At 67.8% G+C, this 57,278-nt stretch carries 47 protein-coding genes (1 of these 47 running past the window's edge); 21 read left to right on the top strand and 26 right to left on the bottom strand.

The window, feature by feature from the left end; genetic code table 11:
* The 3 genes from BCL79_RS11865 to BCL79_RS11855 all read right to left on the bottom strand — a co-directional run.
* Positions 1–1,634: the 5' portion of a sensor domain-containing diguanylate cyclase gene (locus BCL79_RS11865; protein ID WP_121041425.1), read on the bottom strand. 1 nt of this gene lie to the left of the window's left edge; 1,634 of the gene's 1,635 nt are visible here — the first part of the coding sequence; its start codon is at positions 1,632–1,634; the stop codon is cut by the window's left edge — 2 of its three bases fall inside, at positions 1–2.
* Positions 1,635–1,736: 102 nt separating this feature from the next.
* Positions 1,737–4,166 carry a putative bifunctional diguanylate cyclase/phosphodiesterase gene (locus BCL79_RS11860; RefSeq protein ID WP_121041423.1) on the bottom strand — a complete coding sequence of 810 codons (2,430 nt, stop codon included), beginning with the start codon at positions 4,164–4,166 and terminating at the stop codon, positions 1,737–1,739.
* A 174-nt stretch (positions 4,167–4,340) separates the two neighbouring features.
* Positions 4,341–6,293 carry a DEAD/DEAH box helicase gene (locus BCL79_RS11855; RefSeq protein ID WP_121041421.1) on the bottom strand — a complete coding sequence of 651 codons (1,953 nt, stop codon included), beginning with the start codon at positions 6,291–6,293 and terminating at the stop codon, positions 4,341–4,343.
* A 267-nt stretch (positions 6,294–6,560) separates the two neighbouring features.
* Between BCL79_RS11855 and BCL79_RS11850 the strand changes: the two genes are divergently transcribed.
* Positions 6,561–6,791: an RNA-binding S4 domain-containing protein gene (locus BCL79_RS11850; RefSeq protein ID WP_019184435.1), complete on the top strand. Its 231-nt coding sequence runs from the start codon at positions 6,561–6,563 to the stop codon at positions 6,789–6,791.
* A gap of 15 nt (positions 6,792–6,806) precedes the next feature.
* Here BCL79_RS11850 and ubiM read toward each other — a convergent pair whose 3' ends face one another.
* From ubiM to BCL79_RS11830, 4 genes are all read right to left on the bottom strand, one after another.
* Positions 6,807–7,991, bottom strand: a complete 1,185-nt coding sequence (gene ubiM / locus BCL79_RS11845; protein WP_121041419.1) for a 5-demethoxyubiquinol-8 5-hydroxylase UbiM — start codon at positions 7,989–7,991, stop codon at positions 6,807–6,809.
* Positions 7,992–8,080: 89 nt separating this feature from the next.
* Positions 8,081–8,470, bottom strand: coding sequence for an MAPEG family protein (locus BCL79_RS11840; protein ID WP_121041417.1), 390 nt, complete (start codon positions 8,468–8,470; stop codon positions 8,081–8,083).
* 18 nt (positions 8,471–8,488) lie between these two features.
* The gene (locus BCL79_RS11835; RefSeq protein WP_121041415.1) at positions 8,489–9,022 is read right to left on the bottom strand and encodes a DUF4019 domain-containing protein; all 534 of its coding nucleotides are present in this window, start codon (positions 9,020–9,022) and stop codon (positions 8,489–8,491) included.
* A 61-nt stretch (positions 9,023–9,083) separates the two neighbouring features.
* Positions 9,084–10,226, bottom strand: coding sequence for a hypothetical protein (locus BCL79_RS11830; RefSeq protein ID WP_193222759.1), 1,143 nt, complete (start codon positions 10,224–10,226; stop codon positions 9,084–9,086).
* A 176-nt stretch (positions 10,227–10,402) separates the two neighbouring features.
* Between BCL79_RS11830 and BCL79_RS11825 the strand changes: the two genes are divergently transcribed.
* From BCL79_RS11825 to BCL79_RS11815, 3 genes are all read left to right on the top strand, one after another.
* Positions 10,403–11,869, top strand: a complete 1,467-nt coding sequence (locus BCL79_RS11825; RefSeq protein ID WP_121041411.1) for a DNA-3-methyladenine glycosylase 2 — start codon at positions 10,403–10,405, stop codon at positions 11,867–11,869.
* On the top strand, positions 11,866–12,357 hold the full coding sequence (locus tag BCL79_RS11820) for a methylated-DNA--[protein]-cysteine S-methyltransferase (protein WP_121041409.1): 492 nt from the start codon (positions 11,866–11,868) through the stop codon (positions 12,355–12,357). Before BCL79_RS11825 ends, BCL79_RS11820 begins: the two co-directional genes overlap by 4 nt.
* Positions 12,358–12,432: 75 nt before the next feature.
* Positions 12,433–13,695, top strand: coding sequence for an ectonucleotide pyrophosphatase/phosphodiesterase (locus tag BCL79_RS11815; protein ID WP_121041407.1), 1,263 nt, complete (start codon positions 12,433–12,435; stop codon positions 13,693–13,695).
* A gap of 70 nt (positions 13,696–13,765) precedes the next feature.
* On the opposite strand, the gene BCL79_RS11810 is transcribed toward BCL79_RS11815, so the two are convergent.
* Positions 13,766–13,948 carry a 30S ribosomal protein THX gene (locus tag BCL79_RS11810; RefSeq protein ID WP_019184443.1) on the bottom strand — a complete coding sequence of 61 codons (183 nt, stop codon included), beginning with the start codon at positions 13,946–13,948 and terminating at the stop codon, positions 13,766–13,768.
* 118 nt (positions 13,949–14,066) lie between these two features.
* Positions 14,067–14,480 carry a MerC domain-containing protein gene (locus tag BCL79_RS11805; protein WP_121041406.1) on the bottom strand — a complete coding sequence of 138 codons (414 nt, stop codon included), beginning with the start codon at positions 14,478–14,480 and terminating at the stop codon, positions 14,067–14,069.
* A 159-nt stretch (positions 14,481–14,639) separates the two neighbouring features.
* Between BCL79_RS11805 and BCL79_RS11800 the strand changes: the two genes are divergently transcribed.
* The 6 genes from BCL79_RS11800 to BCL79_RS11775 all read left to right on the top strand — a co-directional run bounded on the left by BCL79_RS11800 (position 14,640) and on the right by BCL79_RS11775 (position 22,165).
* Positions 14,640–16,835: a TonB-dependent receptor gene (locus BCL79_RS11800; RefSeq protein WP_121041405.1), complete on the top strand. Its 2,196-nt coding sequence runs from the start codon at positions 14,640–14,642 to the stop codon at positions 16,833–16,835.
* 115 nt (positions 16,836–16,950) lie between these two features.
* The gene (locus tag BCL79_RS11795; protein ID WP_121041403.1) at positions 16,951–17,385 is read left to right on the top strand and encodes a MarR family winged helix-turn-helix transcriptional regulator; all 435 of its coding nucleotides are present in this window, start codon (positions 16,951–16,953) and stop codon (positions 17,383–17,385) included.
* On the top strand, positions 17,382–18,623 hold the full coding sequence (locus BCL79_RS11790) for an MFS transporter (RefSeq protein ID WP_259462164.1): 1,242 nt from the start codon (positions 17,382–17,384) through the stop codon (positions 18,621–18,623). Before BCL79_RS11795 ends, BCL79_RS11790 begins: the two co-directional genes overlap by 4 nt.
* A 100-nt stretch (positions 18,624–18,723) precedes the next feature.
* On the top strand, positions 18,724–19,290 hold the full coding sequence (locus BCL79_RS11785) for a TetR/AcrR family transcriptional regulator (RefSeq protein WP_121041399.1): 567 nt from the start codon (positions 18,724–18,726) through the stop codon (positions 19,288–19,290).
* The gene (locus BCL79_RS11780) at positions 19,287–20,972 is read left to right on the top strand and encodes an MFS transporter (protein ID WP_121041397.1); all 1,686 of its coding nucleotides are present in this window, start codon (positions 19,287–19,289) and stop codon (positions 20,970–20,972) included. The genes BCL79_RS11785 and BCL79_RS11780 overlap by 4 nt, the downstream gene beginning before the upstream one ends.
* Positions 20,973–20,980: 8 nt before the next feature.
* Positions 20,981–22,165, top strand: a complete 1,185-nt coding sequence (locus BCL79_RS11775) for an HlyD family secretion protein (RefSeq protein WP_121041395.1) — start codon at positions 20,981–20,983, stop codon at positions 22,163–22,165.
* A gap of 268 nt (positions 22,166–22,433) precedes the next feature.
* On the opposite strand, the gene BCL79_RS11770 is transcribed toward BCL79_RS11775, so the two are convergent.
* The 7 genes from BCL79_RS11770 to creB all read right to left on the bottom strand — a co-directional run bounded on the left by BCL79_RS11770 (position 22,434) and on the right by creB (position 30,148).
* Complete coding sequence (locus BCL79_RS11770; protein ID WP_019184450.1) at positions 22,434–22,919, bottom strand: Fur family transcriptional regulator; 486 nt, start codon at positions 22,917–22,919, stop codon at positions 22,434–22,436.
* Between the two features lie 16 nt (positions 22,920–22,935).
* Positions 22,936–24,339, bottom strand: a complete 1,404-nt coding sequence (gltX, locus tag BCL79_RS11765; RefSeq protein WP_121041393.1) for a glutamate--tRNA ligase — start codon at positions 24,337–24,339, stop codon at positions 22,936–22,938.
* Positions 24,340–24,458: 119 nt separating this feature from the next.
* On the bottom strand, positions 24,459–26,045 hold the full coding sequence (locus BCL79_RS11760; RefSeq protein WP_121042183.1) for a M28 family metallopeptidase: 1,587 nt from the start codon (positions 26,043–26,045) through the stop codon (positions 24,459–24,461).
* Between the two features lie 100 nt (positions 26,046–26,145).
* On the bottom strand, positions 26,146–26,577 hold the full coding sequence (locus BCL79_RS11755; protein WP_121041391.1) for a hypothetical protein: 432 nt from the start codon (positions 26,575–26,577) through the stop codon (positions 26,146–26,148).
* A gap of 9 nt (positions 26,578–26,586) precedes the next feature.
* Complete coding sequence (gene creD / locus BCL79_RS11750) at positions 26,587–27,906, bottom strand: cell envelope integrity protein CreD (RefSeq protein WP_121041389.1); 1,320 nt, start codon at positions 27,904–27,906, stop codon at positions 26,587–26,589.
* 92 nt (positions 27,907–27,998) lie between these two features.
* Positions 27,999–29,456 (bottom strand): two-component system sensor histidine kinase CreC, encoded by a 1,458-nt coding sequence (gene creC / locus BCL79_RS11745; protein ID WP_121041387.1) that lies wholly within the window; start codon positions 29,454–29,456, stop codon positions 27,999–28,001.
* Positions 29,457–29,458: 2 nt separating this feature from the next.
* Positions 29,459–30,148, bottom strand: coding sequence for a two-component system response regulator CreB (creB, locus tag BCL79_RS11740; RefSeq protein ID WP_121041385.1), 690 nt, complete (start codon positions 30,146–30,148; stop codon positions 29,459–29,461).
* Between the two features lie 45 nt (positions 30,149–30,193).
* Between creB and BCL79_RS11735 the strand changes: the two genes are divergently transcribed.
* The 4 genes from BCL79_RS11735 (at position 30,194) to BCL79_RS11720 (ending at position 35,965) form a co-directional block, all read left to right on the top strand.
* Positions 30,194–31,051, top strand: a complete 858-nt coding sequence (locus BCL79_RS11735) for a 23S rRNA (adenine(2030)-N(6))-methyltransferase RlmJ (protein WP_121041383.1) — start codon at positions 30,194–30,196, stop codon at positions 31,049–31,051.
* Positions 31,052–31,177: 126 nt separating this feature from the next.
* Entirely contained in the window at positions 31,178–31,723 is a 546-nt protein-coding gene (locus BCL79_RS11730) for a GNAT family N-acetyltransferase (protein WP_019184458.1), read from the top strand.
* A 78-nt stretch (positions 31,724–31,801) separates the two neighbouring features.
* Entirely contained in the window at positions 31,802–35,269 is a 3,468-nt protein-coding gene (mfd, locus tag BCL79_RS11725; protein WP_121041381.1) for a transcription-repair coupling factor, read from the top strand.
* Between the two features lie 114 nt (positions 35,270–35,383).
* Positions 35,384–35,965: an HD-GYP domain-containing protein gene (locus BCL79_RS11720; RefSeq protein ID WP_121041379.1), complete on the top strand. Its 582-nt coding sequence runs from the start codon at positions 35,384–35,386 to the stop codon at positions 35,963–35,965.
* 84 nt (positions 35,966–36,049) lie between these two features.
* Here the strand turns inward: BCL79_RS11720 and BCL79_RS11715 are convergent, their stop codons facing one another.
* Complete coding sequence (locus tag BCL79_RS11715; RefSeq protein ID WP_121041377.1) at positions 36,050–38,143, bottom strand: M13 family metallopeptidase; 2,094 nt, start codon at positions 38,141–38,143, stop codon at positions 36,050–36,052.
* A 174-nt stretch (positions 38,144–38,317) separates the two neighbouring features.
* Between BCL79_RS11715 and BCL79_RS20095 the strand changes: the two genes are divergently transcribed.
* Positions 38,318–38,740 (top strand): hypothetical protein, encoded by a 423-nt coding sequence (locus BCL79_RS20095; protein WP_147433893.1) that lies wholly within the window; start codon positions 38,318–38,320, stop codon positions 38,738–38,740.
* Between the two features lie 95 nt (positions 38,741–38,835).
* Here the strand turns inward: BCL79_RS20095 and gpmA are convergent, their stop codons facing one another.
* Both gpmA and BCL79_RS11705 read right to left on the bottom strand, forming a co-directional pair.
* A complete protein-coding gene (gpmA, locus tag BCL79_RS11710; RefSeq protein WP_038689579.1) occupies positions 38,836–39,585 on the bottom strand; it encodes a 2,3-diphosphoglycerate-dependent phosphoglycerate mutase in 750 nt (249 codons plus the stop codon).
* A gap of 87 nt (positions 39,586–39,672) precedes the next feature.
* Positions 39,673–40,689, bottom strand: coding sequence for a cation diffusion facilitator family transporter (locus BCL79_RS11705; protein ID WP_121041375.1), 1,017 nt, complete (start codon positions 40,687–40,689; stop codon positions 39,673–39,675).
* Positions 40,690–40,832: 143 nt separating this feature from the next.
* Here BCL79_RS11705 and BCL79_RS11700 point away from each other — a divergent pair, with 143 nt between their 5' ends.
* Positions 40,833–42,257: a diguanylate cyclase gene (locus BCL79_RS11700; protein ID WP_121041373.1), complete on the top strand. Its 1,425-nt coding sequence runs from the start codon at positions 40,833–40,835 to the stop codon at positions 42,255–42,257.
* Between the two features lie 131 nt (positions 42,258–42,388).
* Positions 42,389–43,522 carry a metallophosphoesterase gene (locus tag BCL79_RS11695; RefSeq protein WP_121041371.1) on the top strand — a complete coding sequence of 378 codons (1,134 nt, stop codon included), beginning with the start codon at positions 42,389–42,391 and terminating at the stop codon, positions 43,520–43,522.
* 33 nt (positions 43,523–43,555) lie between these two features.
* On the opposite strand, the gene BCL79_RS11690 is transcribed toward BCL79_RS11695, so the two are convergent.
* The 4 genes from BCL79_RS11690 to BCL79_RS11675 form a co-directional block, all read right to left on the bottom strand.
* Positions 43,556–43,831: a hypothetical protein gene (locus BCL79_RS11690; protein ID WP_121041369.1), complete on the bottom strand. Its 276-nt coding sequence runs from the start codon at positions 43,829–43,831 to the stop codon at positions 43,556–43,558.
* A 69-nt stretch (positions 43,832–43,900) separates the two neighbouring features.
* Entirely contained in the window at positions 43,901–46,594 is a 2,694-nt protein-coding gene (locus BCL79_RS11685; RefSeq protein ID WP_183073769.1) for a protein kinase domain-containing protein, read from the bottom strand.
* Positions 46,591–47,193: an ECF-type sigma factor gene (locus tag BCL79_RS11680; protein ID WP_121041365.1), complete on the bottom strand. Its 603-nt coding sequence runs from the start codon at positions 47,191–47,193 to the stop codon at positions 46,591–46,593. The genes BCL79_RS11685 and BCL79_RS11680 overlap by 4 nt, the downstream gene beginning before the upstream one ends.
* A gap of 81 nt (positions 47,194–47,274) precedes the next feature.
* The gene (locus tag BCL79_RS11675) at positions 47,275–49,248 is read right to left on the bottom strand and encodes an oleate hydratase (RefSeq protein ID WP_121041363.1); all 1,974 of its coding nucleotides are present in this window, start codon (positions 49,246–49,248) and stop codon (positions 47,275–47,277) included.
* Positions 49,249–49,467: 219 nt separating this feature from the next.
* Here BCL79_RS11675 and BCL79_RS11670 point away from each other — a divergent pair, with 219 nt between their 5' ends.
* The 3 genes from BCL79_RS11670 (at position 49,468) to BCL79_RS11660 (ending at position 53,639) form a co-directional block, all read left to right on the top strand.
* Positions 49,468–49,854 carry a BlaI/MecI/CopY family transcriptional regulator gene (locus tag BCL79_RS11670; protein ID WP_121041361.1) on the top strand — a complete coding sequence of 129 codons (387 nt, stop codon included), beginning with the start codon at positions 49,468–49,470 and terminating at the stop codon, positions 49,852–49,854.
* Positions 49,851–51,350, top strand: a complete 1,500-nt coding sequence (locus BCL79_RS11665) for a M23/M56 family metallopeptidase (RefSeq protein ID WP_121041359.1) — start codon at positions 49,851–49,853, stop codon at positions 51,348–51,350. Before BCL79_RS11670 ends, BCL79_RS11665 begins: the two co-directional genes overlap by 4 nt.
* A gap of 114 nt (positions 51,351–51,464) precedes the next feature.
* Complete coding sequence (locus tag BCL79_RS11660; protein ID WP_121041357.1) at positions 51,465–53,639, top strand: TonB-dependent receptor plug domain-containing protein; 2,175 nt, start codon at positions 51,465–51,467, stop codon at positions 53,637–53,639.
* On the opposite strand, the gene BCL79_RS11655 is transcribed toward BCL79_RS11660, so the two are convergent.
* Entirely contained in the window at positions 53,640–54,773 is a 1,134-nt protein-coding gene (locus BCL79_RS11655; RefSeq protein ID WP_121041355.1) for a fatty acid desaturase family protein, read from the bottom strand. It abuts the gene before it with no gap.
* A 2-nt stretch (positions 54,774–54,775) separates the two neighbouring features.
* Positions 54,776–55,849, bottom strand: a complete 1,074-nt coding sequence (locus BCL79_RS11650; protein WP_121041353.1) for a ferredoxin reductase — start codon at positions 55,847–55,849, stop codon at positions 54,776–54,778.
* 93 nt (positions 55,850–55,942) lie between these two features.
* Here BCL79_RS11650 and fabR point away from each other — a divergent pair, with 93 nt between their 5' ends.
* A complete protein-coding gene (fabR, locus tag BCL79_RS11645; RefSeq protein WP_026069985.1) occupies positions 55,943–56,605 on the top strand; it encodes an HTH-type transcriptional repressor FabR in 663 nt (220 codons plus the stop codon).
* Between the two features lie 100 nt (positions 56,606–56,705).
* Here fabR and BCL79_RS11640 read toward each other — a convergent pair whose 3' ends face one another.
* Entirely contained in the window at positions 56,706–57,068 is a 363-nt protein-coding gene (locus BCL79_RS11640; protein WP_102789149.1) for a glycine zipper 2TM domain-containing protein, read from the bottom strand.
* Between the last annotated feature and the right edge of the window lie 210 nt (positions 57,069–57,278).

Here is a 57,278-nt window from a genome sequence, read left to right as displayed (position 1 = left end):
CAGGCCGGCAGCGGATCGCCGGCGGTCGTGGTGCGCTCGCCGTCATGGATCTGGTTGCGACCGTTGCGCTTGGCGCAATACATGGCGTGGTCGGCCCGGCGCAGCAGCCCGGCCAGGTCGTCGCTGCCCGGCTTGAGCACGGCCAGGCCGATGCTGGCCGAGACCGTCAGGCCGGCAATGCCAAGTGCCTGGGTGACGGCCGCCACCTGCTGGCGCACCGTCTCCAGCCGCGCCACCGCGGCGGCATGGCCGGCGCCGGGCAGCAGCACCAGGAATTCTTCACCGCCCATCCGGATCACATCGTCGTGATTGCGCACCGAACCGCGCAGCGCGCGCGCCACCGCGACCAGCACCTGATCGCCGACGTCGTGGCCGAACTGATCGTTGATGTCCTTGAACAGATCGATATCCAGGAAGCCGATCGCCAGTGCGTGCGGTTCCTGGCGCGCCCGTTCCAGGTATTCGGCGAGCAGGCGCAGGCCGGCGCGGCGATTGGGCAGGCCGGTCAGCATGTCGGTATCGGCGAGCTGGCGCATTTCATCGCGCTGGCGGCGCAGCCGGCCCAGCCGCAGGTTCAGGGCATAGGCGGCCATCATCAGGAACCAGGTCGCCGACAGCTGCAACGCTTCGATCCGATAGGCCACCAGCCACTGCGCATCCAGCGCATCGGCCCCGATCATGATCCACCAGGGGGCCAGCGCGGCCAGCCCCGGCAGTGCATGCGCATCGCGCTGCCACAGCCCCCACAGGCCTGCGCCGAGGCACAGCGTGCAGGCCCCCAGGAAACTCCACTCCAGTACGAGCGCCACGATGCCCAGCCCGGTCAGCCCCCACAGCGGCACACTCAGGCCGAGCGCGATCAGCCCCCAGAGCACGAGGTGCTGCGCCGGGCGCGAGCGTGGCCACCGCCGGTCGCCGCCATTGAGCCGCCACAGGATCGGCAGCAGCAGCGCCTGGCTGAACGCAGTGAGTGCGATCAGCCACCAGGAGGCACGGTCCTGCACCGGCAACCACGGCTCGGGATAGCCACTCAGCCCACCAAGGACCGCCTGCCAGAGCACGAACACCAGACAGGCACCCACATACACCAGGAACGAGCGGTCGCGGGTGGTGGCCCAGCCCATCAGCGCCGACAGCGCCAGGGCGATCGCCACCGCGATGCACGCCGCGCGCATCAGCAGCCGGGCGGTGTCGTTCTGCTGCACCGGGCTGGGGGCGCCGAGCTGGATGGTCGGCACCCAGCGGTCCTTCAGCGGGCGGGTCCAGGACACCACGATCGGTTCGTGATCGCCGGCCTCGGGCACCACCACCAGCCCGACCCCCGCACGGAAGCGCGAATCACGGGTCCGCGCATCGTGCATGCTGCCGCAGATCTCGCGGTCGCCGTGGCTGATGCGGACCTCGCCGGTGAGCACGCCGAACACATCCACGGCCTGGGGCTTGCCCGACCAGCCGGCGGCCGGCGCCGGAATCGACAGCACTTCCTGGTGGCGTGCCAGCACATCCGGCGTACAGGCGCGCTGCGGTGTCACCTCATCGGTGGCCCCACCCAGCAACAGGAAGTCCTGCCCCACGCGCGGCGCGGCCTGCAGGCTCCAGGGCAACAGCCACAGCAGCACCAGCGCAAGCGCCATCCACCCGATTGAATACCCGCCCCCGTTGCTCACACCTGCGCCCTGCCCGCCCGTGTTCGTCCGCGCACACCGTGTCCGCAACCGTCGGCGGCGATTATCGCATCATGGCACGCCCCGCCAGGCCTCGGAGGGCCGGCCCGCGCCCACCGGCCGTATCGCCAGCTGGGTCATCCGCTCCAGCGGAATCGGCCGTTCGATCGCATACCCCTGCAGGCCCTCCACGCCCATCTGGGCCAGCTGATCGGCGACCACCGCCGATTCCACCCATTCGGCCACCACCATCATGTGCAGCTCGCGGCCGACCTCGGTGATCGCCCGCACGGCGGCACGGTTGACCGGATCCAGGTTCATGTCGCGCACGAATACGCCGTCGATCTTGAGCATGTCCGCCGGCAGTTGCCGCAGGTAGCCGAACGAGGACAGCCCCGAGCCGAAATCGTCCAGCGCCATGCGGCAGCCACGCGCTTTCACCGCGTCGATGAAGGCGCGTGCCTGATCCAGGTTGCTGACCGCCGCGGTCTCGGTGATTTCAAAGCACAGCTTGCGCGCCAGGCCGCGGTTGCGTTCGAGCAGATCGGTGACGAAGGCCAGGAAGCTCGGCTCGGCGATCGACTGCGCGGACACGTTGACGTTGCACAGGCCCAGCTGCTGCACATGGCTCGGGCACACCTGCAGGTGCCGGAACAGCAGGGACAGCACATGCCGGTCCAGTGCCATGCCCATGCCGTATCGCTCCACCGCGCCCATGAACTCGGCCGGCCCCTGCAGCGCGCCTTCCGGGCTGCGCATGCGCACCAGCACTTCGTAATGCAGGAACTCCGGATCGCCGACCCGCTCGATGCGCTGTGCATACAACAGCATGCGGTTCTCGGCCATCGCGCTGGAGACATTGGCCAACCGCTCCGCTTCGCGCCGCCGTTCATCCAGTGCCATGCGGCTCTCGTTGTAGCAGTGCACCCGGTTGCGGCCGGCCTCCTTGGCCGCGTAGCAGGCACTATCGGCGGCGCTCATCAACCAGTTCACATCCGGCGCATCCGGGCTGATCTCAACCACCCCGATGCTGCAGCTCACCCGGGGTGCGCCGTCGCCCTGCTGGATGCTGACCTGGCCAAGCGTGCGCACCACCCGCTGCAGCACCTGCTTGGCTTCATCCTGCCCGGCATTGGCCAGGAACAAGGCGAACTCGTCGCCCCCCAGGCGGCCGACCCAGTCGCCATCACGCACCGCCCCCACCAGGTAATCGGCGAAGCTGCGCAGCAGCTGATCGCCGGCAGCGTGGCCGAGCCCGTCGTTGACCAGCTTGAAGTAGTCCAGATCGATGTAGCACAGCGAGTGGGTGCCGCCCTCGGCCCGTACCGCCACCAGCGCCTGTTCGAGCAGCCGCTCGATCTCGCGGCGGTTGATCAGCCCGGTCAGCGGGTCGTGACTGGCGTGGTGCTCCACCTCGCGTGCCAGGGCATGGTTCTGCGAAACATCTTCCACCAGCGCGAACACCGCCGGCGCCCGCGCCCGGGTGTGCACCACGGTACCGCTCCAGCGCCCCCACATCAGGCTGCCGTCAGCGCGCAGGAAGCGCAGCTCGCCCGGGCGCAACTGGCGCGGCCAGTCGATCCGGCCGCGCTCGTCCAGGATCAGCTCGCCCTCCACCAGCAGATCGGCCAGCGACAGACTGAGCAGGGCCTCGCGGCGCTGGCCCAGGATATCGGCCATGGCCTGGTTGGCCTCCATGATGCCGCCGTCCTCATCCAGCTTGAGCATGCCCACCGTGGCCTGGTAGAACGCGGCGCGGAAGCGGCTCTCCTGTTCGGTCAGGTCGTTGCGCACGCGGCGCGCCAGCAGCACCGCGACCAGGGTGATCGCCAGCACCGACAGGCCACCGACGATGAAGGTCGTCATGCGCACCATCGCCGCGGTGTGCAGCAACGCGCTGGAGAACGCACGCGCCTGGTTCTGCATGCCCACATCCAGCGCCTGCACCCGGCGCAGCAGGGCCTGCTGCACCGCCGGTGTCAGTGTGCCGGCGGCATGCCCGGCCTGGACCCGGTCGGTGATGGCCACCAGTTGCAGCAGATCGTCATCGGTGTCGCGCCACAGGCGTACCGCATCGCGGAAATACGGCTGATCGCGCAGGTAGCGATACGAGAGAATCAAACGGTTGATGTCGCCACGGGCGTTGCCGCCTTCAATGAAGCCCTGGCGTGCTGCGGCGATGTCCGGGTCGGCCTGCTCGAGGGCACGGCGGGCGGTGAGGTCGCCCAGTGGCACCCGCAGCGCCTGCCGGGTCGCGCCCAGGTCAACGGCATCACCCGAGGCGATGTACCGCGACAGCGCGTGAGTGGCCTGCTGCTGGCCGCGCGACCAGTGGCTCTGGCCCATGATCCATGCCGTCGAGGCGGCCTGCAGCTCCTGGATCACCGCGGAAATCCCGACCAGGCCGATGGCCATGCCGGTCAACAACACAAAGCGCAGGGTCAGCCCCCGCATCGAATACGGTATCGCGGTGCCGCCACTCTCCCTGCGACCTCCAGACATCGCCGATCCCCCCGGGGCTGCGGATGTGGAAACTCATTCCATTGGAGCATGGTCCAATCCGCAGGCTAGGGCCAGCACTGTTGAGACGGTGCGAAACCGGCGGACCGGGACGCGGAGGCCGGATACGACGACGCCAGCCCGGAGGCTGGCGTCGCGTTGATCACCCCGGGGCGATCAGAAGTTGCGCGGACCGCGCGGCTTGAAGCCGTCACGACGCGGCGGGCGGTCGTTGCCGCCCGGGCCGCTGCGCGGGCCACCCGGACCGCCCGGACCACGCGGCTTGCCCTGGCCGAACTTCGGCTTGAACGGCGGACGCGCGGACGGGGTCAGGTCTTCACCCGGCTCGACCTTGCGCATCTGAAGCTGCTGGCCCGAGACCCACACCTTCTTCAGGTGGGTCAGCAGGTCCTGCGGCATTTCGGCCGGCAGGTCCAGCACCGAGAAGTCGTCATGGATGTCGATGCGGCCGATGAAACGGCTTTCCAGGCCAGCTTCGTTGGCGATCGCGCCGACGATGTTGCCCGGCTTCACGCCGTGGACGTGGCCCACTTCGATGCGGAAGGTTTCCATGCCCGGCTCGGCGGCACCGCGCGGGGCGATGTCACGGCGCGGGGCGCGCTCGGCGCCGCCTTCGCTGTTGCCGAAGTCGCCTTCCGGACGCGGCGGGCGCGGGCCACGGTCGTCTTCACGGCGCGGACCCCGCTCGAAGCGCGGCTCGAAACGGGCCGGGCGCTCGCCACGGTCGTTGCTGCGCTCGTTGCGCTGATGCGGGGCACGCTCTTCACGGGCACCACGGACCGGCGGGGTCAGCAGGAACGGCGAATCGCCCTGCAACAGCTTGGCCAGCGCGGCGGCGATCTCGATCGCCGGCACGTTCTTCTCGCCTTCCAGGCGCTGCAGCAGGTCGCGGTAGAACTCGGTGCCACCGGCATCGAGCACATCGCTGATGCGGCTCATGAACTTGGTGATGCGGGTGTCGTTGACCGCGTCCACGCTCGGCAGCTGCATCTCTTCGATGGGCTGGCGGGTGGCGCGCTCGATGGCACGCAGCATGCCCTTTTCGCGCGGGGTGGCGAACAGGATCGCGTCACCGGTGCGGCCGGCACGGCCGGTACGGCCGATGCGGTGCACATAGCTTTCGGTGTCGTACGGGATGTCGTAGTTCAGCACGTGGCTGATGCGCTCCACGTCCAGACCACGGGCGGCCACGTCGGTGGCGACCAGGATGTCCAGCTTGCCTTCCTTGAGCATGCCGATGGTGCGCTCGCGCTGGGCCTGCTGCATGTCGCCGTTGATGGCGGCCGCGGCCAGGCCGCGCGCCTGCAGCTTCTCGGCCAACTCTTCAGTGGCTGCCTTGGTACGCGAGAAGATGATCATCGCGTCGAACGGTTCCACTTCCAGGATACGGGTCAGCGCGTCCAGCTTGTGCATGCCGCTCACCCACCAGTAACGCTGGCGGATGTTGGCCGAGGTCGTCGTCTTGCTGACGATGGTGACTTCGGCCGGGTTCTTCAGGTAGGTCTGCGCGATGCGGCGGATCTGCGACGGCATGGTGGCCGAGAACAGGGCGACCTGGCGGGTCTCCGGCAGCTTCTTCAGCACGGCTTCGACGTCGTCGATGAAGCCCATGCGCAGCATTTCGTCGGCTTCGTCGAGCACCAGCGTCTTCAGCTCGGACAGATCCAGGGTGCCGCGCTCGAGGTGATCGATCACGCGGCCCGGGGTGCCGACGATGACGTGCACGCCACGACGCAGGGCCGACAACTGCTGGCCATAGGGCTGGCCGCCGTACACCGGCAGGACGCGGAAGCCGGGGATGCCGGAGGAATAGGTCTGGAACGCCTCGGCGACCTGGATGGCCAGTTCGCGGGTGGGCGCCAGCACCAGCACCTGCGGCTTGGTCTGGTTGAAATCGAGGTTGGACAGCACCGGCAGCGCGAAGGCGGCGGTCTTGCCGGTACCGGTCTGGGCCTGGCCGAGCACGTCACGGCCTTCCAGCATCGCCGGAATGGTGGCGGCCTGGATCGGCGAAGGGGTTTCGTAACCGACGGTGGCGACGGCCTGCATCACAGCGTCGGACAGGCCGAGATCTGCAAACAGCAGCGGCGCGGGGGATTCTTGGGACATGGGAAACTCCGAAACACCGCCGTTCTAGAGGGCAGTGAGATAAAAAAGGGGGATGGTCCGCGCTTTGGGCGCCCTTTCTTATCGCGTGCCCTGGCGCTGCTCGGTCGGAGGAGAATTCACTCACTCAGGGGGCGATGATACCGCATCGTTCCTGAACAACGTATACAGATTCCCGGATGGATGCCGTTGCGCCGCCGGCTGGCGCACAATACGCGCCCTTTCCCGGCCCGGCCCCACGTCCGCGCCTCTTCCCAGGATACCCGCTCCATGCAGACCCTCGAATTTGAACTGGACCGCGACTACGTCGAGCTCAAGCAGCTGCTCAAGCTGGCCGACCTGGTCACCAGCGGCGGCGAGGCCAAGACCGTGATCGGCGACGGCCAGGTACTGGTCGATGGTGAAGTGGAACTGCGCAAGGCATGCAAGATCCGCGCGGGCCAGCAGGTACAGTTCGCCGACACGGTCATTCACGTGATCGCCGACAGCGACGCGCCCTGATCTTCCCGGCCGGACTCAGCGCAGTGTATCGCGCTGGGTCAGATGGGCGGTGATCAGCTGGCGGAACGGGGCCACCCCGTGCGCCAGCCGCAGTCCGGCCCGGCGCAGCAGCCGCGCCGGCAGGCGGTCATCGGTGTACAGCGAAGCGATCGCATTGGTCGCCTCGTAAAGCGGCCGCGAGGCCAGCCGGTGCCCACGCTCGTAAGCGGCCAGCCCGGCGGGTGCGGCGATGTCGCGTCCCTGCCCTGCGGCCTTGCGCAGGAGCCCGGCCAGTCGATGCTGGCTCTGCAACCCCAGATTGAAGCCATGCGCGGTGACCGGATGCATGCCGACGGCGGCATCGCCGATCAACGCACAGCGATCGCCGGCGAACGCGTTGGCATACACCCCCACGAGGGGATACGCCACCGGCGTGGCCACCGGCCGCATCGCGCCCAGCCGATGCTCGAAAAAGCCACTGATGCTGCGGCCGAAGTCGGCCTCATCCTGGCCCATCAAGGCCGCGATCTGACGGGGCGGCAGCGTGATGACGGCCGAGGCCTGGTCGCCATTGAGGGGCAGCAGGGCCATCGTGCGCCCATACCCGAACCACTCCCAGGCGGTGTGCTGGTGCGGCACCTCGATCTGCATGCGGCAGACCAGCATGGATTTGCCGAAATCACGCAGCTGCGCGCCAATCCCCAGCAGGCGGCGGGTGGAGGAGAAGCGGCTGTCGGCAGCGACCACCAGCCGCGCGGCCAGCTGGCGGCCATCGGCCAGGGTCACCACGCTGTGGGCCGGGCCCGGGCTCACGGCCGTGACGCTGGCCTGGTCCAGGATTTCCAGACCGGCCTGGCCCTGCACGCTCTGCCAGGCGGCGCGACGGATCAGATGGTTGGGCACCAGCCAGCCGAGGTCGTCCCCGGTGCGCTGGTGCGCGGCGAAGGTCAGCGCGAACGGCGAGCCGCCATCCATCACCTTGGCATCGCGCAACGGGGAAATCTCGGCGGGATCCAGCTGCGCCCACAGACCCAGCGATGCCAGGATCTGGCGGGAGGCATGGGTCAGCGCGATCTCACGGCCGTCGAAGGCGGCCTGCGCCAACGCGGCACGCGGCTGCTGTTCGACCAGGGTGACGCTCAGGCCGGTATCGGCCAGCGCGCGCGCGAAGCACAGCCCGGTCGGGCCGGCGCCCACCACCACCACATCCACTGACTGCATGATCCCATCCTGCCGTTGCGTGTCCAGCGCAGCTTAACGCCGCAGCGCCGGCGCCGTCCTTGATCTGGATCAGGCGCGCCAGCGCGGGTTCACAGCAACGCCCACAGCAGCATCACGATGCCCAGCAGCGACACCAGCCACACCAGGCTGCGCACGTAAGGCACGCCGGCGGCGTACAGCGGCAGATAGATCAGCCGCGCCCAGAAGTACAGCTGCACGGCCACGGCCGTCATCCCGTCCTGGCGCTGGGTCAGCACCACCGCCAGCACCGCGGCGGCGAAGAACGGGAAGGTTTCCATGAAGTTGCTCTGCGCCCGCTGCAGGCGGCCAGCCAGCGGACTCGGCGCCGGCATCGGCTGATCGCGCGCGGAGGCATTCCAGCCGATCCCGCGCTCGCGGGTGATCAACGTGGAAGGCGCAAACACGTGCACGAGGCCGAGCACCATCGACCACACCAGCATCTGGATCTCGATACTCATCTGCGCAGTCTCCGGCGATCAGGGGGTGGCGGCACGCACGCTGTAACCGGCCAGGCGCCAGACGCGGTCTTCGTCGAACCGGAAGGACACCAGTTCGCGCACCGGCTGGGCACTGTTGGCAAAGCGCGTGGGGAAACTGACGTTGATGTACAGGCCTTCCGGGACGGTCGCCCCGGCGGCGTACTTGACCCGGGTCACCACCGGCTGGCCGCGCGAGGCCAATGCACCGAGGCGCTGGCGGTCGGCGGTGAGCTGGCTGACAAAGGCCTGCTCGGTCACTGACTTCTTCGCCACGGCCGAAGCGCCTTTCCATGCCTCGCCGGCACGGTTGGCATCGACCAGCTTCGCGACCTGCAATGCAGCAGCGGTCATTTCCGCATCCTGCTTCTGCACCTGCGCCTGCTGCGCCGGGCTGAGTGCCGGGCGGGCGGCAGGGGCGGCGGCAGGCGCGGCGCGCGCCGGGGCCGGTGCAGGCGTGGCCGGCGGCGGTGGCGTCTGGGCCAGCGCGGCGAAAGGCAGCAGAGCGGACAACAGCAGCAGCGGAACACGCATCAGGACACCGTTGGCTGGAAGGAACTGCGCTCCAGTCTACGGGAAGGGCGTGAGTCCTCCGTCAGTTGCGCTCGGCCGCCTCGGCCGGCGCCGGCCGGGCATCGCCCAGCGTCTGCTCCACGGCATCCGGCTGACCCGGCGCGGTGGTGGCCGGCAGCAGCGTGGAGACATCGATCTCCGACAGCGGGCTCTCGTCCGGACAGGTTTCATCCGGGAAACCGAAGCGCTGCTTCAGAGCCTGCCCACAGCTGTTGACGGCCTCCAATTCACTGCCTTCGCGCTTGCACTCCTGATCGAAAGCGACCAGGAACGCGTCCTTGCGGCGGACGAACGCATCGCCGCATTTGCGCATCTGCTTGATCCGTTCCAGGTCATCCTGCACCGCGTTGGTGCCATCCAGCCCGAACTGACGCAGCTCCTCGGCGGTGAGCAGGCGCAGGCTGCGGTTGGGCACGGTCATCATCAGATCGGCTACGCCCACGGCCACGCCGTTGCGCTGCAGGTAATCCTTGACGTTGTCGTACACCTCATGGAGTTCGCGGTTGAGCTCGGCACGCGAGGTGGCCTTGGAGCTGATCCGCATCATGCGGTGGATGCCGACCTTGCCCGATACCAGCCGGTTGTCGCCGGCAGCCAGCACGAACACGCAGGCGCTGTGGCAGACCGAGCCTTCGCGCACCCAGATGGTCCAGTTGGATTCGCCGATGCGATCCCCCGCCACGATGGCGGCTTCGACCTGGCCACCACTGGAATCCAGATCAAGGATGCGCCGGGAAATACGCTGCGCATCGGCGACCACGGCCAGCCGCGCGACCAGCTCGGAGAAACCGGGATTGATCTTGCCCACATAGCGCACGCGCAGCAGGCCACGTTCGGCGCACGGCTGCAGCGCGGCATCGATGCTGGCCCGATCAAGCGCCTCCAGCGGCGCACCATCGCCCGCGTCGCCGGCATAGTCGGTATCGCAGCTGATCCACGCCTTGCCGTTTTCCAGGGCCGCGTCCGGCCAGCGCAGGTCACCGCGCTTGGGCGCGGGCGGTGGCGGTGGCGGCGCATCGGCCGCGTTGATCGAGACCATGTGGTCGCCATCGGCGGTCTGTGCCCGCACGGCCTTGTCGGCGGCGGTGACATTGCCCGGGTTTTCCAGCTGGCTGCAACCGGCCAGACCCAGACACAACAACGGCAACCACCACGACTTGAGCAACATGGACAACCCGGAATCCTTGCGAGGGGGAATGCGCGGCAAAACCAGCGCAGAGGCACAGTCTAGTGCGCGACCGCCACGGCGCGGCAACCTGTCCTGAACCGGGCGACCCGGGGCTGGCATTGGCGTCCGAAAATGGCGAGCCAGCCCTGCTCACCGGGCATAGACTGGCCCCCATGGAGACCGCCCTGCCCCTGGACCACGCCGCCTGCGAAAGTGCCCGCCTTGCCCGCGATGCGCGCTTTGACGGGGTGTTCTTCACTGCCGTGCGCAGTACCGGCATCTACTGCCGACCGGTCTGCCCGGCACCGGCGCCGAAGCCGTCCAACGTCACTTACTACCCCACGGCTGCCGCAGCCGCGGCCGCGGGTTTTCGTCCCTGCCTGCGCTGCCGCCCCGAGTTGGCCCCCGAGGCGCAGGACGCACTCAACAATGAAACGCTGCAGCGCGCGCTCGCCCTGATCCACGATGGCTATCTGCAGGACCAGCCGGTCGCCGATCTGGCCACCCACGTCGGCTTGAGCGCCCGCCAGCTGCAGCGCCTGTTCGTGGCCCGGCTCGGTGCGGCGCCGGCGCAGATCCACGCCACCCGCCGGCTGTTGTTGGCCAAGCAACTGCTCACCGAAACCGCCTTGCCGGTCACCGATGTCGCGATGGCCTCGGGGTACAACAGCCTGCGCCGTTTCAACGCGGCCTTTCTGGATGGCTGCGGGATGCCCCCGACCGCGATCCGCCGCCAGCGCGGCACGCTGACCGAGGGCGCACTGACCCTGCGCCTGGGCTACCGGCCGCCGCTGGATTTCACCGCGATGCTCGGCTTCCTGCGCCGCCGCGCCATTCCCGGCATCGAGCAGATCGACACGGACAGCTACCAGCGCGTGATCGGGCCGCCCGAGCGCCCCTCACTGCTGCGCGTGACCGCCGATCCACGGCGCCCGGAGCTGTTGCTGCACCTGGGCCAGGTCGATCCGCGTGCGATTCCGGGCATCGTGCGCCGCGTACGCCGCATCTTCGATCTCGATGCCGACCTGCGCATGGTGCACGCGACGCTGGCGCAGGAACCACTGCTGGCCACGGGTATCGCACAACGCCCCGGGCTGCGCGTACCCGGCGGCTGGGATGGCTTTGAAGTGGCCGTGCGCGCGGTGCTTGGCCAACAGGTCAGCGTGGCGGCCGCCGCCACGCTGGCACGCCGGGTGGTGGACCGCTTCGGCGCCACCCTGGAGGGCATGCCGGAGGGACTGGACCGTCAGTTCCCCTTGCCGGAGGTGCTGGCACAGGCATCGCTGGAAACCATCGGGCTGCCGCGCACCCGCGCGGCCACCGTGCGTGCGGTTGCGCAGGCGGTGGTCGATGGGCGGCTCGATTTCCGCGCCGGCCAGTCGCTGGCTGGTTTCGTGGCGCGCTGCGTCGCCTTGCCCGGCATCGGCCCATGGACCGCGCATTACATGGCACTGCGTGCGCTGGCGCTGCCCGATGCGTTCCCGGCCGGCGATCTGGTGCTGCAGCAGGTGCTCGGTGGTGATACGCGACTGAGCGAACGCGCCACCGAGGCCCGCTCGCAGCCGTGGCGACCGTGGCGTGCCTACGCCGTTCTGCATCTGTGGCATCTGGCCACACCGTCTTCGGGAGTTACCTCATGACCCTGCTCTACGACACCTTCGACAGCCCGATCGGCGCGCTCACCGTGGCCGGTGACAGCCAGGGCATCCACCACATCCTGTTCGAGAACAACCGTTACGACGCCAAAGGGCGCGAACACTGGCAACGCGACGCCCATGCCCTGCGGGACGCACGCGGACAACTGCTGGAGTACCTGCGCGGTGAGCGCGTGCGCTTCGATCTCCCGCTTGCCCCATACGGCACGCCGTTCCAGCTGCGGGTGTGGAAGGCGCTGGCCGATATTCCGTTCGGCCAGACCTGGAGTTACGTGGCACTGGCGCGGCACATCAACCACCCCACCGCCAGCCGCGCGGTCGGTGCCGCCAATGGCCGCAATCCACTGCCGATCGTGCTGCCCTGCCACCGCGTGATCGGCAGCAGTGGTGCGCTCACCGGCTTCGGTGGTGGCCTGGAAGCCAAGGCTGCGCTGCTGCAACTGGAAGCACGGCACGATTCGCTGTTCGCGTAACCGGGCATACGCCGTGGGGTGGCGTATGCCATCGGTTGTCTTCGACGCGTCACCGCCACGCACTATCATGTCGTGATGATTTCCGTCCGCCTTCCACTGGCGCTTGCCGCCGCTCTTTCGCTGGCCGCGTGCGCCACCGCACCCTCCACTCCACCTGACGCCGTCGCGGCGACTGCTGTCCCGACGGCACCAGCCACTACGCCCAAACTGTTGCTGGTCTCCATCGACGGCCTGCGTGCGGACATGCTCGACCGCGGCCTCAGCCCCAACCTGTCGCGGATCATCGCCGGCGGCGTGCGTGCGGACTGGATGACGCCCTCATACCCGGCGCTGACCTTCCCCAACCACTACACGATCGTGACCGGGCTGCGTCCGGACCACCACGGCATCATCCACAACAGCATGGAAGAAGCCGAACTGGGCAGCTTCCGCCTCCATCTGCGCGAGGCCGTCACCGATGCCCGTTGGTGGGGTGGCGAACCGATCTGGGTGGGCGCTGAAAAAGCCGGCGTGCATACCGCGACCCTGTCCTGGCCCGGCAGCGAAGCGGCCATCCAGGGCGTGCGGCCCAGCCAATGGCGGGTGTACGACAGCACGGTGACCCTGCCTGACCGTGTCGATCAGGTGTTGAGCTGGCTCGGCCAGACCGACGCGCAGGCACCACGCCTGGTCACCCTGTACATGGAACAGGTGGATCACGCCGGGCATGACCACGGCCCGGAGTCCTCCGAATACGCCGCCGCCATCGGCGAGGTCGACACCGCGATCGGCCGCCTGTTGGACGGGCTGCAGGCACGCGGTCTGGCCGACAGCACCAATCTCATCGTGGTGTCCGACCACGGCATGGCCAGCGTGCCCGAGGGCCAGGTCATCGCCACCGAAGACATGGTCGATCCGTCGATCGCCAAGGACGTATCGGTCGGCCAGTCAGTCGGCTTCGCGCCGTTGCCGGGCAAGCAACGCCAGGCCGAGAAGATCCTGCTCGGTGCGCACGCACACTACGACTGCTGGCGCCGCGAGGCCCTGCCGGCGCGCTGGGCATACGGCCGCCATCCGCGCATTCCGCCGATCCTGTGCCAGATGCACGAAGGCTGGGATGCGTTGACCCGCGACCGCATCGCCACACGCAAACCCGGCAACCGCGGTTCGCACGGTTACGACAACGCACTGCCCTCGATGCGCGCGGTGTTCATTGCCCGTGGGCCGTCATTCCAGCAGGGCAAGACCCTGCCTGGGTTCGACAACGTGGATGTCTATCCCCTGCTGACCCGTCTGCTGGGTGTCCCGGCCGCCCCCAACGATGGCGATCCGGACCGCCTGCTCCCCGCATTGCGCTGAGGCGATCCCGTCGCGCAGGCAAAAAAAAACGCGGCGCAAGCGCCGCGTTTTCATGACCCGCCTGGCTGGATCAGCCGGCCTTGGCCACCGCTTTCTTGGCAACGGCCTTCTTGGCCGGCGCCTTCGTCACGGTCTTCTTGGCAACCGGCGCAGCTGCGCCCACGGCCGCCTTGCTCACGACGTGCGAACGCGAATTGCCGTAGCTGGCATTGAAGCGCTTGCCCTTGGCGGTCTTGCGGTCACCCTTACCCATGTCGTAACTCCTTAGTCTGAATGCTGCGAAATCTGATTACCCCGTACTGACACGGGTTCGGCGGGGCCGCCCTCTCAGGCGCCCCCGCGCACGATCGGAAAGCCTACCATGCGCGCTCTCAATGAGCACAGCTGGCGTCATGGACGTGGCCGTGGTTCAGGCGCAGATTCACCAGATGGGCCACGCCAACCAGCACGCCGCCCAAGGTCATCACCACCGCATGCGGCACCGCCGAGTGGTGCAGCGGGCCGTACAACAGGCCCGCCCACAACGCGGTCAGGCCCGGGATCAGGAAGCCCAGCGCGCGCAGCGCGCCATGGCGGCGCCAGCCCCAGACCAGGCTGAACAGGCCCAGCAGGGTGACGAAACTCACCAGCGCCAGCTCCACGCCGTCACTCATCCAGACCGACAGACCCAGCGACGGCGCAGCCGCCAGCAGCACCGGGAGCACAGCGCAATGCACGGCGCACAGCAGCGAGCCGGTGGCACCGAAACGATCCAGCAGATGGCGAACACGAGCGAACAGGGGCATGACTTCCAGCAGGGTCGGCGAAGCGTTATGGAATAATATAACATCAATCCTGACGCGCACCCTTGCCTCCCCCCTGACTTCCCTTCCCCCCGTCCCGTTACGGGATTCGCGCGCCCCACCATTGATATATTGTAACAATTGACCGAAGGCCCTTGCCCTATGCGCTCCAGCTCCCTCCTGCTCAAACCCCACGCCCTGTCCCTGGCCCTTGCCGCCGCGATGCTGCCCTCGCTGGCCATGGCCGCCGATGATGCCGGCAACCACCGCGACCGCCACCTGACCGAGCTCTCCACCGTGAAGGTCACCGCCTCGCCGCTGCAGGGCGATGCCGAATCGCTGGCCCGCCCGGTGGATGTGCTGGCCGGTGAGCGCCTGGACGAGCAGAAGGCCGGCACCCTCGGCGACACCGTGGCCAAGCTGCCCGGCGTGCAGAGCACCTTCTTCGGCCCCGGCGTCGGCCGCCCGATCATCCGCGGCCAGGAAGGGCCACGCGTGGCAGTGCTGTCCAACGGCATGGGCAACATGGATGCCTCCACCGTCAGCGCCGACCATGCCACCAGCATCGAGCCGTTCCTGGCCGATCAGATCGAGGTCCTGAAGGGCCCGGCCACCCTGCTGTTCGGCAGCGGTGCGATCGGCGGCGCGGTCAACGTGGTCGACGGCCGCATCGCCCGCGAACTGCCGGACCGTCCGCTCAGCGGCCGCGCCGAACTGCGCGGCAACTCGGTCAACGACGAGCGCAGCGGCATGTTCCGCCTGGACGGTGTCAGCGGCAACGTGGTGCTGCATGTGGACGGTCTGGTCCGCAACGGCGATGACTACCGCATTCCCGGTTACGCGGTGATCGATGGCCTGGAAGATCACAGCGGCCACGATCACGAGGAAGGCGACACCGACGAACCGCGCCGCGGCCGTCTGGACAACAGTTCGGTCCGCACCCGCGCCGGCGGCGTCGGTGCCACATGGCTGGGCGACGAAGGCTACTTCGGTGTGTCTGCCAGCACCTACCGCACCAACTACGGCATTCCCAACGGGGCGCACGTGCATGCCGACGACGACCATGGTCATGACCACGATCACGACCATGGCGACGAGGAAGAAGGCGACGAGCATGACGTCCGCATCGACATGGTGCAGAACCGCTTCGAAGCCAAGGGCGGCATCTACCAGCCCACCTCGTTCCTGAAGAACATCAGCCTGCGCACCGCCTACACCGATTACGAGCACACCGAACTCGAAGCCGGCACGCCCGGCACGCGCTTCACCAACCGGGGCATCGAAGGCCGCCTGGAAGCCGTGCAGGAACAGATCGGCGGCTGGGATGGCGCCTTCGGCCTGCAGTTCGGCAACAGCGACTTCGGCGCCAAGGGCGAAGAAGCCTTCGTGCCGGATACGGCGACCAAGAACATCGGCCTGTTCCTATTGCAGGAAAAGCAGTTCGGCCCGTTCAAGCTGGAGCTCGGCGGCCGCCATGACCAGGTCAAGCTGGACCCGACCGGTGATTACCGCGCCCGCACGTTCGGCGCCACCAATCTCTCCGCCGCCGGTATCTGGACGCTCAACGACGCCGTCGACCTGCGCTTCGGCATCGACAGCTCCGAGCGCGCCCCGACCAACGAAGAGCTCTACGCCGCCGGCGCGCACATCGCCACCCGCTCGCTGGAGATCGGCGATGCGAACCTGAAGACCGAACGCGGCCAGCGCGTCGAGCTGGGCATCCACACCCACAGCGAGCGCGTCGATTTCTCCGCCTCCATCTACCAGACCAGGTTCAAGGACTTCATCTACCTGGCCGACACCGGCGTGGTCGAATCGCTGCCGGTCCGGCTGTGGACCCAGCGGGACGCCACCTTCAAGGGGGCCGAAGCCGAAGCGCTGTTCCATCTCTTTGAAGGCAACGCTGGCGATTGGGACCTGCGCGTGTTCGGCGATTACGTCAACGCCGAACTGGATGGCAGCGGCAGCCGCAGCGTCGACATCGCCGTCCCGCACGGCGACCACAACCACAACTACACGGTGGATCTGGCCAACACCGGCTACCTGCCACGCATCGCCCCGGGCCGGGTCGGCGCGGACCTGCGCTGGGCCAAGGATGGCTGGCGCGCCTCGGTCGGTGCCGTGCGCTACAGCAGCCAGAAGGACGTCGCCCAGAATGAAGAGCCGAGCAACGGCTACACCCTGGTCGATGCCCACGTCGCCTACCGCTGGGACCGGACCGACAGCAACAGCTACGAAGTCTTCCTTGACGGCAGCAACCTGACCAACCGCGAGGTCCGCCCGCACACCTCCCTGCTGCGCGACTACTCCCCGCTGCCGGGCCGCGGCGTGGCATTCGGGATCCGCGCGTACTTCTGATCGATTCACTGGGTGGTTGCTTGACCCGAGGGGGCCGAAAGGCCCCCTTTTTTTGAGCTTGACGAACTACGTGCATATGCACGTATCATCCAGCCACCCACCCCGGCACACGCCCATGGACCCGCTGACCCAGAGCCCCTGCACCTGCTTCCGCCTGCGTCGCGCGGCACGCCGGCTCTCGCAGATCTATGACGCCCACCTCGCCCCCGCCGGGCTCAGCCTCAACGCCTACTCCATCCTGCGCCGCGCCCCCGCACCGCGGCAGCTGGGCGACCTGGCCGAGGCGCTTGGCATGGACCGCACCACGCTCACCCGCAACCTCAAACCGCTGCTCAGCGCCGGCTGGCTCGAGCAACGCCGCGGTGACGATGCCCGGCAACGCCTGATCGTCATCACCGCTGCCGGCAAGGCCTGCCTTCGTCGCGCGCGCCCCCTGTGGCAACGGGCGCAACACGAAGTGGAAACCACCTTCGGGCCCACGCCGACCGCCCGGCTCAACGCCCTGCTCGACCAACTCGACCACGCCCTGCCCACCGGAGCCGACGCATGAGTACGTCAACCACTGCTACCCGCGCACCCGCCATGCACTGGGGCCTGCTGGTCGCGGCCTCCGCCATCCTCATGGTCACCATGGGCGTGCGCCAGACCTCCGGCCTCTACGTGGACCCGATCCACCGCGGCACCGGCGTGAGCATCGTCGAGATCAGCTTCGCACTGGCCATCGGCCAATTCGTCTGGGGCGCGGTGCAACCCGTGTTCGGGGCCGTCGCCGACCAGCGCGGCGCGTTGCCCGTGCTCATCTTCGGTGCCCTGCTGCTGGCGGCCGGGCTGCTGCTGGCACCGCTGCTGACCAGCCCGCTGGGCATGACCTTCACCCTCGGCCTGCTGATGGCCGCCGGCGCCGGCGCCGGCAGCTTCTCGGTCCTGATCGGCGCCACCGCCCACCGCCTGCCGGCCGAAAAGCGGTCGTTCGCCGCCGGCCTCATCAATGCCGGCGGCTCGCTGGGCCAGTTCGTGTTCGCGCCACTGGTCCAATGGATCATCGGCACCGCCGGCTGGGCGCGGGCCATGATCACCATGGCAGTGATCACTTTGCTCTCGGTGCCGCTGGCCTGGCCACTGCGACGTCGTGCCGGCGACCATGCGCCTGTCGCGGGCGCCACCGATGACGGCGGTCTGCCCGCACAGCTGCGCATCGCCGCACGCGATCGCAGCTACTGGTACCTGCATCTGGGCTTCTTCACCTGTGGCCTGCACATCGCCTTCCTGGTCACCCATCTCCCCGGCGAAATCGCGCTGTGCGGGCTCTCGCCCACCGTCGCCTCGTCCTCCATCGCGCTGATTGGCCTGTTCAACGTCGCCGGCAGCCTGATCGTCGGCGCCCTAGGCCAGCGCTACCGCATGAAGTACCTGCTGTTCTGGATGTACGCCAGCCGCGCCGTGATGATCGGGGTCTACCTCGTTGCGCCGCCTACCCCGCTCACCTTCTACGTGTTCTCCGCCGCGCTCGGCTTTACCTGGCTGGCGACCGTTCCGCCCACCGCCGGGCTGGTCGGCAAGCTGTTCGGCCCGCGCTACCTCGGCACCCTGTTCGGCCTGACCCTGCTCTCGCACCAGTTGGGCGGTTTCTTTGGTGCATGGCTCGGCGGCCTGGCGCTGGCGCACACCGGCAACTACCTGTGGATGTGGTACGCCGACATGGGCCTGGCCGTGCTCGCCGCGTTGATCAATCTGCCCATCCGCGAAGCCCGGATGGGCGGCTGTCACGGCGTGCCCGCGCCGCGCTGAGCTCACCCGCCCTCGACATTGCCCAGCGCGCGCCAACCGCGGTGCGCTGAAAGCGACGCAGGCCCTTTCCCGCCGGACAGTTCTGTCCGATGATGCGCGTATGCCTACCCAACGTGCCGACGCGGCCGCCCGCCGCGCCCAGATCCTCGACGCTGCCGATGCCGTGTTCGGTCAGCATGGCGTGACCGCCCCGCTGGACCTGGTGGTCGAGCGTGCCCAGGTCGGCCGGGCCACGCTGTACCGCAACTTCCCTGACCGCGCCGCACTGGTCGAGGCGCTGCTCCAGCGCACGGTCAACCGCATTGCGCGGCAGGTGCAGACCCTCGGCGACCGCGACGACGCATTGTTCGACGTCCTCGAAGGCATGGCCAACCGCATCGTCCAATCGCCTGCCCTCTCCGATTACTGGCGCGCGGTCGATCCTGATCAGATCCCGATCCGCGCCGCCCGCGAAACGATCGTCGAACTGCTGCGCGAACCGATCGCCCGCGCGATCGCCGCCGGCCTGTGCCGCCCCGATCTGGAAACGACGGACATTTCACTCATCTCAGGCATGCTGGGAGCCGCGCTGCGTGGCAAGACGCGTGACGAACGCGCCCGGCTGGCCACGCGCGCCCTGCAATTGCTGCGTGGCGGATTGCGGGGGCCTGCCGACGGGGAGGGATGATGCCGCAGTACCTCAAGCCGGTTCCGGACTGGGAGGAGCACGAAAAACCGACCCTGCCGGGCTCGGCGTCGATGCCGTGGCATCCGCCGCACCGCCGCCTCGCCTACGCCCTGGTCGCGCTGCTGGTCGGCATCACCGGCGGCCTGGGCAATGCCCTGGTCAGCGCCAACCTGCCGTTCCTGCAGGGCCAGCTCGGGCTCACTCCGGCGCAGGGCAGCTGGCTGGTGGCCGCCTATGCGATGGTCAACGTGACCGCCAACCTGCTCGCCTTCAAGTTCCGCCAGCAATACGGCATCCGCCTGTTCGCCGAGATCGGGCTGGGCCTGTACGCCGCGCTGGCGGTGCTGCATCTGTTCGTCGGCACCTTCGAAACCACCGTGCTGATGCGCGCGGCCAGCGGCTTCGCCGGTGCCGCCTGCAGCACCCTGGGCACGCTGTACATGCTGCAGTCGCTGCCGCGCAAATACACCGGCAACCTGCTGGTGATCGGCGTGGGCATCTCCCAACTTGCGGTACCGATCGCGTGGCTGGTCTCGCCGGGCCTGGTCGACACCGGGCAGTGGCACAACCTGTATCTGTTCGAGGCCGGGCTGGCGCTGTGCGCGTTCGCCGCCGTGGTGGTGCTCAAGCTGCCGCCGGGGGCGCAGATCAAGGCGTTCGAACCGCTCGACTTCCTCACCTTCGCGCTGCTCGCCCCTGCCGTCGGCCTGCTGGTGGTCGTGCTGGCGCAGGGCTACACCCGCTGGTGGCTGGATACGCCGTGGCTGGGCTGGGCGCTGGTCGCCTCGATCGCGCTGTCCACCACCGGCTTCATCATCGAGCACTACCGCCGCAACCCGTTGCTGCAGACGCGCTGGCTGGCCAGCCTGCCGGTGATCCACTTCATCATCGGTGCGTTCCTGATCCGCTTCCTGACCACCGAGCAGTCCTATGGCGTGGTCGGCCTGATGCGTACGCTCGGGATGGGCCCGGACCAGATGCGCCCGTTGTTCGCGGTGATCCTGGCCGGCGTGATCACCGGCATGGCCGCCAGCTCGCTCACCTTCGGCCCGAAGCGACTCATTCCGCAGTTGTTGATGGCCATCCTGCTGCTGGGCAGCGCGGCCCTGCTCGACCAGAGCCGCACCAGCCTGGATCGCCCGCACGACTTCTTCGCCAGCCAGTTCCTGGCGTCCGTCGGCGCCGGCATGTTCATGGGGCCGCTGATCATGCTCGGCATCACCCAGGCGCTGAAGCAGGGCGTGGACCACATGATCACCTTCCTGGTCACGCTCTCCATCACCCAGACCCTGGGTGGCCTGGCCGGCTCGGCCGTGCTGGGCACCTACCAGCTGCACCGCGAGCAGGTGTACTCCGGTGCGCTGGTCGGCCAGCTGGATCCGGCTGACAACGTGGTTGCCCAGCGCTTGAAACAGCAACAGCAGCTTTACGCCAGGCTGATCACCGACCCGGTGCAGCGCAGCGCGCAGGGCACCGCGCAGCTGGCGCAGATCACCCGTCGCGAAGCCAACGTGCGCGCGTTCAATGACGTGTTCGCGCTCAGCGGCCGCGTGGCGCTGGTCTTCCTTGGCTGGTTGCTGCTGCTGGCGGTGCGCACCGCCGTGCTCAAGCAGTGGCGCAAACGCCACGCGCCGACACCTCCCCATTCCGCGCCGACGCCCGCCAGCGTCGCGCCCCGATGAGCCCGCCCATGTCGACCCAACCCCCGCACGACGATACCGCCCCGGAAAACGTCAACCCACCGCCGCCGACCGACGCTGCGCCCGCCCCTGCGCCACCACCCGCGGCGGCCCCCTCTGGCGTGCCCAAGTACCTCAAGCCGAGCCTGCGTGCGGTGATCATCATGATTGTGATCGCCCTGATCGGCATCGCGCTGATCCTGCGTGCCTGGTCACTGTGGCCGTTCGAGACCTCCCGGGTGACCACGGACAACGCCTACGTGCGCGGCCAGATCACCGTGCTCGCGCCGCAGGTCAACGGCTATGTCACCGAGGTGCTGGTCAAGGACTTCCAGCACGTCAAACAAGGCGAACCGCTGCTGCGCATCGACGACCGCATCTACCGCGAGAAGGTCGTCCAGGCCGAAGCCGACCTGGACAGCGCCAAGGCCGCGCTGGCCAACTCCGACCAATCCCAGGCGCAGAACCGCGCGCAGATCCAGGCCGCGCAGGCCAACCTGTCTGCTGGCCAGGCCGAGCTCTCGCGCTCGCGGACCGAACTCAAGCGCTACGAAGAACTCGCCGACCAGCAACTGGTCGCCCTCAACGACCGCGACAAGTTCCGCACCACCACGCAATCGGCGCAGGCCAGCGTGCTGCAGTCGCAGGCCCAGATCCGCATCGCCGAAGAAACCCTGACCTCTACCCAGGTCGCCCGCAAAGGCCTGGAAGCCCGCGTCGAGACCGCCCAGGCGCAGCTGGAACTGGCGAAGATCGACCTCGCCAACACCGTGATCCAGGCGCCGCGCGACGGTCAGGTCAGCGAAGCCTCGGTGCGCCTGGGCCAATACGTCACCGCCGGTTCGCAACTGCTGTTCCTGGTGCCCGATGCCTTGTGGGTGGTCGCCAACTTCAAGGAAGGCCAGACGTGGAAGATGCGCATCGGGCAACCGGCCACCTTCTCCGTAGATGCCTTCGATGGCCAGAAGCTGCACGGCCACATCGAACAGATCGCCCCAGCGACCGGCTCGGAGTTCAGTGTCCTGCGTCCGGACAACGCCAGTGGCAACTTCACCAAGGTCGTCCAGCGCCTGCCGATCCGCATTTCCATAGACCCCGATCAGCCGCTGGCACCGCGTCTGCGTCCAGGCATGTCGGTGATCGTCAAAGTGGATACCGCCGCCGAAGGGCACGAGCCGGCCGATGCGAAGCCGTGATGCGTCTGCGCGCAGAACGCCAACGCCTTTCCCCACCCCAGTCCGGAACCGTCGGGAAGCGAGTTGGGCAGCCTGGAACGGGACCGTTGGAGCGGCATGGATGCCGCTCACGAGCCCCCAAGGATGGGTTTACGGCGCGTCCCGCTCCAGGTTGCCCGGCTCGCTTCCGCAGCGGGAAACAGAGTGGCTGCTTTCGCAGCAGAAACGAAAAAGCCGCGCAGATGCGCGGCTTTTCAACATCAACAGGGTACCGACCAACGGTCGGTACCTACCCCGCACACCGCGCGCACAACCCATGCACTTCCAGCGTCTGCGCCTGCGGCTGGAAACCGAGCTCCTTCGCCCGCTTCTCCAGCTGGCTGACAATCTCCTTGTCCTCCAGCTCCACCGCACTGTGGCAACTGTTGCAGATCAGGAATGGCACCGAATGCTGCGCACTGCTCGGATGGTGGCACGCCACGAACGCATTCACAGATTCCAGCTTGTGCACGAAGCCATTGGCCATCAGGAAATCCAGCGCGCGGTACACCGTCGGCGGGGCGTCGGCACCGACGCCCTTGCCGTTGCGCACCCACTCCAGCAATTCATACGCCTTCACCGGCTTGCCGGCCTCGGCAATCAGGCGCAGTACGTTCGCGCGGATCGGGGTCAGCCGCAGCCCGCGTTCCGAGCACACGCGCTCGACCACCTTCACGAAGTCTGAAGCGTCGTGAACGTGATGGTGCGGAGCGGTACAAGCGGTTTTTGCGGACATGCGCGGTCTCCTGTGGTCAGGCCGTCGGTACTTTAGTGAGTGCGACCTCGATGCGTTTCAAGGCCTCTTCACGCCCGGCCAGGAAGACCGTCTGCGAGATGTCCGGGCTGACCTGGGTGCCGGTGATGGCCACGCGCAGCGGCTGCGCCACCTTGCCCATGCCGATCTCCAGCGCCGTGGCCACGTCATGCAGCGCCGCCGACACGCTCTCCACCGTCCACTCGCCGGCCGCGCCCAACAGCTCGCGGGCCTTGCCCAGCGCCAGTTCCGCGCCGGGCTTGAAGTGCTTGGCCACCGCGGCTTCGTCGTACTCGGTCAGCGGCTGGTACCAGACCACCGCCTTCTCGGCCATTTCCTTCAGCGTCTGCACGCGGTCGCGCAGCGCCACCACCACGTCCGCCGGCGCAGGACCAGCGTTCAGGTCCAGGCCCAGCTTGTTCAGCTGGTAGACCAGGTGCGGGGCGATGTCGGCCGGTGCTTCCGTCTTCAGGAAGTGCTGGTTGACCCAGCCCAGCTTGGCCATATCCAGGCGCGCGGCCTTGGAATTGCAGTGGGTCACATCGAACAGATCGATCAGCTCCTGGCGGCTGAACAGCTCCTGGTCGCCATGCGACCAGCCCAGGCGGGCCAGATAGCTGAGCAGTGCGTCAGGCAGGTAGCCGGCGTCCTTGTACTGCATCACGTCGGCCGCGCCGGTGCGCTTGGACAGCTTCGCGCCCTGCTCGTCCAGGATCATCGGCATATGGCCGAACTTCGGCACGGGGGCGCCGATGCCCTCATACAGATTGATCTGGCGCGGGGTGTTGTTGATGTGGTCGTCGCCGCGGATGACCTCGCTGATGCGCATGTCCCAATCGTCCACCACCACCGCGAAGTTGTAGGTGGGGAACCCGTCCGGGCGGAAGATGACCATATCGTCCAGTTCGCTGTTGGCGATCTCGATACGGCCCTTGATCAGGTCGTCGAACACGACCGTGCCCTCCAGCGGGTTCTTGAAGCGGATCACGCGGTTCGGGTCATCCTTGTACGGCAGGCCCAGATCGCGCGCGGCACCGTTGTAACGCGGCTTTTCCTGCTTGGCCATGGCGGCCTCGCGCATCGCATCCAGTTCTTCGCGGGTCTCGTAGGCGTAGTAGGCCTTGCCATCGGCGACCAGCTGCTCGGCCACTTCCAGGTAACGGGCCACGCGCTGGGTCTGGTAGATCGGGCCTTCGTCGTAGCCCAGGCCCAGCCACTCCATCGCCTCCAGGATCGCGTCGATCGCGCCCTGGGTGCTGCGCTCGCGGTCGGTGTCTTCGATGCGCAGCACGAATTCGCCGCCACGGTGACGGGCCTCCAGCCAGCAGTACAGCGCCGTGCGGGCGCCACCAATGTGCAGGTAGCCGGTGGGACTGGGGGCAAAACGGGTGCGGCAGGTCATGGAGGGCTCAGGGCGGGAAACGGAATCCCGGCAATTTTACCCCGCCCCGGCCGCAAACCGGGCACTCCCTGCCCGGCATGGCGTGGGCAGCCCTTTCCAGGCCGCCCACGCGGTAGCCCTCAGGGCGTCAGCAACGGCTTGCGCGGCAGCTTTTCATCGCGCATGGCCGCGTTGTAGACGAACGAGGCCACGATGGCGGCGGCCTGCTTCAGGTCTTCCGGCTCGGCGTGGTCCCAGGTGTCCAGGTTGCTGTGGTGGACGTTGGTGAAGTAGTCCAGGCGGTCCTGGATGAACTGGAACCCGGGCAGGCCGACGCGATCGAATGCGATATGGTCGGTGCTGCCGGTGTTGCGGGTGGCCACGGTGGTGGCGCCCACATCGTGGAATGGGGCCAGCCACGCTTCGAAGATCGGCACCACGGCCAGGTTCTCCTGCGCGTAGATGCCGCGGAAGCGGCCCGAGCCGTTGTCCATGTTGAAGTACGCCGAGAACTTGTCGTAATCACGCTGGCGCTGCAAAGCGCCGGTGGGTTCACGCATCGAGGCCGGCAACGTGAGCTGCGCCGGGTCGGTCGGCTCGGGGTAGCGCGCAAAGTGCTTGGACACGTAGTCCTGCGAGCCGATCAGCCCCTGCTCCTCGCCACTCCACAGCGCCACGCGGATGGTGCGCTTGGGCTTGGCACCCACCGCCTTGAGGATGCGCATGGCTTCCATCATCACCGCCACGCCGGCAGCGTTGTCGGCCGCACCGGTGCCGGTGTGCCAGGAATCCATGTGCGCGCCGAGCATCACGATCTCATCGGCCTTGCCACTGCCGCGGATCTCGGCCAGCGTGTTGTAGCCGGGCTGGTCCTGCGTATCGGTGAAGCGGGCTTCGACATTCACGCGCAGCTTGACCGCCTGCTTCTGGTCGACCGCCCGCACCAGCTGGTTGTAGTGCTCGGCCATCATCGCCAGCTCGGGCACGCCGACCGGTTCACCGGCCTTGCGCGAGCCACCGCCACCGACACGGATGATGCCGTTGTCCCAGCCGCTGATGCTGATCGTGGCCAGCACGCCCTGCTCGGCGAAGAAGGCGTTGGTGGCGCGGGTCAGTTCCTGCTTCTCCAGGTATTCCTTGGCCTTCTTGGCACGGTCGGCCTTGGCATCGGCGACGTCCTTGGGCACCGCGAACACCTGCAGCTCGGCCAGGCCGGCATCATCGTGGCGATGCGAATCGGACTTGGTGGCCCGTTCGTAATCGCGTGCATCGTTGAGCAGCAGGATCCTGCCGGCGAGCTTGCCCTTGTACTGATCCAGGTCGGCGAGCTTCTTGATCTCGACCTTGATCACCTCGCCCTCGACCGGGCCGTTGGTGCCCGGGGTCCAGGCCTTCGGCAGCGCATACAGCGGCGCCACGCGCGGGCTCAGCAGTTCCACGCTGGCGTTGCTGAACTCCCAGCCGCGGCCGAACGCATCGAAGGCTTCGTCATGGACGTTGACCAGGCCCCACTCATTGAACTTGCTGCGGGTCCAGGCGTTGGCCTCGCCCATCGCGGGCGAATTGGTCAGGCGCGGGCCGATCTGCTCGGTCAGGTGGCTGAAGGTCGCCATCACCTGCGACCGGTGGAAGGCTTCCTGGCGGATGCGGCTGACCATGTCCAGGTCCACCGTTTCCTTCGTCTGTGCATCGGCGACGCCGCTCAATGCCAATGCCACGCTCAACATGCCCCACTTGAACACGATTACCCCTGCCTCTCGGCCAGACCACGAACAATCCCCGAGTCTATCGGGCGTTGTCCCGGTGCCCCCGGGCCAAGAGTCATGGTCACGCCATCCAGCCGTACCAGAGCTGGCCACGGCCAGGCAGGATCAGCAACCAGCGGCTGCGGTCTTCCGAGGCGCTGGCGTAGACCGCTGCATGCGCCGGCCAGCCCGCAGGCAACCCGCGGATGCCGATCTCGCGCAAGGCCTGGGCGCCTTCGCGCCACGGCCGATAGTCGCCACACCAGTGCGGCAGCGGCAGGCGTCCGCGCGCCTGCCGTGCCTGTTCCAGAAAGCGCAGCCCGTGCACGGTGATCGCCTCGCAGGTGGCCGGGGCCAAGCCGAAACGCAGCAGCCCCGGCGCTGCCGGCACCCCAGGCAGTGCCCTCAGCGGTGACGGCCATCCCGAGGCCTCGCCCTCCAGCAGCGAGGCCACCTCCAGCCGGGCGGGCAGCGCCCGGCGCACACGTTCGTGCAGACAGCGGTGCAAGCTCATGTCCGTTCCTCAGCTCAGCCGCGCGCCGAGTTCATACCAATCGACCCGGCGGGTCACCCACATCACCGCGGCCAGCACGCCGAACAGCAGCAGCGAGCCCATCAGCAGCGCGTTGTTCTCCGAGATCAGCAGCCCATACAGCGCGCCATACAGGGCACTGAGCATCACCGCGAAGCCCAGGCCGCGTTTCCAGCTCTTCAATACGCCGGACAGATACACGGTCTGGATGCCGATGCACGCCAGTGCCGAGAGCGCATAGGCCTGCCAGAACGCGATGTGCTCGGAGAGGCTGAGCAGCAGCAGGAAGAAGATCGCCAGCGCCAGGCCGACCATCAGGTACTGCAGCGGGTGGATGCGCAGCTGCTTGATCAGCTCGAACAGGATGAAGCCGACGAAGGTCAGCAGGATGAAGAGGATGCCGTACTTGCTGGCGCGGTCGGCCTGGGTATACACATCGACCGGATTGACCAGCTCCACGCTCACCGCTTCAGCGTCGATGTCCGGGCGGTTGCGCAGCTGGTGCTGGGCACGCGAGGCCAGCGAAGACACCGCCCACTGGGCGTCGAAACCCTGCGCGTCCACCTTGCGTTCGTTGGGCAGGAAGCTGCCACCGAACAGCGGGTGCGGCCACGGCGAGCGCAGCGCGATGCGGCTGTCATCGCCCACCGGCACCACCGACAGCGACCGGGTGCCATCCAGCACCAGCTCCAGCTCGACCTTGCTGCCCTTGAGCACGCCACCCCGTTCATCCGCCAGGCCCGGCAAGCCGACATGCAGGCCGGTGCCGATGCCACTGACGCCGCCGGCATCGGGCAACAGCGTCACGGCGTTGCCATCCACGCGCAGGTTCGGCGAACCGACCAGGCCACGCACATCGGCGATGCCCACGGTCAGGAAGGGCGTGCCATACACGCGGCCTGCTTTCACCGGGTAGTCGTCATCGGCGAACGCGGCGCTGATCGTGGCCTTCCAGCTGTAGACCGGCACGCGGAACAGGCCGACGCGGCGCTCGTCCGGCTGCATCACACCGTCCACCGTGAGCGTGGCCGGCATCTGCAGCCACTGGCCCTGCTCGACCTGCTTCTCCTTCTTCTTGGTGCCGGCCGCATCCACCACCTCGACCTCGCGGGTCTCGGTCCACGGCACCACCCGGATCGGGCCGGTCAGAATCTGCGCGCCGGCGCGGCTCTGCGCCACGCGCTGGTAAGCCTCGTCGCGGTACGCCTCACGCTCGCGGATCACGCCCTTGATCAGGCTCAGCGGAATCAGCAGCAACAGGATCAGCCCGCCGACAATGGCGAACCGCAACAGCATCTTCAGGGATTTCATGACCCGTCCTCGGTTGGGAGGGGGCCAGCTTCCCGCGCGCCGGTGTGCGGGGTTTGTGCCGAGTTTGAAGTCTGTGTGAAGTGCGGCGCCGGTCAGCGCCGCGGCGGTACCGAAGGCAGCCGCAAGGGCAGCCACAACACCGCCTGCGCACCGCCGCCATCACGGTTGCGAAGGCTGATACGACCGCCGTGCAGGCGCGCCACCTCCTGCACGAACGACAGGCCCAGGCCGGAGCTGCGCTGGCCGGTGCCGGGCCGTGCCAGCGAATAGAAGCGCTCGAACACGCGATCCAGTGCGTACTCGGGCACGCCACTGCCCCGGTCGGCCACGGTCAGGGCGATGCCCTCGCCTTCCGCACGGGCACCGAGCGTGATGCTGCCGCCGGCCGGTGAGAACGCCACGGCATTCTCCAGCAGATTATTGAGCGCCTGCCGCAGCAGATAGCCATCGCCCTGCACGCTCTCGGCCTGCGCCTCCACCGCGATCGTGACCCCGGCGGCCTGCGCACGCACCGCCACCGCGTCGGCGGCGGACTCCAGCAACGCCGCCAGTGCAAGCCGCTCGTGCTTCTGCAGCCAGCCGTACTGCTCCACCTCGGCCAGCGCCAACAGCTTGTCGATGGTTTCGGTGAGGCGCTGCGCCTGGCCTTCGATACTGCGGGCGAAATGCGCCCGATCCGCGTCCGGCAACGGTTCCTGCAGCAGTTCGGCCGCGCCGCGGATCGCGGCCAGCGGGCTCTTCATTTCATGCGTCAGCGATTGAACGTACTGCTCGACGTAGGCCTTGCCTTCCAGCTTGCGGCGCATGGTTTCCAGCGCCTGGCCCAGATCGCCGATCTCATCGCGGCGCGGCTTCGGCGGCGGCACCGGCTCACCGGCGCTGACCGCCTTGGCATAGCGATTGAGCCGGTTCACGCCGTGCATCAGCCACGCGGTCATCAGCAGGCCGATCAGCGCCGAGAGACCGATCAGCCAGGCGCCGCGCTTCATGATGGCGCGCTGGCTGGCGGCGATGAAGGGATCGATGCTGCGGTTGGGTTGGGCCAGGCTGAGCACACCGATCAAGCGGCGCCCATCGGCCGGATCGAAGATCGGCGCGGCCACGTGCATCACCGAGTGGGTGTCGTCGCCGGGGGTTTCCGGACTGGAGCGCGCGCCGTACTCGCCGCGCAGCGTCCGGTAGACATCGTTCCAGCGTGAGTTGTCACGCCCCACATCGCGCCCGGTCGAGTCGTACACCACGATGCCGTTGGCATCGGTGATGGTGACCTGGTAATCGAGCGTGCGCTTGGGAAAACGCCACACCATCGCCTTCGGGTCACGGCGCTTGGCGCGCGCCAGATCGGCGACGAAGCGGCCGTCGCGGATGTGCCCGGCCTTGAGATCGGCCGCGGCCATTTCCGCCAGCACGTTGGCTGCATCGACCAGCGTGGACTCCATCGCCTGGCGCACGCCGGGCTTCACTTCGTTGACGAAAATGCGCATCACGAAGAACGCGGCGATACCCACGATCAGGAAGAAGCCCAGGAACAGTTTCAGGCCCAGCCGCATGCCTACACCTCCAGTGCGTAGCCCAGGCCACGGTGGGTACGGATCGGGTCGGTCTCGGCACCGGCGGCACGCAGCTTGGCGCGCAGGGTTTTGACGTGGGTATCCACCGTGCGGTCGGCGCTGTCGGCGTCGCTGTCCCAGCCGCGGTCCATCAGCTGGGCGCGGCTGAGGATCGCGCCGGGGCGCTGCAGCAGGGCCGCCATCAGTGCGTATTCGTAGCGGGTCAGGTCCAGCGGCTGGTCACCGAAGCGGATCCGGCTGCCCTCGCGGTCGATCGAGAAGCGCCCGAGCTGCTGCCAGCCGGTGGTGTCGGCAGGGGCCGCGGACCGGCGCAGGCGCGCACGCACCCGCGCCACCAGCTCGCGCGGCGAGAAGGGTTTGGCCATATAGTCGTCCGCCCCCAGCTCCAGGCCGAGCACCCGGTCGAACTCGTCATTGCGGGCGGTCAGGAAGATCACCGGCACCTCGCTGAAGGTGCGCAGCGTGCGACAGACCTCGAAGCCGCTCATGTCCGGCAGGCCCACATCCAGCACCACCACATCGAAGGCATGCTGGCGCAGCCGGGCCAGCGCCTCACCGCCGAGCAGGCAATGCTGGGCGCCGTAGCCTTCGCTGCGCAGTGCGTACAGAACGGTATCGGCGATGGCGGTTTCGTCCTCGACCACCAGGACGTTGTGCAGGGGGTGGCTCATGCGCGCAGCATAGCCGCTGGGCCCGCCGCCCCGTACACTGCGCCGATGAATTACCGCCACGCCTTCCATGCCGGCAACCATGCCGATGTGCTCAAGCACATCGTGCAGCTTGCCCTGCTCGACACCTTCAAGCGCAAGGACAGCCCGTTCTTCGTGCTGGACACCCACGGCGGCGCTGGCCGCTACCTGCTGGCCAGCGAGGAAAGCCGCAAGACGCTGGAGGCCGAAGACGGCGTGATGCGCCTGATGGCCCAGCCGCAGCTGCCCGCGGTGGTGGAGCGCTACCTCAAGGCGGTCCAGGCCGACAACCCGGTCGGGGCGATGATCAGCTACCCCGGCTCGCCGCTGCTGACCGCCCAGACCCTGCGCGAGCAGGACCGCATGGCCGTGTGCGAAGTGCAGGATGCCGAAGCCACGGCGCTGAAGGCACTGTTCGCCCATGACAGCCGGGTGGCCGTGTATCACGCCGATGGCTATGCCCAGAACAGGAAGCTGCTGCCGCCCAAGGCCAACGGCGTGAAGATCGGCCGTGGGCTGGTGCTGATCGACCCGCCCTACGAGGGGCAGGACGCCGAATACCAGGCCATCCTGGCCTCGGTGACCGAGATCCTGGGCCGTTGGCCGCAGGCCAGCTTTGCGATCTGGTTCCCGATCAAGCAGCGCCGGACCATCCTGCATTTCCTGCGCAAGGCGTGTGCCCTGCCGGTGAAATCGGTGCTGACCGCCGAGCTGCTGATCCGCCCGGACGACTCCCCGCTGCGGCTCAATGGCAGCGGCATGCTGCTGCTGAACCCGCCGTGGCAGTTCGACCAGGTCCTGGCCCCGGCCATGCCGGCGCTCAAGCAGCACCTGGGCGAGGCCGGCGCCTCGACCCGCCTGCAGTGGCTCAAGCAGGCCGAATGACCCCCTGAATCCAGGCCGGAACCCCGGCCTGGCCGGCGCCTCCCGTCCGGCGCGGCGTGAGTGATCCGTTCACGGAACGCTGCCCCCGGGATGCGAGAATCCGAAGACCACCAAGGAATCACCGGTATGGCTACCCGTAACCGCATGCCGCCCTGGCACGAGATTTTCAAGGCACCCAGTGGCCACGAGCTGCTGATCCGCCCCATCCGGCCGGAAGACGGCCCGCCGCTGCATGCCGCCTTCAGTCTGTTCGGTCCCGAAGAAATCCGCGACCGCTTCCTGCAGTCGGTGACCGAACTGTCGCCGGAAACGACGCAGCGCCTGACCCATCCCAATCCCAAGAGCGAAATCACCCTGGTCGCAGCCGAGTCGCTGCCTGCCGGTGAAGCCGTGGTGGGTGCGGTCGCGCGTGCCTCGATCATCCCCGGCACCCGCGAGGCCGAGTACGCGATCCTCGTCAGCCGCTTCCTGGTCGGCCAGGGCCTGGGCCGGCAATTGATGCGCAAGCTGGTCAAGTGGGCGCGCGGCAAGTACCTGGATCGTCTGTACGGCGATGTTGCCGAAGAGAACGAGCCGATGAAGCAGCTGGCCGCCTCGCTGGGCTTCCAGCCGATCCCGCACCCGAACGGTACGCCGGGCCTGGTGCGCATGGTGCTTGAACTCGACAGCTGATGACGGGCGGCCGGGCACTGCCCGGCCGCCGCCGGATGACGCGGCCGTCAGGCTGCGGTCTGCTAAAATCGACGGTTCATGTCACGCACTTCCTATCCCGTTCCGCCGCTGCCACGTCCTGGACAGCTCCGCGCCTGGTGGCGCGCTCCCGCTTCGGCCACAGCGCTGGCGTGGTACATCGCCCGCGCGGCGCAGTCGCACGACGGGGCGTTGCTGGTGGTCGCGCGCGACAACCATGGCGCGAACCAGATCGAAGCCGATCTGCACACCTTGCTCGGCACTGCCGGCGACGTGCCGATCGTGGCCTTCCCGGACTGGGAAACCCTGCCCTACGACGCCTTCAGCCCGCACCCGGACATCATTTCCCAGCGGCTGGCCGCGCTGCATGCCCTGCCTGCGCTCAAGCGCGGCATCGTGGTGGTGCCGGTGCAGACGCTGCTGCAGCAGTTGGCACCGCTCAAATACGTCATCGGCGGCAGCTTCGACCTGACGGTCGGCCAGCGCCTGGATCTGGACGCGGAAAAGCGCCGCCTGGAATCGGCCGGTTACCGCAACGTGCCGCAGGTGATGGACCCGGGTGATTTCGCCGTGCGTGGCGGCCTGCTCGACGTCTACCCGATGGGAGCCGAGGCGCCGCTGCGGGTGGAACTGCTCGACGAGGATATCGATTCGATCCGCGCCTTCGATCCGGAGTCCCAGCGCTCGCTGGACAAGGTCGAAGCGGTGCACATGCTGCCCGGCCGTGAAGTGCCGCTGGATGATCTCAGCGTCTCGCGCGTGCTCAACACGCTGCGCGAGCGCTTCGATGTGGATACCCGGCGCAGCGCGCTTTACCAGGATCTCAAGGCCGGTATCGCGCCGGCCGGCATCGAGTACTACCTGCCGCTGTTCTTCGACAAGACCGCGACCCTGCTCGATTACCTGCAGCCCAACGTGCTGCCGGTGCTGGCGCCGAACGTGTTCGATGCTGCGGCCGCCTTCTGGGCGCAGACGCAGAACCGCTACGAGCAGCGCCGTCATGATGTCGAGCGCCCGCTGCTGGCGCCGGAAGAGCTGTACGCCAGCCCCGAACAACTGCGCGCCACGCTCAACGGCCTGGCCCGCGTCGAAGTCTGGCCGCTGGATCACGACCGCATCGGCGATGCACAGCCGCTGGGCGACCAGCCCCTGCCGCCACTGCCGGTGGCCGCCCGCGATGCGCCGGCTGCCGAGGCACTGAAATCCTTCATCGGTCATTACCCGGGCCGGGTGCTGATCGCCGCCGATTCCGCCGGCCGCCGCGAAGCCCTGCTGGAAGTGCTGCTCGCCGCCGAGCTGAAGCCGCCGGTGGTCGCCGATCTGCCCGGCTTCCTGGCCGACGACAGCGTGCGCTTCGGCATCACCGTGGCGCCGCTGGAAGACGGTTTCGCGCTGGAAAGCCCGCCGATCGCGGTGCTGACCGAACGTCAGCTGTTCCCCGAACGCGCCGGCCAGCAGCGCCGCAGCCGCCGGGCCGGACGCGAGCCGGAAGCGATCATCCGCGACCTCGGCGAGCTCAGCGAAGGTTCGCCGATCGTGCATGAAGACCACGGTGTCGGTCGCTACCGCGGCCTGATCGTGCTCGATGCCGGCGGCATGCCCGGCGAGTTCCTGGAAATCGAATACGCCAAGGGCGACCGCCTGTATGTGCCGGTTGCCCAGCTGCACCTGATCAGCCGCTATTCCGGTGCCTCTCCGGAAACCGCGCCGCTGCATTCGCTCGGTGGCGAGCAGTGGACCAAGGCCAAGCGCAAGGCGGCCGAAAAGGTCCGCGACGTCGCCGCCGAGCTGCTGGAAATCCAGGCGCGTCGCCGTGCCCGTGCCGGCCTGGCGCTGCACGTGGACCGCGCGATGTACGAGCCGTTCGCGGCCGGGTTCCCGTTCGAGGAAACCCCTGATCAGCTGGCCGCGATCGACGCGACGCTGCGCGATCTGGCCAGCAGCCAGCCGATGGACCGTGTGGTCTGCGGTGACGTCGGCTTCGGCAAGACCGAGGTCGCCGTGCGCGCCGCGTTCGCCGCCGCCAGCGCCGGCAAGCAGGTCGCCGTGCTGGTGCCGACCACCCTGCTGGCCGAACAGCATTACCGCAATTTCCGCGATCGCTTCGCCGATTGGCCGCTCAGGGTGGAGGTGCTGTCGCGCTTCAAATCCACCAAGGAGATCAAGGCCGAACTGGAGAAGGTCGCCGCCGGCACCATCGACGTCATCATCGGTACCCATCGCCTGCTGCAGCCGGACGTGAAGTTCAAGGACCTCGGTCTGGTCGTGGTCGATGAGGAACAGCGCTTCGGTGTGCGCCAGAAGGAAGCGCTCAAGGCGATGCGCGCCAACGTGCACCTGTTGACCCTGACCGCCACGCCGATTCCCCGCACGCTCAACATGGCCATGGCCGGGCTGCGTGATCTATCGATCATCGCCACGCCGCCGCCGAACCGGCTGGCGGTCAAGACCTTCATCACCGCCTGGGACAACGCCCTGCTGCGCGAAGCGTTCCAGCGCGAACTGGCCCGTGGTGGCCAGCTGTACTTCCTGCACAACGACGTGGAGAGCATCGGCCGCATGCAGCGCGAGCTGGCCGAGCTGGTACCCGAAGCACGTATCGGCATCGCCCATGGGCAGATGCCCGAGCGCGAGCTGGAGCGGGTGATGCTGGACTTCCAGAAGCAGCGCTTCAACGTGCTGCTGTCGACCACGATCATCGAATCGGGCATCGACATCCCCAACGCCAATACCATCATCATCAACCGCGCCGACCGCTTCGGCCTGGCCCAGCTGCACCAGCTGCGTGGCCGCGTGGGTCGCTCGCATCACCGGGCGTACGCCTACCTGGTGGTGCCGGACAAGCGCGCGATGACGCCCGATGCCGAGAAGCGTCTGGAGGCCATCGCCTCGATGGACGAACTCGGGGCCGGCTTCACCCTGGCCACCCACGATCTGGAAATCCGCGGTGCCGGCGAGCTGCTTGGCGAGGACCAGAGCGGCCAGATGGCCGAGGTCGGCTTCAGCCTGTACACCGAGCTGCTCGAACGCGCGGTGCGCAGCATCCGCCTGGGCAAACTGCCGGACCTGGATGCGGGCGAAGAGGCGCGCGGTGCCGAGGTCGAACTGCATGTGCCGGCCTTGATCCCGGACGACTACCTGCCCGACGTGCATACCCGCCTGACCCTGTACAAGCGCATCAGCAGCGCGCGTGACAGCGCTGAGCTGCGCGAACTGCAGGTGGAGATGATCGACCGCTTCGGCCTGCTGCCGGACCCGGCCAAGCATCTGTTCGCGATTGCCGAGCTCAAGCTGCAGGCCAACGTGTTGGGCATCCGCAAGCTGGAGCTGGGCGAGAACGGCGGCCGCATCGTGTTCAATCCCAAGCCGGAGATCGACCCCATGGCGGTGATCCAGCTGATCCAGAAGCAGCCCAAGCTGTACGCGATGGACGGGCCGGACAAGCTGCGCATCAAGCACCCGTTGCCGCTGCCGGAAGACCGCTTCAGCGCCGCCAAGGCCCTGTTGCTGACCCTCTCCCCACGCTGATTTCACGCCTGGCGTCGGTCGCCAGGCGCTATCGTTCAAGGGGCAGGCGCCACGTGGCGGCCTGCCCGACCCCGGCACTGACGGCCGGCCATCCGACCCCACGTGACCGCCCCCATGTTCGACGACACCCCTTCGCAGGTCTGCTCCATCGATGCGCTGTCGATGTCGTTGCAGATGCGCGACCAGTACACCCGTTTCCACTGCGACCGGGTCGGCCTGCTCGGCGATCAGCTGGGGCGCCTGTGCGATCTGGACGACACGCAGCGCGCGCATCTGGCGCTGGCCGCGCGCTTCCATGACATCGGCAAGATCGGCATTCCGGACAACGTGCTGTTGTATCCCGCGCGCCTGGACGACGCTCAGCGCGCGATCATGCGCACCCACCCCGAACGTGGTGAGCGTATCTTCGCCACCACCGGGCGCAGTGATGCCGCCGAGGTGGCGCGGTTGATCCGCAGCCATCACGAGGCCTTCGATGGCAGTGGTTATCCGGATGGCCTGAAAGGCAGCGACATTCCGCTGGGCGCACGCGTGCTCACCATCGTCGATGGGTACGACGCCATGACCACCACCCGCCCGTACCGCGGCCCGATGCCGCATGCCAAGGCGATGGGCATCCTCGCCGAGCAGCAGGGTGGCCTGGTCGACCCGCAGGTGTTCGGCCTGTTCACCCGGATGATGGCCTCCGCTACGTAGTCTCCGCTTGGGTTTGCCGCGAGCGTGCTGGAAAAGAAAAACCCGGCGTCCGCCGGGTTTTTCATGTCACTCAACCGCGTGCGATCACCAGATCACAACGCGCTTGTCGTCGGCCCGCACCATCGCATCGCCGGCCTTGCACTCGAACGCCTGCGCGTACGCGGGCATGTTCGAGGGCGCGCCATTGGCACGGAAGTTGGCCGGAGCGTGCGGATCGGTGTTCAGGCGCACGCGCAGCTCGCCTTCGTTGAAGTTGCGGCGCCACACGGTGGCCCAGTTCATGAAGAAGCGCTGGTCCTGCGTGTGGCCGTCCACCGCTACGTTGGCCTTCGGGTCTTCCTTCAGCGCCATCTGCAGCGCGTCGTAGGCCACGGTCAGGCCACCGAGGTCGCCGATGTTCTCGCCCAGGGTCAGCTTGCCCTTCACGTTCACGCCCGGCAGCGACTCATAGCCGTCGAACTGCGCGACCAGCTGGTCGGTCCGCTGGGTGAAGGCCGCACGGTCGCTGTCGGTCCACCAGTTGTCGAAGTTGCCGTTGGCGGCGAACTGGCTGCCCGAGTCGTCATAGCCGTGCATCATTTCGTGGCCGATGACCGCGCCGATGCCGCCGTAGTTCAGCGCCGGATCGGCCTTGGCGTCGAAGAACGGCGCTTGCAGGATCGCCGCCGGGAAGACGATCTCGTTCTTGGTGGCGTTGTAGTAGGCGTTGACGGTCTGCGGGGTCATGCCCCACTCGGTCTTGTCGACCGGCTTGCCGATCTTGTTGAGCATGAAGCGGTAGTTGAACGTGCGCGCGGCCTGCATGTTGCCCAGGTAGCTGTCGCCGTTGGTTTCCAGGCCCGACCAGTCACGCCACTTGTCCGGGTAGCCGATCTTCGGGGTGAAGCTGGCCCACTTCTCCAGTGCCTTCTTGCGGGTGTCTTCGCTCATCCACTCCAGCTTCTCCAGGCGCGCCTTCAGCGCCACCGAGAGGTTCTCCACCAGGTGCTGCATCTGCACCTTGGAGTCGGCCGGGAACACGGCGTCGACATACATCTGGCCCAGGCCTTCACCGATGGCGCCGTTGACCGACTCCAGCACGCGCTTCCAGCGCGGCTGCATTTCCTTCTGGCCACGCAGGGTGGTGCTGTAGAAATCGAAGTTGGCCTTTTCGAAGGCGCTGCTCAGGTACGGCGAAGCGTCATCGATGGTGTGGAAGCGCAGGTAGGCCTGCCAGGTGGCGGCCGGCACGTCGGCCAGCATCTTGTCCACTTCGCCGAAGAAGCCCGGCTGGGCCATCGAGAACTTCTGCGCGGCCGGCACCTTCAGGGTATCGAACAGGGCCGTCCAGCTGAAGTTCGGGGTCAGCTTGTCCGCATCAGCAGCGCTGACCGGGTTGTAACGCTTGGCCGGGTCACGCATTTCGATGCGCGACATCGAGGCCTGGGCCAGACGCGTTTCGAACTCCATCACGGCCTTGGCCTGGGTCTTGGCCTGCTCGGCATCGACGCCGGACAGGGTCAGCACCTGGGCGATGTAGGCAACGTACGCGTCGCGGATCTTGGCCTGCGAATCGTCGAAGTAGTAGCCCTTCTCCGGCAGGCCGAGGCCGCCCTGGCCGACATAGGCGATGACGTTGGCCGAATCTTTGTAATCGGCATTGGCGAACAGCGAGAACAGCACGCCCTGGCCCACCGCCTGGCTGTCGCGCAGGTACTGGGTGATCGCGGCGGTGTCGTTCAGCGCGGCGATCTTGTCCAGCTGCGGCTGCAGCGGGGTGATGCCAGCCGCCTCGATCTTGGCTTCATCCGAGCCGGTCTTCCAGATATCGCCGATCTTGGCTTCCACCGTGCCGGCCTTGGCCTGGCTGGCGGCGGCCTGCTGGACCAGCGCGTGCTGCACTTCCAGCGAGCGCTCGCGCAGGATTTCGAAGCTGCCCCAGGTGGTCTGGTCGTTCGGGACCGGGTTGGCCTTGAGCCACTTGCTGTTCACGAACCCGTTGAGGTCGGTACAGGCGGCGATGGCGGTGTCCAGATCGGCAGTGTTGAGCGAGATCAGCGCGGTCTTGATCTGCGACTGATCAAACGCCGGCGTGGCATCGGCGGTGGCGGCAGGCGCGGTATCGGTCTTGCCGCAGGAGGCCAGCGACACGGCGATGGCGGCGGTCAGGCCCAGCGGGACCAGCTTGGAAAACTTCATTCGACTCTCCGGCTACAGATGGATGCATCACCCGGACCACGGGCAATCGGGCAGCGTAGCGCGGGAGGGGCCGGTGCGGACCGGCCAAAGGTCACACACCGGCAGCGACGAGACGCCTTGCTCGTAGAGCAGCAGGAGCTCTATGGTGAGAAATCGTGAAAAATGTGAGGTGCAATGAATAAATACAGGCTTGTAAAACAAGAGAATGAGTGGGGATGCGGCGTCGCTTGCGTGGCTTCTCTTCTTGGAATTGAGTACGACGCAGCCCTCAAACGGCTTGAGCACCATAAGGACGGGAAACTGGACGAAGCGCCGCTTGGACTAGATGTTCATGAAATCATCTGGTCCCTTGCAGACCACGATCTCTGGTACATCGCAGATTGGCGTAGACCTGCGCAGTTCCCAGTAGGATCGATCGTCTGCATCCGAGGCGAAGCGCCCTACCAATCTGATCACTATTTGCTGATGACGCCCCAAGGCTGGATGGACCCATGGCACAACACCAGCAAGAACGTCTCCGCAATCAAAGCTGATTATCGGGATGCCCTCCCCATTGGCACAGAGTTTATTGTTGCACTGATGCCACGAGAACCGTGAAGCCCCACCGGAACACAGGGAGCGAACCTGTGGTGGAGTGCCCGATATCAAAGGGCGAACAAAACGAAAGGCCGGCATTTGCCGGCCTTTCGCTCTTACTTCGCTTTACCCTGGTTCGCCACGGCCTCGGCGGCCTTGCGTGCCGCTTCCGGGTCGCCCAGGTAGCGGAACGACTGCACCGTCAGGTCGTCGTTGAGTTCGAACAGCAGCGGGATGCCGGTCGGGATGTTGAGCTCCAGGATCGCTTCCTGCGAAACATTGTTGAGGTACTTGTACAGCGCGCGCAGCGAATTGCCGTGCGCGGTGACCAGTACGGTCTTGCCGTCCTTGAGCTGGGGGGCGATCGCATCGAACCAGTACGGCAACACGCGGTCCAGCGTGGTGGCCAGCGATTCGGTGCCCGGCAGCGCGTTGCGGTCCAGGCCGGCATAGCGGCGGTCGTGGATCGGGTGGCCCGGGTCCTCGATGTCCATCGCCGGCGGCGGGATGTCGTAGGAACGGCGCCAGATCTTGACCTGGTCCTCGCCGTGCTTGGCGGCGGTCTCGGCCTTGTCCAGGCCCTGCAGGCCGCCGTAATGGCGCTCGTTCAAGCGCCAGCTCTTGCTGACCGGCAGCCAGTCCTGGTCCAGCTCGGCCAGGGCACCCTGCAGGGTGTGGATGGCGCGCTTGAGCACCGAGGTATGCGCGACATCGAACTGCAGCCCTTCTTCACGCATCAGGCGGCCGGCGGCGGCAGCCTCGCGGCGGCCCTGTTCGGTCAGTTCCACGTCCACCCAGCCGGTGAAGCGGTTGTCCAGGTTCCACTGGCTCTGGCCGTGGCGCAACAGTACGAGTTTCCGGGTCACTGCAGTATCTCCGACAGATGGCAAGGCAGACCCGCATTGTAGCGGCAACCCTGCCCTGCCCGTCCGCCGTGGGGCCGCCGGTAGACCTCAGGGATGCGGATGCCCGTGATGGCCCTGCGCGTCCGGTGCAGCGCGGTGGCTGTCGTGGCTGTCGTGCGCATGGGACGCGTGGTCGTGCCCCGCATGGTCATCGGCGTGCCGGTCGCGGGGGCTGCCGACGCTGCAGGGATCGCCGCAGTGGTCGGCCTCGATCTGCAGGGTCACATGGTCGATGCCGTACTGCTCGTGCAACCGGGTGCCCAGCTCGCGACGTAGGCGGTCCGCATTCACACCGGTGCCCATCACCACGTGCGCGGTCAGTGCCGGGGTGCTGGACGCCAGCGCCCAGACGTGCAGGTCGTGCACGTCCACCACGCCATCGTGGGCACACAGGGTGCCGCGTACCGCCGCGACATCCATGCCCTTGGGCACGCCTTCCAGCAGCACGTTGATCGCCTCGCGCATCAACACCCAGGTGCGCGGCAGTACCCACAGGCCGATCAGCACGGCCAGGATCGGATCGATCGGCTTCCAGCCGGTCCAGCGGATCAGCAACGCGCCGAGGATCACCGCGACCGAGCCGAGCATGTCCGCCCAGACTTCCAGGTACGCGCCTTTGACGTTGAGGCTCTCGCCGCTGCCGGCGCGCAGCAGGCGCATCGAGATGAGATTGATCACCAGCCCGAACACCGCGATCACCAGCATGCCGGTGGAGGCGATCTCCTGCGGCGCGCGGAAGCGCTGCACCGCCTCCCACAGAATGTAGCCGGCGACCACGAACAGCATGCCGCCGTTGATCATCGCGCCGATGGCTTCCAGCCGCGCATAGCCGTAGGTGCGCTTGGCATCGGGCGGGCGCCGGCTGAGCCGGACCGCGACCAGCGCGACCATCAGCGCGAGCGTATCGGTGGCCATGTGCGCGGCATCGGACAACAGTGCCAGGCTGTTGGTCCAGAACGCGCCGGCCACCTCCACCAGCAGGAAGGTGGTGGTCAGCCCCAGCGCCCACCACAGCGGTTTTTCGTGGCGGATCTCGCTGGGCAGATGGTCGTGGTCGTGACCCATGAAAGCTCTCCTGGACAATGCCGGCAGGGTAAGCAGCGCCTCGCGCGGAGACTATTACACTTACCGCAGCGTTCAGTTTGCAACTCAATAACACCAGCGCCCGGCCGCTACCTCTCGACGGCCTGTGTGGCGGGAAGACAATCGTGCATAACGTTCCAAATCTTGATGAGGCCAGCCAACCGCTGGCGCTGGCCTGGGCACAGACACTGGCGCAGACGCCGGCCGCTGCGGCGACACTGCTGGCGAGCCTGTCGGCGGAGAGCCCGCCCGGGCTGGCCCACCACTTCTACGACGTGCTGCTCGAAGACCCGCGCGCGAGCCGGTTCCTCTCGCACGACCAGGTGCGGCTGCGCCTGAAACCGGCGATGCAGCGGTGGCTGCAGCAGATCCTTACCGCCACGCCGGACAGCATCAACGCGCTGGTCGCCGCACAGCGCGTGATCGGTGACGTGCATGCCCGTGTGGGCATTCCGGTGGATCTGGTGGCCCGCGGCGCGCGTGTACTCAAGCATCGCCTGTTCGACCGCATCATCGCGCAGGCTGACGACAGTGCGACCGCGTTCGCGGCGATCCACTGCCTCAGCGCCTCGATGGATATAGCCCTGGAAGGCATGACGCTGGCCTACACGCATGCACGCGAGCGCTCTTCACGGACCGATGCGGCGTATCGCCTGTTCTCGCTGGTGCAGAACGTCAGCACCGAGCGCGAACGGCAACGCGCCCTGCTGCTGGACTGGGAGAACGCGCTGCTCTACGCGATGGCCAGCCAGAATGCCGAGGCCGAGCTCACCGGGCTGGCGCAATCGGAGTTCGGCCTGTGGTTCACCCACAAGGGCATTCCGAGTTTCGGCGAGAGCAGCGAGACCGGCCAGGTCGGTGCACTGGTCGCCGCGGTCGATACGCAGTTGCAGGAAGCGCTTGCGCATGCCGATTTCGCGGCGCGCTTCGGGGCATTGCAGGGTATCCGCGAGCGGCTGGCGCAGATCCGCACATTGATGGGCATGTTGTTCGAACGGATCGGCGAGCTCGATGCGGGCAGCGATGCACTGACCAACCTGCTCAACCGTCGCTTCCTGCCGACCGTGCTGCGCCGGGAAATCGAACTGGCCAATTCCACGCAGACGCCGTTCTCGGTGCTGCTGCTGGATCTGGACCATTTCAAGGCGATCAACGATGCGCACGGCCATGACGGCGGCGACCGCGCCCTGCAGCACGTGGCCGCCCTGCTCGGCCAGCTTACCCGCGGCAGCGACTACCTGTTCCGTTATGGCGGTGAGGAATTCGTGGTGGTGCTGGTGGCCGCCACCGCCGCCCAGGCCGAGGTGATCGCCGAGAACCTGCGCAAGCACATCGCGCAGAGCCCGGTGCAACTGGCCAGTGGCCAGAGCCTGTCGCTGACCACCAGCATCGGCGTGGCCGCGCATGATGGTCATCCCGACTACGAGCGGCTGATGGCGCGCGCCGATGCGGCGATGTACCAGGCCAAGAAGCGGGGCCGGGACCGGGTAGTGCTGGCCAGCGATGACCTGCCCGATGCCCCCGGGCGAAAGGCGCTGCAGCGCGGGTGACCCTGTGTGGCCGACGGCAGCGCCGGCCCATCCGCCCGTTGCGGCATGCATGGCTGACCAATGGCGCATGCCCGGCGCACTCCGTGCGGCGTAGCATCGCGGCATTGCCGTCCGCCACAGGAATTCCCCCGATGTCGATCCTCCGCGCCCTGACCCGCCCTGGCCTGTTGCTGCTCCAGTCAGCGCTGCTGATGACGCCGCTGCTGGCCACGGCACGCGAGGTGGCGGCGCCGGCCGAGCACGTGGATGCCGATGGACCGTACGTATTTCGTACCGCCAAGGGGCTGGAAGCGGCCTGGGTGTGCAAGGACCACGTGATCCGCCGCGAGCTGCCGGCACGCGGCGAGGCCACCGAGGTCGCCCCCGAGTGCGGCTATCCGCACCCCCTGACCGTGCTGCCGCCGCGCACGGCGGAGATCGCCAGATTCCCGGCCACGCCGCGGATCGTCGCGCTGTCGGACATCCACGGCCAGTACGGCCTGCTCGTGACGCTGCTGCGCGCCCACCACGTGATCGACAGCGAAGACCGCTGGTTGCTGGGCGACGCCACGCTGGTGGTGGCCGGCGATGTATTCGACCGCGGCCCGCAGGTCACCGAAGCATTCTGGCTGCTGTACCGCCTGCAGCAGCAGGCCGCGGCAGCCGGTGGTGCGGTGCACTTCGTGCTCGGCAATCACGAGACGATGGTGCTCTACAACGACCTGCGCTACGTCAACCCGAAGTACCTCAAGACCGCGCAGCTGCTCGGCCGTTCCTACCCCGCGCTGTACGGTCCGGATTCGACGATCGGCCAGTGGCTGCGCACCCGTCCGGTGCTGCTGCGCATCGGGGACACCCTGTTCCTGCACGGCGGCATCGCACCGGAAAACCTGGACCTGGTGCGCAACATGGATACCACCAACGCCGGCTACCAGGCCGCAGTCGGGCTGCCCAAGGCGCAGGTCAAGGCTGCACCGGACACTGCCCGGCTGTTCGATGGCAAGACCAGCCCGATCTGGTACCGCGGCTACTTCGATGGCCGCATGGATACCGCCCAGGTCGAGACGCTGCTCAAACAGCTCGACCTCGCCCGCATCGTGGTCGGCCACACCTCGATGCCGCATGTCAGCAGCTTCCATGGCGACCGCATCATCGCCATCGACAGCAGCATCAAGAACGGTGAGAACGGCGAGCTGCTGTTCATCGAGAACGGCGCGCTCAGCCGCGGCCTGCTGGATGGCTCGCGGGTACCGCTGGCCGAAGGCCGGCTCGGCGAAAGCGACTGACCCGGCCGTTCTGGCCGGTCAGTCCGCCGCAGCTCACCGTGGCGTGTAGATGCGCGAGACCATCCAGCCGCCGTGACTGCGGAAGCGGCCGCTGTCGCCGGTCAAGGCGAAACGCACTGCAATGACCGCGGCGCGCCCGCGGGAGCAATGCCAGTCGCGCGCGTTGCGATAGGCCTTGCGGAAGGCACGGAACGGGCCGCGTGCCTGCGTGGCGTCCCGTTCGGCGTCAGCCGGGTTCAGGGCATCGGTGGAGGCTGTTGGCGGATGCGCTGCAGCGCGGGTGGCGTCCGGATGGAGAGGGTTTGACATGGTGTCCCTTCGATCAACGAGGCCCGGAATCGGCCTCCTGATCGATAAACCGTGAAGACCATCACAAAACTATCGCCCCCCGGACAGACCCGCTTCGTGATCCGCCATGCGCTGTTCCAACCCATTGATACGACTCAAGAATTCCGACGTCGGCGCCAGCTCCTTCAGGTGCGGCCGGGCCCGCGCGATCTGGGCGCGGGCGCCAGCCCCATCGCCGTTGGCGAACATTGCCTCGGCCAGCGGGATACGCCACTTGGCGGTGGCCGTGGAATCGGCCCCGTAGAACCCAGCGAATGTGTCCACCAACTGGGCTGACAGCGGCACTGCCGCGGGATCGTCACGGCGCTGGGCAAGCAGTGCCTGCTGCATCTGCAGGCGCAGCCCCAGCCACGGGGGCAGGCTCGGATGGGCCTGGCCGAACGCGGCGAGGGCCCGGGCGGCCTCGGCATGCTGTCCGGCCCGGGTCAGCCATTCAATCTCGACCAGGCGCAGCACCAGCAGCTGCGGCGACTCGGGCGGGAGTTCGCGCCGCCACAGGGCGGCCACCTGCTGCAGCGGTGCCTGCGCCTCGGCCGTGCGGTCGGTCCGCAGCAGCAACCGCGCCAGCACCATGTCCACGTCGAGTGTGTCGGCGTGCTCGGGCCCGAGCAGCGCCCGATAGCGCGCCAGCGCAGCGCGGTAGTTCTGTTCGGCCTGCACGTAGTCGCCGCGGGCTTCCTCCATCAGGCCGTGGGCATACTGTTTGACCGCGTAGGCGCGGCTGTCCACGCCATCCACCGCGGCGCTGGTCTGCAGGCTGTTGCGGAAGTGCTGGTCGGCCGCCTGGTAGCGGCCAAGATCGAGATACTGTCCGGCCAGCGCGGCTTCGGCCGCGGCGGTGTAGCTGCTGCCTGCGCCGAACATCTGCCGGGTCAGCGCGAAGCCGCGCTCGGCCAGCGCCAGCGCTTCATCGATACGGCCCTGGTTGAGCAGCGTCGAGGACAGCGCGCGCAGGACCCGCTGGTACTCGGCCCCCTGCACACCCTGCTCGCGCGATGCCTCGGCCAAACCCTCGCGCAGGATCGCTTCGGCCTTGTCCAGCTCACCCTGGCTCCGGTACAGATCGCCGAGGTTGGCCATCGCCGCCAGGCCGCCGCGCTGAAGCGGCGCACCGTTTCCACACCGGCTCAATGCCAGCGCGGAGCGGAAGGATTGTTCTGCCGCCGCCGGCTGCTCCAGCTGCGCCTGGGCCAGGCCCCGGGCGTTCAAGGCCTTCACCCGCACCGCCGGGGCATCATCCTGCTCGAGCAGGCCCAACGCGTCCTCTGCACTGCCCAGCGCCTCCTTCTCACGCCCAGCGCTGAGCAGCTGCACCGCCAGGCTGGCGCGGGCGTCGGCGATCTCATGCGGCGCGGCGCGCGTGTGCACCAGCCCCGCCACGCTGTCCCGCAGCAGGGCCTGCGCATCCTGCGGTTGGCCAAGGTTCTGGTAGGCGCGCCCCAATGCAGCCTGCATCCGCGCGCGCAGCGCGGGCGACACGGTGCGGTCCTGCTCGAGCCGGCGTGCGCCCAGATCGAGCACCTCACGCGCGGTCATCGGCGTGCCGTGGCGCAGCCCGGGATCGGCCGCATCGAAGGCGGCCACCAGCACGTCGGCGATGCCGGCGGCAGCCACCGCATTCTGCTCGGCCTGCCGACGCGCCTCGCTCAAGCGCAGCACGAAGGCCAGCACCATCACCGCCACCAGCGTGACGATCACACTGGCGCGCCATTGCCGCCGCAGCAGCAGGCGCGCACGATGCCAGCGGCTGGGCCGACGCGCACGCACCGGGCGGCGTGCCAGATACCGTTCAATATCCTCGGCCAGTGCGTCGGCAGAAGCATAACGTTCGGCCGGATCCGCAGCAGCGGCCTTGGTCGCGACCGCCAGCAGGTCGGGGGGCACGCCGCGCGCCGGCGGCGGCGTGGCCTGCAGCAGTGCCTCCAGCATCACGCCCAGACTGTAGACATCGCCCACCACACTGGCCGGGCGCCCTGCCAGGCGCTCGGGACTGGCATAGGCCGGGGTGAGGAAGGCCGCGGCATCGTTGGCGTCACCGAGCAGATGCGCGATGCCGAAATCCAGCAGGACCGGCTGGCCGTCGGGGCGTACCAGTACGTTGCCTGGCTTGAGGTCGCAGTGCACCACGGATTGGGAATGTGCGGCCTGTACCGCGCCGCAGATCTGCACGAACAGGCGCAGGCGTGCGGCCAGATCCAGCGCCAGGGTGCGACAGGCGTCGTCCAGCGGTTCACCCTGCACGTATTCCATCACCAGGTAGGGCTGGCCGCCCTCGGCCACGCCCACGTCATACAGCCGGGCGATATGGGGGTGCTGCAGGTCGGCCAGGATCTGGCTTTCACTGGCCAGCCGCGTGGCCAGTACCGGGTCGTAGGCGCGGCGGATCAGCTTGATCGCCACCTCGCGCCGGTACAGCGCATCGGCACGTTCGGCCAGCAACACCACCCCCATGCCGCCGACGGCCAGCAACCGGCTCAGGCGCCACGGGCCAAGCCGTTGCCCGACCAGCGTGGCCGGATCATCCATCGCGGCCATCACGGCGGCAAGTGCATGCTCGACCCGTCCCAGGTCGGCGGTCTGCGCGCGCAGCAGTTGCAGCGTTTCGTCGATCGCGGCCGGGTCATCGCACAGCTCACCCAGCACCGGGCGCCAGCGCGCCTCGGGGAGGTCGCAGACCGCGTCGAACAGCCCGCGCACCGTCCGCCAGCGGTCTGGGCCGGTCATGCGCGCGTGGCCGGCCCGGCCAGGTGCCGGTTCAACCACGCCTTGGCAAACCGCAGATCGCGATCGACCGTGGGCACCGACACATCCAGCGCCTGGGCGATCTCTTCGCGGCTCATTCCCCCGAAGTACATCCATTCCACCGTGCGTGCGGCGCGCTCATCCAAGGTGGCCAGTTGCTCCAGCGCGCGGTTCAGGGCCAACACTTCGAAGGCATCGTGATCGGGGCTGGCTTCCTGGTCGGCATACGACAGGGTCAGGTTGATCGCACCTCCGCCCCGCTTGGAAGCGGTCATCGCGCGTGCGTGATCCACCAGCACGCTGCGCATCTTCAGTGCCGCCAACGATAGGAAATGCACGCGATCGCGGTAGCCGATCTCCCCACCGATCATCCGCATCAGCGCCTCATGCACGAGCACGGTCGGCTGCAGCACGCCATCCCGGGCAGTGCCCAGCCGCGCCACGGCCATGCCACGCAGCTGCGCATACAGCAGCGCGAGCAGTTGATCGCGGGCGGCGATGTCCTGCTGCTCGCTCCAGCGGCGCAGCAGGCGGGTGACATCCTGGCGCTCGGCCGCTGGAGGTGTCGCGTCAAAAGACATGTGGGGCGGGTCCGTGCATCTCAGCAGGCGATCAGCCTGCAGTATCGCCGATCCCCATCCGCATGGGGCGGCGGTGCCGGGCTACGTCCCGCGCTTGGCCAGGTTCTCGCGCAGCGTTTCCAGCCGCGTGGAGAGATCCTTCAACGCGCTGCCGCCCTTGCCGACCAGCCAGGACACCTCCTCTTCCATGAAGCCGGTACGGCTGTGCTCGGTGTCCGGCAGCGGCGGCAGGATGTGCGCGAAGTAGGTCTTGTCGAGCACCCGCCGCAGCAGTCGCTCGCCCGGGAAGGGTGCGTTGTTGTTGAGCGCACGCGCCGCCTTGATCAGGTTGCGGATGTCGTACTGGGTCGGGCTCAGGTCCGGCACCTGCTTGGGCAGGTCCAGCAGCGTATACACCGCCACGCGGGCGGTGCGCACCGAACTTTCCATGGTGAACACCACATCGTTGTGGGTCTCCACGAACTGCCCCAGCAGGCCCAGGTTGGTGCAGCCCCTGGGCACGACGTGCGGGCGGTCGCCGGCCGCGCGTGGCATGAACTGCGCCGTGATGTACGGCATCAGCGCGGTGCGCACCTTGGTGTTGGCGGCGATCTCATCCAGCTGATCGACGATGCCCAGGTGGTAGCTCAGCTCGGCCAGGATCTCGCGGCCGGTACAGGCTGGCATCGGCTTGGCCACGTGGTTGCCGTTCTGGTCCATCAGCAGCGCATACACCCACACCACCAGCACATCCTTGGGCTGGTCGAGGAAGTGCGGCTGGCGGTTGACGGTGAAGCTCAGCACCCAGGCGGAGTCGGTGAAGGTGATCACGCCGCCGGTCACGGTCCTGCCCGAATACGGGTCGTTGACCGAGAGTTCCTTGATCTTGTCCACCAGTGGCGAGGGGCGGCAGGTCAGCGTGGCCGACTCCCACATCGAGCGGTCGATGTCACCGTGGAATTTCTCCGGTTTGCCGAAGATCGGCGACTGTGCGGCGAGGTTGCGCCACAGTGCCCAGTCACTGTCCTGCCCCGGTGTTTCGCGCGGACGCTGCAGTACCGGCACCGTGTCCATGTCGCCATAGGCGGTGCCCTCGGTCATCGAGCCGGTCAGCGCGAACACCAGGTCGCCCTCGGCCACCGGCAGCAGCGTATCGTTGCCCGCCACACGGCAGCGCAAGCCGGTGACGGTGCGGGTATCGCCTGCCACGCGCATGTCCAGATCGTACACGCGGGTACCGAAGGTGACCTGCACCCCCTGCTCGCGCAGCATCTTCACCAGCGGTTTGACGAAACTCTCGTACTGGTTGTATTTCGGGAACACCAGCGCGGACATGTCGTTCAAGCCGTCGATGGCGTCCAGGAAGCGGTGCATGTACAGCTTCATTTCCAGCAGGCTCTGCCAGTTCTCGAAGGCGAACATCGAACGCCAGAAGAACCAGAAATTACTCTGCAGGAAGCCCTCGCTGAAGTAGTCCTCGATGGTCACATCGTCGAGGTCTTCCTTGCGCTTGAGCAGCAGCTTGACCAGTTCCCACTGCTGCGGCTTGCTCAGCCCGAACGTGGAGAAGTCCTGGATCTTCCCCTGCTGGTGCATCAGCCGGGCCTTGGAGTAGTTCGGGTCGTTGTCGTTCACCACCCGGTACTCGTCCAGCACGCTGTAGCCGGCAGGCAGTTCCAGCGCCGGCACGTCCTGGAACATGTCCCAGAAATTGTCGTAGTTCCAGTTCATCTCGCGGCCGCCGCGAACCAGGTAGCCCTGCTCGGGGTCGCCGGCCCCATCGAGCGAACCGCCTTCGATGTCCAGGCTGTCGATCAGGGTGATGTTCGCCGCCGGCATGCCGCCATCGCGGATCAGATAGAACGCCGCGGCCAGGCCGGCAATACCGGTGCCGATGATCCACGCCTTGCGGTTTGCCACGCCGGCCGGTGCGACCGGGCGATTACGCATGTAGGCGCCCATCATGTCCGGCGGCGGCAGTGTGTTCTCGGGCCGGTTGGACCAGTAGGCCCCCGTGGCATCGGGTTCTTTATCGATCACCGGTGCCCGGTGCACGCCCTGTTGCTCGACAGCCATATCACCACTCCTTTTTTGACGGACCCACAGGAGGCACCGGTGGCCCGGTGCCTGGCAGCACGGATTCCTTACCGCACGGCCCCCTCCTGGCACCGCGCTGCACATTCGGATGGTACGCACCCCACCTGTGACGGCATTGATCCGCATCAATGACACCGCTGTTGCATCCAGTGCGACACATGTCGCACACTTGCGACACCTCGCCACATCGGGATTGCCATGTCTGTGCCGCCTACCCCTTCCAATGCCGAACTGGAACTGCTCAAAGCGCTGTGGCGCCAAGGCGCCTGCAGTGCGCGCGAAGTCCACAACGGCGCCGCCGCGGCGCTGGACTGGTCCTACTCGTCCACCCGCAAGACGCTCGAACGCATGGTCGACAAAGGGCTGGTGGAAGAAACCGTCGAGCACGGGCTGAACATGTACCGCGCCAAGGTCGGCAAGGTGGCCACACTGGCCGCACTCAGCACGGACTTCGCGCGCCGGGTGCTCGAGATCGATGGCGCATTGCCGGCGCAGGCCTTCGCCGACAGCCGCCTGCTCAGCGAACAGGAACTGCAGCAGCTCGATGCGCTGCTGCGTGCCCCCGCCAAGGACGATCCGGCATGAGTGTCCTGACGCTGGGCTTCTGGGGCGCGCATGCCGTTGGCGCCCTGGCGGGCGGCTGGGTGGCGTGGTCTGCCGGGCAACGTGTCCACCGCCGTCTGGGTCTCTCCCACGCCGCGTATGGCTATTGGATGGGGGTGTGGTTGCTGGCGGTGATGCCGGTCCTGCTGTCGGTGTGTGTGGCGCTGTGGGCCCCCGCACCGCTCGTCTCGTTGCCCCCGGCACTGATGCTGCCGCTGCCTGCCGCGCTGGACCTCGGGGCTGCCGGTGCGGCGGAAGGGGGCCTGGTGAGCTCCCCGTGGGCGGGGCCGGCCACCAGCACGTGGCTGGCCGCGCTGTATGTCACCGGCCTGGGTATCGCATTGCTGCGCGTGCTGGTCGGCACGTGGGCGACCGGCCGGCTGTGCCGGGCGACCCTGCCGATCGCACCGGGGGCCTGGCCGGGCCCGCGCAGCCGTGCGTCGGCGCAGCGACTGCGGTCGGCCGGCATCGTCTGCCGGGTCAGCGCGCTGCCGGTGAGTCCGTTCGCGGTGCGCTGGCCGCGGCCGTTGATCGTGCTGCCCCTCTCGGCCGTGGAGCAGCTGGACGATCGCGCCCTCAGCCTGATCCTGGGCCATGAGGCGGCGCACCTGACGCGCCGCGATCCGCAGCGCGCCGGCCTGATGGCGATACTCAACGCCCTGCTGTGGTTCAACCCGTTCCTGCGCCGCCTCACCGCGCGCGTGCAGCTGGCGGCCGAGCTGCGATGTGATGCGCAGGCCCTCGCGGGGGATGCACATGGCGGGCGTGACTTCGCCACGGCGTATGTGCGCACGTTGCGCCTTTCCGCAGCGGCCCACGCGCCCACCACCGCCCTGACCCACCGCGATCTGGCCGGGCATGAAATCCGCATCCGGCACATGCTGCATGGCGATGCTGCGCGGCCGCTGTCGGGATCGGGACGCGCGCTCCTGCTGGGCAGCGCATTGCTGATCGGCGCCTTGTTGGTGGTCATGCAGGCCAGTGCAGCGCGTCCCTTGCCAGGCACCGCCGTCAGTAGCACGCCAAAAGAGGTCTCGGCGACGGAGGCCGCACTGCCGCTGCCGCCGTTGAGCGATACCCCCATCGAGGTGCAGTTCCAGTCACCGCTGGCCACACCGAGGATCACCGGACATTTCGGCGATACCGGCAGCATCCGGCAGCGACCGCATCGCGGCACCGATTTCGGCGCCCGCCCGGGCACGCCGGTCCTCGCGCCGGCGGACGGCCGCATCGTGGCGGCAACCACCGCCTACCCGGACGGTCCGCAGTACGGCACGGTGGTGGTCATCGACCACGGTCAGGGCTGGCAGACCTTGTACGCGCACCTGCAGGGCGCCGATGTGGTGGTCGGCCAGCAGGTGCACGCCGGCGAGCAGATCGCGCGGGTCGGCAGCACCGGGCGCGTGACCGGACCGCACCTGCATCTGGAGATGCTCCGCCACGGTGAGCGCGTCGATCCGCAGGCGCACCTGCCATGACCGGCTGACCCGCTCCACATCCCAGCCCCACTGCTGCATTTCGTTTTCCTGGCCACAGGAGGGGCGCGTGTTGCCCGGCGAAATGTCCACGCCACCTTTCTGCACGGACTGCCCATGTCATCCACGTTCCGCATCGTCCTCGCCTTGTCTCCGCTGTGCGCCGCGTTCTCCAGCGCTGCGCAGTCGCTGCCCGCACCGTCATCAGCACCGCCCCCCACCGAGCTGGAGGCCGTGCAGGTGCAAGGACCGGCGTACGACCCGCGCCGCGATGACACGGCCACCCGGATCGTGTTCGGCACGGACACGTTGCGCCAGTTTGGTGATATCGGCCTGGTCGATGCGCTCAAGCGCCTGCCCGGCATCACCGTGGGCACCGGCGCGCCCGGTCGCAGCGGTGCGGTGTCACTGCGCGGCCTCGGCGCGGGCTATACCCAGATCCTGCTCAACGGCCAGAAGGCACCGGCCGGGTTCGATCTGGATTCGCTCACGCCGGAGATGGTCGAACGCGTGGAGATCCTCCGCGCACCGACGGCCGACCAGCGCGCCGAGGCCATTGCCGGCTCGATCAACATCGTCCTGGCCGCCGGCGCGCGCAAAGATACCGAACAGCTGTCGCTGGCCTGGGGCCGCAGCAACGGCCAGAACACGCCGTCGGTCAGCTGGCAGCGCAACCGGCGCGCCGGCCACCGCAGCAGTTCGGTCACCGCCACCGCATCGCGCCGCGAGTTCCTGGTCGAGGAAACCGGCACCGAACGTGTGTGGGATCGGCAGGGAACCCCCATCGCGCTGCGCGACACCACCCTGCGTGCGGGCGGGAACCGCGATGTGCTCTCGCTCGCACCCAGCCTGGAAACCACTCTGGAGAACGGCGACATCCTTGCCCTGCAGGGCGTCGCCGATGCCAGCCGCTTCAACCGCACCACCGCTATCGACTGGACCACCCCACTGGGCGAGCCGCTGCGGCGCGCCCGCTACCAGCAGCGCACCCGTATCGAGGTCGCGCAGGCCACCGGCAGTGCCACCTGGACCCGCACCTTCGAGCAGGGCAGCGCGTTCACCACCAAACTGCGTCTGGGCGGCAACCGCGAGCGTTACATCTATCGCGAACAGGGCTACGCGCAGCAAGGGCAGCAGAACCTGGAGGACCACACCGATGCACGATTGACCGTGCGCGAGCTCAACAGCACCGGCAAATACACGCTTCCCGGCCGCGGGCGGCATGCGCTGCAGCTCGGCTGGGAGGCCAGCGAGGATCGTCGCGACGAGGCGCGGGCACAGCACCTGCTGCCGGTCGGCGACGACGCTGGCTGGATCAGCGATCTGGCGTTCGACGCACGCATCCGGCGGCTGGCCGTGTACGCCCAGGACGACCTCACCCTCAGCGAGCGCTGGTCGCTGTATGCCGGCGCACGCTGGGAGCAGATCGAGACGCGCAGTGACGGCAGCGGTTTCAGCGGCATCCATCGGCGTGACCAGGTGCTGTCGCCGGTGCTGCAGTCGCTCTGGAAGATTCCCGGCACCCGGCGCGATCAGCTGCGCGTTGCACTCACCCGTACCTATCGCTCGCCCACCCTGGCCGCGCTCATCCCCCGCCCGTACACCTCCACCAACAACCGCCCGCTCAACCCTGACGAACGTGGCAACCCGGCCCTGCGTCCGGAGTTGGCGACCGGGGTGGACCTGTCCTACGAAACCGCCGGCAAGGGGGGCGCGCAGCTCAGCGTCGGCGGTTACGTGCGTCGGATCAGCGATGTGATCCGCACCGAGACGCACCTGCAGGAGGGGCGCTGGGTTGCGTCACCGGTGAACGGTGGCTCCGCGACGACCTGGGGAGTAGAGCTGGATACCGCGTTGCGGCTTCCGCAGCTGATCACGGGCGCGCCGGATGTGTCGGTCCGCTTCAATGCAACCGCCAACGATTCGCGTGTGGAGGATGTCCCCGGCCCGGACAACCGGCTGGATGAACAAGTGCGTTTCAGCGGCACCCTGGGCGCGGACTACCCGCTCCGCACCGGCTGGACGGTGGGCGGCAGTTATACCTACCGCACCGGCGGCACCGTGCAGGTCAGCCCCGGCCAGTTCGAGATCAGCGCGTATGGGCGCGAGCTGGATCTGTATTCGCTGTGGTCGATCGGCGCCCGCAGCAAACTGCGGCTGAGCATCAACAACGCGCTCCACCGGACGTTGCGCACCGGGCAGCGGCGGATCAGCGAGGACGGCATCGAGCAGCTGCAGCGGCAACGCAACGCATCACCGCTGCTGCGCCTGCAGCTTGAACTCCCGCTGTGATCAGCCCGGCTGGCGGCTGGCCTCGCCCACCGCCGGCAGCGCACGCACGCGGCCGGGCTTGCTCGGGAACGCATGGCGGACGATGCGCCACATCACCTGGCCGAACTGCCGCGGCAACGAGCCGGTGTTGTAGTGCTGGCCGTAGCGCGCGCAGATCTCCTTCACCTCGACCGCGATCGCGGCATAGCGGTTGGCCGGGATATCCGGATAGAAGTGGTGCTCGATCTGGTGGCTGAGGTTGCCGGACATGACGTTCATCAGCTTGCCACCGGTCAGGTTGGATGAGCCGCGCAGCTGGCGCAGATACCAATGGCCACGGGTCTCATCACGCACGCATTCCTTCGGGAAGGTTTCGGCCTCGGCGGTGAAGTGGCCGCAGAAGATGATCACGTAGGTCCACACGTTGCGGATCAGGTTGGCCGCCACATTGCCCAGCAGCACCGGCAGGAAGAACGGACCGGCCAGTGCCGGGAACAGCAGGTAGTCCTTGAACATCTGCTTGCCCATCTTGCGGCCGACCGGGCGGAACTGCCTGCCCAGTTGCTTGAGCGTCATCTTGCCGGCAAACACGCGGCCCAGGCGCAGGTCCTGGATCGCGATGCCCCATTCGAACAGCAGCGCGAACACCACCGCGACCACCGGCTGCATCAGGTAGAACGGGCGCCAGCGCTGCTCGGGGAAAATGCGCAGCAGGCCGTAGCCGATATCGTCGTCCAGCCCGCGCACGTTGGTGTAGGTGTGGTGGCGGAAGTTGTGGGTCTTGCGCCAGGCGTCGGCGGTGCCGACGATGTCCCACTCATAGGTGCTGCCCTGCAGCTGCGGATCGCCCATCCAGTCGTACTGGCCATGGATGACGTTGTGCGCCAGCTCCATGTTTTCCAGGATCTTGGACAGCGCCAGCATCACCACGCCGGCGATCCACGCCGGGATCAGCACGCTGTGCACGAAGGCACCGAGGAACAGCAACGCGCGGCCGGCCACGCCGGTCCAGCGTACGGCGGCCACGACGCGGCGGATGTAACGCGCATCGCGCGCACCGAGCGTGGCCAGCTGGCGCGCGCGCAGTGCATCGAGTTCAGCGCCGAAGGCCTGCAGTTCGGCCGGGGAGAGCGCGCGGTTGTGCACGGAAGACATGGTCACAGCTCCAGGATCAGGTCGGTGCTGGCGCTGTTCACGCACAGCTTTACTTGCGTGGCCGGTTCGGCCGCATGCTCGCCGGTCAGGGTGTGGCGGGTGACGCCGGACACCTTGCCGCAGACACAGGTATTGCAGATGCCCATGCGGCAGCCGCTGGCCGGGCGCAGCCCTTCGGCTTCCAGCGCCTGCAGCAGCGAAGTGCCGCGTGGCAGGGCAAGCGTGCGGCCGCTGCGGCGCAGTTCGACCTGCACCGTGCCCTCTTCGGCATCCGGCAGCACCGGCGGCGTGAACGCCTCGGACTGCAGCGACGCGACCTGGCCGTGCAGGCGCGCCTGCGCTGCATCGACGAAGCCACCCGGGCCGCACACCAGGGTGCGGGCGGTGCTCAGATCGCCCAGCGCCGCGAAGGCGAATGCATCCACGCGCGACGCCGGTGCGGTCGGGTCGCGGGTCAGCGCGATGTGCAGCGTGAACGAGGGATGGCGCGCCGCCAGCGCGGCCAGCTCGTCGGCGAAACACACTTCCTCACGCCGGCGTGCCCAGTACACCAGGTCCACCTGGCCCGGCATGCCGACAGCATCGAGCTGGCGCAGCAGCGCGCGCATCGGGGTGATGCCGCTGCCAGCGGCCAGCAGCAACAGCCGCTCGCCGGAGGCCTGCGGCAAGGTCATGTCACCGAACGCCTGGCCCAGCTCAAAGACGTCACCGATCGCCGCGGCATGGGCCAGATGCTGGCTGACGGCACCGCCGGCGATGGCCTTGACGGTGATCGCCAAGCGGCCGTCGGCCAGCACGGTCGGGCTGTAACTGCGCGACAGGCGGCGGCCATCGACTTCGACGCCGAGGGTGACGTGCTGGCCCGGCAGCAGGCCACGGAAATGGCGGTTGGGCGTGAGCACCAGGGTGACCGCATCCGCGCTCTCGGCGGTGCGCGACAGCAGCCGGGCCAGGGGGCGGCGCAGCGTCCACAGCGGGTGCAGACGGGTGCCCCAGAAGTCGAACAGCGCTTCGGGGACCCAGCGGCGGGGGCTGGCGACGTGACGGCGGGCGGAAATGCGCGGGACGGTGCTCATGCTGCGCACTATACGGCCGAGCATACGACTGTGTATACAGTTGTATATGGCCGGGACGGGCTATGATTCAGGGACTTGACCGCGCTGCCCCTGATGACCTCCCCAGACCTGCCCCTGCCCGCCTCCGACGACGCCCATCCCGCGCGCAAAGCCTCGATCTCACGTGAGGATCTGCTGGCCGCGGCATTGGCCCTGATCGGCCCGCACCGCAGCGTCTCCACGCTGAGCCTGCGCGAGGTCGCGCGTGAAGCCGGGATCGCCCCGAACTCGTTCTACCGGCAGTTCCGCGACATGGACGAGCTGACCGTGGCCCTGATCGACCTGGCCGGGCGCTCGCTGCGCACCATCATCGGCGAGGCGCGCCAGCGCGCCGCCTCCTCCGACCGCAGCGTGATCCGCCTCTCGGTGGAGACCTTCATGGAGCAGCTGCGCGCCGACGACCGCCTGCTCCATGTCCTGCTGCGCGAAGGCACCGCCGGCTCGGACGCGTTCAAGCATGCGGTGGATCGCGAACTGAATTACTTCGAAGACGAACTGCGGGTCGACCTGATCCGCCTAGCGGCCGCCGACGGCGCGCGCCTGCACGAACCGGCGTTGGCCTCCAAGGCGATTACCCGGCTGGTGTTCGCGATGGGCGCCACTGCAGTGGATCTGCCACCGGAGAAGGATCCGGAACTGATCGAGCAGCTGACCCAGATGCTGCGGATGATCATCACCGGGGCGCGCACGTTGGCGGGCAGTCCGCCGCTGCGCTGATCCGGCCATCCGGCCGCGCACAAAAAAATGACGACCCACCGGGCCGTCATTTCGTGATCCTGTTGCCCACATCAACGGCAACGCAGTGTGCGGCGCTTGATCAGCGGTACTGACGCTCGCAGCGACGCTCAACCACGCGATCACCGTTTTTGGACTGCTGGTTGCCCTGGATCTGGCGACCTGCGGCGCCACCGGCCACCGCACCGGCGACCGTGGCCAGCTTCTTGCCGTTGCCGCCGCCGACCTGGTTGCCGAGCAGCCCCCCGACCACGGCGCCGGTCGCGGTGCCGGTGATGCGGTTGGGGTCCTTGGAATTACGCTGGACCTCGACGTTGTGGCACACCACCTTGCTGCCGTCGTTGAAGCGGCGTCCCTCGTCCTTGGGGCCATAGGTCTGGGCGCCGGCGACGGCCGATACGGCGAGCAGACTGCCCAGGCACAACACGCGGAAGCTCGTCTTCATGGTCGATCCCTGTTTATGGAACATGGCCCGAGTGTCTGCCTGCCGGCGGCAAGCCCGAGTGAAGTTGCGTCCACGCCACGTCAACGCCAGCGGCGGCGTTCAGGCCGCAGCCATGCAACCGCCAGCGCTTACAGCCGCTCGCGGATCGTCTGCCGCAACGCCTCCAGATCCTTGGCGAACGCATCGATACCGCTCGCCAGCTTCTCCGTC

This window comes from Stenotrophomonas rhizophila (assembly GCF_003651185.1).
GTDB classification, from domain to species: domain Bacteria; phylum Pseudomonadota; class Gammaproteobacteria; order Xanthomonadales; family Xanthomonadaceae; genus Stenotrophomonas; species Stenotrophomonas maltophilia_Z.
This window is presented reverse-complemented; position numbering and strand designations above follow the sequence as displayed.

Excerpts from the sequence above, each read along its gene's own strand:
- BCL79_RS11855 (WP_121041421.1), bottom strand. The coding sequence starts at position 6,293 with ATGTCCCAAGAATCCCCCGCGCCGCTGCTGTTTGCAGATCTCGGCCTG.
- BCL79_RS11655 (WP_121041355.1), bottom strand. The coding sequence starts at position 54,773 with ATGTCTTCCGTGCACAACCGCGCGCTCTCCCCGGCCGAACTGCAGGCC.
- BCL79_RS11815 (WP_121041407.1), top strand. The coding sequence starts at position 12,433 with ATGATTTCCGTCCGCCTTCCACTGGCGCTTGCCGCCGCTCTTTCGCTG.
- creB (WP_121041385.1), bottom strand. The coding sequence starts at position 30,148 with ATGAGCCACCCCCTGCACAACGTCCTGGTGGTCGAGGACGAAACCGCC.
- creD (WP_121041389.1), bottom strand. The coding sequence starts at position 27,906 with ATGAAATCCCTGAAGATGCTGTTGCGGTTCGCCATTGTCGGCGGGCTG.
- BCL79_RS11770 (WP_019184450.1), bottom strand. The coding sequence starts at position 22,919 with ATGTCCGCAAAAACCGCTTGTACCGCTCCGCACCATCACGTTCACGAC.
- BCL79_RS11670 (WP_121041361.1), top strand. The coding sequence starts at position 49,468 with ATGTCTGTGCCGCCTACCCCTTCCAATGCCGAACTGGAACTGCTCAAA.
- BCL79_RS11650 (WP_121041353.1), bottom strand. The coding sequence starts at position 55,849 with ATGAGCACCGTCCCGCGCATTTCCGCCCGCCGTCACGTCGCCAGCCCC.
- BCL79_RS11775 (WP_121041395.1), top strand. The coding sequence starts at position 20,981 with ATGTCGACCCAACCCCCGCACGACGATACCGCCCCGGAAAACGTCAAC.
- BCL79_RS11790 (WP_259462164.1), top strand. The coding sequence starts at position 17,382 with ATGAGTACGTCAACCACTGCTACCCGCGCACCCGCCATGCACTGGGGC.
- BCL79_RS11705 (WP_121041375.1), bottom strand. The coding sequence starts at position 40,689 with ATGGGTCACGACCACGACCATCTGCCCAGCGAGATCCGCCACGAAAAA.
- creC (WP_121041387.1), bottom strand. The coding sequence starts at position 29,456 with ATGCGGCTGGGCCTGAAACTGTTCCTGGGCTTCTTCCTGATCGTGGGT.
- BCL79_RS11640 (WP_102789149.1), bottom strand. The coding sequence starts at position 57,068 with ATGAAGACGAGCTTCCGCGTGTTGTGCCTGGGCAGTCTGCTCGCCGTA.
- BCL79_RS11685 (WP_183073769.1), bottom strand. The coding sequence starts at position 46,594 with ATGACCGGCCCAGACCGCTGGCGGACGGTGCGCGGGCTGTTCGACGCG.
- BCL79_RS11720 (WP_121041379.1), top strand. The coding sequence starts at position 35,384 with ATGTTCGACGACACCCCTTCGCAGGTCTGCTCCATCGATGCGCTGTCG.
- BCL79_RS11785 (WP_121041399.1), top strand. The coding sequence starts at position 18,724 with ATGCCTACCCAACGTGCCGACGCGGCCGCCCGCCGCGCCCAGATCCTC.
- BCL79_RS11850 (WP_019184435.1), top strand. The coding sequence starts at position 6,561 with ATGCAGACCCTCGAATTTGAACTGGACCGCGACTACGTCGAGCTCAAG.
- BCL79_RS11825 (WP_121041411.1), top strand. The coding sequence starts at position 10,403 with ATGGAGACCGCCCTGCCCCTGGACCACGCCGCCTGCGAAAGTGCCCGC.
- BCL79_RS20095 (WP_147433893.1), top strand. The coding sequence starts at position 38,318 with ATGAATAAATACAGGCTTGTAAAACAAGAGAATGAGTGGGGATGCGGC.
- BCL79_RS11800 (WP_121041405.1), top strand. The coding sequence starts at position 14,640 with ATGCGCTCCAGCTCCCTCCTGCTCAAACCCCACGCCCTGTCCCTGGCC.
- BCL79_RS11665 (WP_121041359.1), top strand. The coding sequence starts at position 49,851 with ATGAGTGTCCTGACGCTGGGCTTCTGGGGCGCGCATGCCGTTGGCGCC.
- BCL79_RS11730 (WP_019184458.1), top strand. The coding sequence starts at position 31,178 with ATGGCTACCCGTAACCGCATGCCGCCCTGGCACGAGATTTTCAAGGCA.
- BCL79_RS11760 (WP_121042183.1), bottom strand. The coding sequence starts at position 26,045 with ATGTTGAGCGTGGCATTGGCATTGAGCGGCGTCGCCGATGCACAGACG.
- BCL79_RS11795 (WP_121041403.1), top strand. The coding sequence starts at position 16,951 with ATGGACCCGCTGACCCAGAGCCCCTGCACCTGCTTCCGCCTGCGTCGC.
- BCL79_RS11810 (WP_019184443.1), bottom strand. The coding sequence starts at position 13,948 with ATGGGTAAGGGTGACCGCAAGACCGCCAAGGGCAAGCGCTTCAATGCC.
- BCL79_RS11755 (WP_121041391.1), bottom strand. The coding sequence starts at position 26,577 with ATGAGCTTGCACCGCTGTCTGCACGAACGTGTGCGCCGGGCGCTGCCC.
- BCL79_RS11735 (WP_121041383.1), top strand. The coding sequence starts at position 30,194 with ATGAATTACCGCCACGCCTTCCATGCCGGCAACCATGCCGATGTGCTC.
- BCL79_RS11820 (WP_121041409.1), top strand. The coding sequence starts at position 11,866 with ATGACCCTGCTCTACGACACCTTCGACAGCCCGATCGGCGCGCTCACC.
- BCL79_RS11695 (WP_121041371.1), top strand. The coding sequence starts at position 42,389 with ATGTCGATCCTCCGCGCCCTGACCCGCCCTGGCCTGTTGCTGCTCCAG.
- BCL79_RS11680 (WP_121041365.1), bottom strand. The coding sequence starts at position 47,193 with ATGTCTTTTGACGCGACACCTCCAGCGGCCGAGCGCCAGGATGTCACC.
- mfd (WP_121041381.1), top strand. The coding sequence starts at position 31,802 with ATGTCACGCACTTCCTATCCCGTTCCGCCGCTGCCACGTCCTGGACAG.
- BCL79_RS11840 (WP_121041417.1), bottom strand. The coding sequence starts at position 8,470 with ATGAGTATCGAGATCCAGATGCTGGTGTGGTCGATGGTGCTCGGCCTC.
- BCL79_RS11660 (WP_121041357.1), top strand. The coding sequence starts at position 51,465 with ATGTCATCCACGTTCCGCATCGTCCTCGCCTTGTCTCCGCTGTGCGCC.
- BCL79_RS11805 (WP_121041406.1), bottom strand. The coding sequence starts at position 14,480 with ATGCCCCTGTTCGCTCGTGTTCGCCATCTGCTGGATCGTTTCGGTGCC.
- BCL79_RS11835 (WP_121041415.1), bottom strand. The coding sequence starts at position 9,022 with ATGCGTGTTCCGCTGCTGCTGTTGTCCGCTCTGCTGCCTTTCGCCGCG.
- BCL79_RS11780 (WP_121041397.1), top strand. The coding sequence starts at position 19,287 with ATGATGCCGCAGTACCTCAAGCCGGTTCCGGACTGGGAGGAGCACGAA.
- BCL79_RS11715 (WP_121041377.1), bottom strand. The coding sequence starts at position 38,143 with ATGAAGTTTTCCAAGCTGGTCCCGCTGGGCCTGACCGCCGCCATCGCC.
- fabR (WP_026069985.1), top strand. The coding sequence starts at position 55,943 with ATGACCTCCCCAGACCTGCCCCTGCCCGCCTCCGACGACGCCCATCCC.
- BCL79_RS11675 (WP_121041363.1), bottom strand. The coding sequence starts at position 49,248 with ATGGCTGTCGAGCAACAGGGCGTGCACCGGGCACCGGTGATCGATAAA.
- ubiM (WP_121041419.1), bottom strand. The coding sequence starts at position 7,991 with ATGCAGTCAGTGGATGTGGTGGTGGTGGGCGCCGGCCCGACCGGGCTG.
- BCL79_RS11860 (WP_121041423.1), bottom strand. The coding sequence starts at position 4,166 with ATGTCTGGAGGTCGCAGGGAGAGTGGCGGCACCGCGATACCGTATTCG.
- BCL79_RS11690 (WP_121041369.1), bottom strand. The coding sequence starts at position 43,831 with ATGTCAAACCCTCTCCATCCGGACGCCACCCGCGCTGCAGCGCATCCG.
- gltX (WP_121041393.1), bottom strand. The coding sequence starts at position 24,339 with ATGACCTGCCGCACCCGTTTTGCCCCCAGTCCCACCGGCTACCTGCAC.